41 protein-coding genes and 1 pseudogene (2 of these 42 running past the window's edge) are annotated in these 57,671 nt (G+C 48.3%); 24 read left to right on the top strand and 18 right to left on the bottom strand.

From position 1 onward, the window contains the following. The 6 genes from C9I92_RS13995 to dgcA form a co-directional block, all read left to right on the top strand. Nucleotides 1-1,545: the 3' portion of a bifunctional molybdopterin-guanine dinucleotide biosynthesis adaptor protein MobB/molybdopterin molybdotransferase MoeA gene (locus C9I92_RS13995; protein WP_047885388.1), read on the top strand. Its footprint begins 240 nt before the window's first position; only the last 1,545 of its 1,785 coding nucleotides appear in the window; the start codon falls outside the window, past its left edge; the stop codon is at nucleotides 1,543-1,545. Nucleotides 1,546-2,418: 873 nt separating this feature from the next. Continuing rightward, the gene (locus C9I92_RS13990; RefSeq protein WP_047885387.1) at nucleotides 2,419-3,138 is read left to right on the top strand and encodes a DUF3581 domain-containing protein; all 720 of its coding nucleotides are present in this window, start codon (nucleotides 2,419-2,421) and stop codon (nucleotides 3,136-3,138) included. A gap of 290 nt (nucleotides 3,139-3,428) precedes the next feature. Then, a complete protein-coding gene (locus C9I92_RS13985) occupies nucleotides 3,429-3,989 on the top strand; it encodes a hypothetical protein (RefSeq protein ID WP_053061828.1) in 561 nt (186 codons plus the stop codon). A 386-nt stretch (nucleotides 3,990-4,375) separates the two neighbouring features. Further along, complete coding sequence (locus C9I92_RS13980; RefSeq protein ID WP_047885386.1) at nucleotides 4,376-5,302, top strand: LysR family transcriptional regulator; 927 nt, start codon at nucleotides 4,376-4,378, stop codon at nucleotides 5,300-5,302. A gap of 192 nt (nucleotides 5,303-5,494) precedes the next feature. Next, entirely contained in the window at nucleotides 5,495-6,607 is a 1,113-nt protein-coding gene (dgcN, locus tag C9I92_RS13975; protein ID WP_084712560.1) for an N-acetyltransferase DgcN, read from the top strand. Then, nucleotides 6,604-7,584, top strand: a complete 981-nt coding sequence (gene dgcA, locus C9I92_RS13970; RefSeq protein WP_047885385.1) for an N-acetyl-D-Glu racemase DgcA — start codon at nucleotides 6,604-6,606, stop codon at nucleotides 7,582-7,584. The genes dgcN and dgcA overlap by 4 nt, the downstream gene beginning before the upstream one ends. Before the next feature lie 198 nt (nucleotides 7,585-7,782). Here the strand turns inward: dgcA and C9I92_RS13965 are convergent, their stop codons facing one another. After that, on the bottom strand, nucleotides 7,783-9,165 hold the full coding sequence (locus C9I92_RS13965) for an FAD-binding oxidoreductase (RefSeq protein ID WP_047885458.1): 1,383 nt from the start codon (nucleotides 9,163-9,165) through the stop codon (nucleotides 7,783-7,785). 421 nt (nucleotides 9,166-9,586) lie between these two features. Between C9I92_RS13965 and C9I92_RS13960 the strand changes: the two genes are divergently transcribed. Further along, nucleotides 9,587-11,179, top strand: coding sequence for a cytochrome-c peroxidase (locus C9I92_RS13960; RefSeq protein ID WP_248827377.1), 1,593 nt, complete (start codon nucleotides 9,587-9,589; stop codon nucleotides 11,177-11,179). Nucleotides 11,180-11,235: 56 nt separating this feature from the next. Here the strand turns inward: C9I92_RS13960 and C9I92_RS13955 are convergent, their stop codons facing one another. From C9I92_RS13955 to C9I92_RS13940, 4 genes and pseudogenes are all read right to left on the bottom strand, one after another. Then, the gene (locus C9I92_RS13955) at nucleotides 11,236-11,649 is read right to left on the bottom strand and encodes an NUDIX domain-containing protein (protein WP_047885384.1); all 414 of its coding nucleotides are present in this window, start codon (nucleotides 11,647-11,649) and stop codon (nucleotides 11,236-11,238) included. Between the two features lie 121 nt (nucleotides 11,650-11,770). After that, nucleotides 11,771-12,307 carry a GNAT family N-acetyltransferase gene (locus C9I92_RS13950; protein WP_047885456.1) on the bottom strand — a complete coding sequence of 179 codons (537 nt, stop codon included), beginning with the start codon at nucleotides 12,305-12,307 and terminating at the stop codon, nucleotides 11,771-11,773. A 185-nt stretch (nucleotides 12,308-12,492) separates the two neighbouring features. After that, nucleotides 12,493-14,049 (bottom strand): BCCT family transporter, encoded by a 1,557-nt coding sequence (locus C9I92_RS13945; protein ID WP_047885383.1) that lies wholly within the window; start codon nucleotides 14,047-14,049, stop codon nucleotides 12,493-12,495. A 544-nt stretch (nucleotides 14,050-14,593) separates the two neighbouring features. After that, nucleotides 14,594-15,557 (bottom strand): annotated as a pseudogene (locus C9I92_RS13940) (Gfo/Idh/MocA family protein). A gap of 293 nt (nucleotides 15,558-15,850) precedes the next feature. Between C9I92_RS13940 and C9I92_RS13935 the strand changes: the two are divergent. Beyond that, on the top strand, nucleotides 15,851-16,489 hold the full coding sequence (locus C9I92_RS13935) for a phosphatase PAP2 family protein (RefSeq protein ID WP_242551864.1): 639 nt from the start codon (nucleotides 15,851-15,853) through the stop codon (nucleotides 16,487-16,489). A 264-nt stretch (nucleotides 16,490-16,753) separates the two neighbouring features. Here the strand turns inward: C9I92_RS13935 and C9I92_RS13930 are convergent, their stop codons facing one another. Then, entirely contained in the window at nucleotides 16,754-17,110 is a 357-nt protein-coding gene (locus C9I92_RS13930; protein ID WP_047885381.1) for a helix-turn-helix domain-containing protein, read from the bottom strand. Between the two features lie 1,089 nt (nucleotides 17,111-18,199). On the opposite strand from C9I92_RS13930, the gene C9I92_RS13925 reads away from it, so the two are divergent. Next, entirely contained in the window at nucleotides 18,200-18,679 is a 480-nt protein-coding gene (locus tag C9I92_RS13925) for a DUF411 domain-containing protein (RefSeq protein ID WP_047885380.1), read from the top strand. Nucleotides 18,680-18,828: 149 nt separating this feature from the next. On the opposite strand, the gene C9I92_RS13920 is transcribed toward C9I92_RS13925, so the two are convergent. Then, nucleotides 18,829-19,800 (bottom strand): hypothetical protein, encoded by a 972-nt coding sequence (locus C9I92_RS13920; RefSeq protein ID WP_047885379.1) that lies wholly within the window; start codon nucleotides 19,798-19,800, stop codon nucleotides 18,829-18,831. 175 nt (nucleotides 19,801-19,975) lie between these two features. On the opposite strand from C9I92_RS13920, the gene C9I92_RS13915 reads away from it, so the two are divergent. Continuing rightward, nucleotides 19,976-20,674, top strand: a complete 699-nt coding sequence (locus C9I92_RS13915; protein WP_047885378.1) for a DUF2786 domain-containing protein — start codon at nucleotides 19,976-19,978, stop codon at nucleotides 20,672-20,674. 228 nt (nucleotides 20,675-20,902) lie between these two features. Next, nucleotides 20,903-22,207 carry an inosine/guanosine kinase gene (locus C9I92_RS13910; RefSeq protein ID WP_047885377.1) on the top strand — a complete coding sequence of 435 codons (1,305 nt, stop codon included), beginning with the start codon at nucleotides 20,903-20,905 and terminating at the stop codon, nucleotides 22,205-22,207. Between the two features lie 189 nt (nucleotides 22,208-22,396). On the opposite strand, the gene hrpA is transcribed toward C9I92_RS13910, so the two are convergent. Next, nucleotides 22,397-26,311, bottom strand: coding sequence for an ATP-dependent RNA helicase HrpA (gene hrpA, locus C9I92_RS13905; protein ID WP_107193868.1), 3,915 nt, complete (start codon nucleotides 26,309-26,311; stop codon nucleotides 22,397-22,399). Nucleotides 26,312-26,529: 218 nt separating this feature from the next. On the opposite strand from hrpA, the gene C9I92_RS13900 reads away from it, so the two are divergent. Then, on the top strand, nucleotides 26,530-27,063 hold the full coding sequence (locus C9I92_RS13900) for an LA_2272 family surface repeat-containing protein (RefSeq protein ID WP_047885376.1): 534 nt from the start codon (nucleotides 26,530-26,532) through the stop codon (nucleotides 27,061-27,063). A 404-nt stretch (nucleotides 27,064-27,467) separates the two neighbouring features. Further along, the gene (locus C9I92_RS13895; protein ID WP_047885375.1) at nucleotides 27,468-27,926 is read left to right on the top strand and encodes a tellurite resistance TerB family protein; all 459 of its coding nucleotides are present in this window, start codon (nucleotides 27,468-27,470) and stop codon (nucleotides 27,924-27,926) included. Between the two features lie 111 nt (nucleotides 27,927-28,037). Here C9I92_RS13895 and C9I92_RS13890 read toward each other — a convergent pair whose 3' ends face one another. Together C9I92_RS13890 and C9I92_RS13885 are read right to left on the bottom strand one after the other, a co-directional pair. Next, on the bottom strand, nucleotides 28,038-30,416 hold the full coding sequence (locus C9I92_RS13890; protein WP_047885454.1) for a helicase-related protein: 2,379 nt from the start codon (nucleotides 30,414-30,416) through the stop codon (nucleotides 28,038-28,040). A gap of 25 nt (nucleotides 30,417-30,441) precedes the next feature. Then, complete coding sequence (locus tag C9I92_RS13885; protein WP_047885374.1) at nucleotides 30,442-30,870, bottom strand: MarR family winged helix-turn-helix transcriptional regulator; 429 nt, start codon at nucleotides 30,868-30,870, stop codon at nucleotides 30,442-30,444. Between the two features lie 364 nt (nucleotides 30,871-31,234). Between C9I92_RS13885 and C9I92_RS13880 the strand changes: the two genes are divergently transcribed. The 5 genes from C9I92_RS13880 to C9I92_RS13855 all read left to right on the top strand — a co-directional run bounded on the left by C9I92_RS13880 (nucleotide 31,235) and on the right by C9I92_RS13855 (nucleotide 40,527). Further along, entirely contained in the window at nucleotides 31,235-32,233 is a 999-nt protein-coding gene (locus C9I92_RS13880) for an NADP-dependent oxidoreductase (RefSeq protein ID WP_242551863.1), read from the top strand. Between the two features lie 213 nt (nucleotides 32,234-32,446). Then, complete coding sequence (locus C9I92_RS13875) at nucleotides 32,447-33,343, top strand: 1,4-dihydroxy-2-naphthoyl-CoA synthase (RefSeq protein ID WP_047885373.1); 897 nt, start codon at nucleotides 32,447-32,449, stop codon at nucleotides 33,341-33,343. Between the two features lie 465 nt (nucleotides 33,344-33,808). Then, nucleotides 33,809-35,497 carry an NAD-dependent malic enzyme gene (locus C9I92_RS13870; RefSeq protein ID WP_047885372.1) on the top strand — a complete coding sequence of 563 codons (1,689 nt, stop codon included), beginning with the start codon at nucleotides 33,809-33,811 and terminating at the stop codon, nucleotides 35,495-35,497. Nucleotides 35,498-36,595: 1,098 nt separating this feature from the next. Next, nucleotides 36,596-38,080, top strand: a complete 1,485-nt coding sequence (locus C9I92_RS13860) for an alanine/glycine:cation symporter family protein (RefSeq protein ID WP_047885371.1) — start codon at nucleotides 36,596-36,598, stop codon at nucleotides 38,078-38,080. Nucleotides 38,081-38,544: 464 nt separating this feature from the next. Next, complete coding sequence (locus C9I92_RS13855; RefSeq protein WP_047885370.1) at nucleotides 38,545-40,527, top strand: bifunctional metallophosphatase/5'-nucleotidase; 1,983 nt, start codon at nucleotides 38,545-38,547, stop codon at nucleotides 40,525-40,527. Between the two features lie 218 nt (nucleotides 40,528-40,745). On the opposite strand, the gene C9I92_RS13850 is transcribed toward C9I92_RS13855, so the two are convergent. Next, a complete protein-coding gene (locus C9I92_RS13850) occupies nucleotides 40,746-41,360 on the bottom strand; it encodes a hypothetical protein (RefSeq protein WP_146149693.1) in 615 nt (204 codons plus the stop codon). Nucleotides 41,361-41,764: 404 nt separating this feature from the next. Further along, nucleotides 41,765-44,347 (bottom strand): ExeM/NucH family extracellular endonuclease, encoded by a 2,583-nt coding sequence (locus C9I92_RS13845; RefSeq protein WP_047885368.1) that lies wholly within the window; start codon nucleotides 44,345-44,347, stop codon nucleotides 41,765-41,767. A 313-nt stretch (nucleotides 44,348-44,660) separates the two neighbouring features. Between C9I92_RS13845 and C9I92_RS13840 the strand changes: the two genes are divergently transcribed. After that, a complete protein-coding gene (locus tag C9I92_RS13840) occupies nucleotides 44,661-46,508 on the top strand; it encodes a bifunctional metallophosphatase/5'-nucleotidase (RefSeq protein WP_053061826.1) in 1,848 nt (615 codons plus the stop codon). A gap of 111 nt (nucleotides 46,509-46,619) precedes the next feature. On the opposite strand, the gene C9I92_RS25685 is transcribed toward C9I92_RS13840, so the two are convergent. Next, complete coding sequence (locus C9I92_RS25685) at nucleotides 46,620-47,165, bottom strand: glutathione peroxidase (protein WP_422894362.1); 546 nt, start codon at nucleotides 47,163-47,165, stop codon at nucleotides 46,620-46,622. 587 nt (nucleotides 47,166-47,752) lie between these two features. Here C9I92_RS25685 and C9I92_RS13830 point away from each other — a divergent pair. Continuing rightward, complete coding sequence (locus C9I92_RS13830; protein ID WP_047885367.1) at nucleotides 47,753-48,124, top strand: hypothetical protein; 372 nt, start codon at nucleotides 47,753-47,755, stop codon at nucleotides 48,122-48,124. A gap of 230 nt (nucleotides 48,125-48,354) precedes the next feature. Here the strand turns inward: C9I92_RS13830 and C9I92_RS13825 are convergent, their stop codons facing one another. Next, nucleotides 48,355-49,581 (bottom strand): lipase secretion chaperone, encoded by a 1,227-nt coding sequence (locus C9I92_RS13825; protein WP_053061825.1) that lies wholly within the window; start codon nucleotides 49,579-49,581, stop codon nucleotides 48,355-48,357. An 11-nt stretch (nucleotides 49,582-49,592) separates the two neighbouring features. Then, complete coding sequence (locus C9I92_RS13820) at nucleotides 49,593-50,516, bottom strand: esterase/lipase family protein (protein WP_047885449.1); 924 nt, start codon at nucleotides 50,514-50,516, stop codon at nucleotides 49,593-49,595. Between the two features lie 309 nt (nucleotides 50,517-50,825). Between C9I92_RS13820 and C9I92_RS13815 the strand changes: the two genes are divergently transcribed. Then, nucleotides 50,826-51,005: a hypothetical protein gene (locus tag C9I92_RS13815; protein WP_047885366.1), complete on the top strand. Its 180-nt coding sequence runs from the start codon at nucleotides 50,826-50,828 to the stop codon at nucleotides 51,003-51,005. A gap of 133 nt (nucleotides 51,006-51,138) precedes the next feature. Here C9I92_RS13815 and C9I92_RS13810 read toward each other — a convergent pair whose 3' ends face one another. Next, entirely contained in the window at nucleotides 51,139-51,663 is a 525-nt protein-coding gene (locus tag C9I92_RS13810; RefSeq protein WP_047885365.1) for a hypothetical protein, read from the bottom strand. A gap of 845 nt (nucleotides 51,664-52,508) precedes the next feature. Next, nucleotides 52,509-53,063 (bottom strand): hypothetical protein, encoded by a 555-nt coding sequence (locus C9I92_RS13805; protein WP_047885364.1) that lies wholly within the window; start codon nucleotides 53,061-53,063, stop codon nucleotides 52,509-52,511. Between the two features lie 533 nt (nucleotides 53,064-53,596). Between C9I92_RS13805 and C9I92_RS13800 the strand changes: the two genes are divergently transcribed. From C9I92_RS13800 to C9I92_RS13790, 3 genes are all read left to right on the top strand, one after another. Beyond that, nucleotides 53,597-54,877 (top strand): 2-hydroxycarboxylate transporter family protein, encoded by a 1,281-nt coding sequence (locus tag C9I92_RS13800; protein WP_047885363.1) that lies wholly within the window; start codon nucleotides 53,597-53,599, stop codon nucleotides 54,875-54,877. A gap of 232 nt (nucleotides 54,878-55,109) precedes the next feature. Then, a complete protein-coding gene (locus C9I92_RS13795) occupies nucleotides 55,110-56,717 on the top strand; it encodes an ATP-binding protein (protein ID WP_047885362.1) in 1,608 nt (535 codons plus the stop codon). Continuing rightward, nucleotides 56,714-57,400 (top strand): response regulator, encoded by a 687-nt coding sequence (locus C9I92_RS13790; protein ID WP_047885361.1) that lies wholly within the window; start codon nucleotides 56,714-56,716, stop codon nucleotides 57,398-57,400. Before C9I92_RS13795 ends, C9I92_RS13790 begins: the two co-directional genes overlap by 4 nt. A 162-nt stretch (nucleotides 57,401-57,562) precedes the next feature. On the opposite strand, the gene C9I92_RS13785 is transcribed toward C9I92_RS13790, so the two are convergent. After that, on the bottom strand, nucleotides 57,563-57,671 hold the final stretch of the coding sequence (locus tag C9I92_RS13785) for a hypothetical protein (protein WP_053061824.1). 221 nt of this gene lie beyond the right edge of the window; 109 of the gene's 330 nt are visible here — the last part of the coding sequence; its start codon lies beyond the right edge, outside the window; it ends in the stop codon at nucleotides 57,563-57,565.

The raw sequence follows: 57,671 nt of genomic DNA, 5'->3' as shown, positions 1-57,671 counted from the left end.
ACTGAAACGCCCGATGAGGAAGCCACTTTGCCCCAGCTGATTGCCCAGCTGGATCAAACCCAGCTTGATCTGATTCTGGTGGAAGGCTTCAAGCAACTGCACTTCCCAAAAATTGAACTTCACCGTCAGGAAGTCGGCAAGCCATGGCTGCACCCGGAAGACAGTAACATCATAGCGGTGGCGGCCAATGTTCCGGTGGAAACCCATTTGCCGACACTGGATATCAACGATCTCGACCAAATCACCGACTTTGTCGCTGAATTTGCCCAAAACAGCCAACGCCAGTCAGAATCAGCACAATCGCTGAGTTGCAGCAATGTTGATGCCTCAGGAATGCTGTCTGTCGCTCAGGGGATCGAACAGATTCTGAGCCAACTTTCAGCCCCGCAAGAGCAGGTGTCCGTTGCGCTTGAGCAAGCATTGGGACAAATTGTCGCACAAGATATCCTGTCTCCTGTCAACGTTCCTCAGCATACCAACTCAGCGATGGACGGCTATGCCATCCGTGGGGACGATCTTGATCGTGACCACTATCAGGTTATCGGTCAGGTCATGGCTGGTCACTGTTTTGATCAGCCATTAGAACCGGGACAAGCCGTGCGGATTATGACTGGCGCACCGGTTCCGCAGCATGCCGATACGGTCATCATGCGAGAGCAAGCCAGCCAAACAGGTGACATTGTCACGTTTAATCGCACAATGGGAGCGATTCGCCAAGGTCAGAATGTGCGTCAGGCCGGCGAAGATCTGGCGTTGGGCCAGGTTGCCGTTGCCGCAGGCACAAAAATCACCGCCCCTGAACTGGGGATGATAGCCTCCCTTGGCCTGGACACGGTCTCCATTCGCCCTCCCCTGAAAGTCGCCATTTTCTCAACCGGTGATGAAGTTCAGGCACCGGGCGAAGCCCAGAAGCCAAACTGCATCTATGACTCAAATCGCTACACCCTGACAGCCATGCTGACAAAAGCCGGCTGCGAGGTGATTGACATGGGGATCATCGAAGACAGTGAAGAAACGCTGACATCAACTTTGCTTCAGGCCGCAGAGCAGGCAGATATGATTCTGTCTTCTGGCGGTGTGTCCGTGGGTGATGCCGATTACATCAAAACCGTGCTCAGCCAACTTGGTGCCATTAATTTCTGGCGAATCAATATGCGTCCGGGGCGTCCGCTGGCCTTCGGGCAAATTCAGGGCATTCCTTTCTTTGGCCTGCCGGGGAACCCTGTGGCGGTGATGGTGACTTTCCTTCAGTTTGTTGAGCCTGCACTGCGAAAAATGCAGGGAATGACCGACTGGCAGCCAACGGTTTTTAACGCGATTGCTGAGCAGCCATTACGCTCCCGTCCGGGACGCACTGAATACAGCCGCGGTTTTTACTCTATAGATGCAAATGGGCGTCTGGTGGTTCGCAGTACCGGCAAACAGGGTTCCGGCATTTTGCGGTCTATGAGTGAAGCGAATTGTCTGATAGAGATTCTGCCGGAACAACCGGGAATTGAAGTGGGCGAAAGTGTTCGGGTTATTCCGTTAACGGACCGATTGTAAGGGGCATATCTACGAGGCTTTTGTCTTCGAGATTTTTGTCCACGAGGTTCTTACTGCGAGGCTCAAATCCAAGAGAGTCTGGCGGTAAGCGCCTTGTGTAACGCAGAAGAGAACTGGACGACAGTTTATCTGACCTCCGCCGCCTTGGGTTTTAACTCTCGCATCGCAGGCGTTTTAGTAGATATGCATTGTTAGTAGGCAAACGCTCGACCCAGGTTCAACACTCAACCAAGGTTCTAAGCTTTTACCGCTATAATTGCAGCCTGTAAAGACGCCGCGTGGCGTATTATTGGCTCAGACGAAGCATAATCAGACGCTATAAATAATGAAGCCCTCAGCAAACGCTGTTTAACAACGTTTACTGAGGGCATATTTTTATATGCAGCTTCCGTGCTGCTTTATTTTCCCGAGCTTCTACACGTCTAGAAGATGGTTATTTGCAGTTACGGTTATAAAAACCCTAACCACTTGTTAGCTCAGTAAATGTAAAGCAACCCTAGCCATTGTTCTGTCTTACTTTATGGTAATAAAGAACCTGTCTGTTAAGACAACAACAAATCTGTTAGTTTTGTGCATTATTTGTCAGAATTTGTCTGTATTTGTTGTCTGGCGGTGATACTACATAATTATGTCTGGTGTTGCACCCATTAATTATTCGTTTTTCACAGCGATTCATGAAATCCATGATTTCTATCAATTCGCAAAATATCCCTTAATGCGCAATTACCATATCTGTGATATGGTGCACTAATCTACAAGCAGGTCAATGTCAATGATTTTATGCCTTTCCACTGGCTAGACCATTGATCATGAACTTATCATGTAAAATACCTGACAGTTTGATTAACTCCTTTAATTTTCAGAACGTTACGTATGTTTTTAGAGTCCTATTATTCAGAACAGAATGGTGTTTACACATTTACCCGTGAGCAGGCGAGCCACTTTGCTAAGAAAATCGCCGGCGATTTCAATCCCATTCACGATGAAGACAATAAGCGTTTCTGTGTACCGGGCGATTTGCTTTTTTCCGTGGTACTCGCTAAAGCCGGTATCAGCCGTAAAATGCGCTTTGAATTCGCGGGTATGATTAATGATGGCATTGAACTAAAAGCAGCGCACAGTTCGTTTAACAATTTTGCGGTTGTCGACAACGCGGGTAAAGAATACCTGCGCGTAACCCGTGACGGAGACATCACGACCGACGCCGAACTTATCGAGCACGTTACCCAAAGCTATGTGCAATTTTCAGGAATGAACTTCCCGCACATCATGGTTCCGCTGATGCAGTCGAAAGACATTATGATTAATCCGGTACGTCCGCTGGTCATTTACGAAAGCATGGAACTGGATTTTGAACGTCTTGATCTGACTGCGCCAACGGTTGAACTAACCGGTTCTGATATTGAAGTGGACGGTAAACGTGGCAGCGTGACCCTGAAATTCTGCTTCAAGGAAAACGGTGAAGTGGTGGGTACTGGTCGTAAACACATGCTGATGAGCGGCCTGAAGCCTTACTGTCAGGATGACATTGATGATCTGGTAAACCGCTTCAACCAACGCAAAGTGGACTTTAGCGCAAAAATTGCGGCTTAATCTCACGAAGTGGCTTTTACAGCAATAGATTTTGTGAATACCCTTTTCATAGAAATCGCCTTGCAAAAAAGCCTCTCAAAAAATAGCTTTTGAAGAAAACCGGTAGCCTTGCCTGCCGGTTTTTCATTTTCTGCCTGACAAATCTCTGCACACCTTGAAAACAGGCAACAAGCTCTCCTCTCCTTTCTTCCGGCCTACGACTTTCTCTTTATTCCCTATACTTTATGTTGTCATTCAGTAATGACAGATCGATCCATGATACGAATAGCAATAAATCTGGAGAAATCATCATGGCTACTCAAACCAAGGCAAAATTATGTGCTTTAGCCGTAATATCAGCCTGTTGTATGACCAGCCTTGCCATGGCTGAAGAAAGTACCATGTCAAACGATATGATGACCGATAAAATTGGCCGGGCGAAATCTGCCGCTCCACCGTCTGTCAGTAACGATGCCACTATCATTGTTGACGGCAAAGAAGTAGTGAAAGGCACCAATGGCTGGACTTGTATGCCAGAAACCATGCCCGGCGACAATGCTCCAATATGTGCCGATGCTGTCTGGCTGGAAATGATGGGGGCGCTGACCAGCAAGGCCGATTATAAACCTACCCGAATCGGGATTTCGTACATGCTGCAAGGGGATGCTGGCGGTGGTGTCAGTAATTCTGATCCTTATCATGCCTCTCCCAAAGAAGCAGCAGACTATGTGGAAACCGGGCCACACATGATGATCATAGTGCCTAAAGAAATGCTCACCGGTCTGACCGATGACCCAAGCAAAGGTGGCCCTTATGTCATGTGGAAAGATACCCCTTACGCTCACATTATGATCCCGGTTGCCGACAAATAAACTTGGTCTCCGGCTCACGGCCTGCCATTTCGCATCGCCTGAGCCGGATTTCTTTCTCGTCTGTTTTCTTTCCTATCTCGGTTTGTCACTCACCACTTTGTTCTCTGCTTTATTAACCACATCAACAGCAACATCATCGCCTGTTGCCATGCCTGACTGCCTAACAGGTTTTGTGGCTCACGCTAAGTACATATCCCAATAAGTGGTCTCTATGTATCTGTTTCGCTATGTCTTTATGTCTTATGTCTTGATGTCTTTAAACATCTGAGAATCTAAACATCTCAGTATCTAGAGCTGAGGCGCTGGCTACAACCTTCAACAAGTGAAGATTTCCTCCTATTCAGTTTGACGGTATAGTTTTCAGGCTGACTTTATAAGGAGTTAAAGTGAACTTACGTCAAATTGAAGTGTTTTACGCCATCATTAAAGCGGGCAGTATTTCCGGTGCCGCAAAACAACTTCATGTCTCGCAGCCCAATGTGACCCGTGTTCTTGCGCATACTGAGCAGCAGCTCGGTTTTCCGTTGTTTCATCGTCACAAAGGCAGATTGATTGCGACAGATTCCGCGCTGCGCTTATTGCCTGAAGCGGAAAAGGTCTATCTACAATTAGGCAGCTTGCAGTCGTTAACCAGCAAATTACAAAAAGGCCATCAGCATTTACGCATTGGCGCACCGCCTGTGCTGGCGTCCACTCTCCTTCCCCCTGTGATTAAAAAACTGTGCCAGAACCCAGCGGTTTCAGTTGACCTTTCGACGGATAACCGGGGTGCCCTTTGTCAGGCACTGCTCCAAAACGAGATTGATGTCGTTGTCAGCTTTGGCCGAGATATTCCGCCAGGGACCTGTGGCACTGTGATATTAGAATCCGAAATGGTTGCTTTGTTGCCAGCAACAGCGGCAATGTCAGTGTCCAACGGTTCAGTGTCAGTCAGCAGCGCCTTAATGGAAGGCGAATCTTCTGTATCCCTTGACGAGCTGGTGTTGCATGGCGAGCGAATTATCGGTCTGGACAGCCGTGACCCACTCGGCATTCAGATCAGTCAGGCAATCAAACACATCGCACCAGACTATCATCATCAAGTCACCGTCCGATCTTACATGGCTGCCGCAAAGCTGGTTTGTGAAGGAATGGGGACAGCCATTGTCGATCCCTGGACTGCGTCGTATTTTACCGAAAAACTCATCACCAGAACGCTCTCTCCGGCCATCCCCGTCTCACTGACGTGCCTGGTAGCTGAACATACCCCAATTTCCGACACCGCCCGGCAATTTCAGCTCTTTCTGAGCCAGCAAACACAATCAACTCAGTGACATTTATCTGGAAAAAATGTGGGCATTCGGGGTGAAGCGTTTGCCTGACATTCACTATCATGGTGGCAAAGCCATAACTTCAGGTTATGACTAACTCACAGATAAGTATTCGATAAATCAGTGTGTTGTAACTACTGTATTGTGACGACGTTATCAAGCAGCCCCTATCGACTGCCTATACAAGGATTCACAATGCACGGACTGACATCTTCATCGACGATTGCTCACATCTCGCAGGCTCACATTCCTCAGCCTTACCTGCTTTTTCTCGGGGATGTGACTGATCCTCTTTCAGCCAAAACTGCCGCCGGTATTGCCCAGTGGCGGCCAGATGCCTGTTTAGGTCAACTGCGCCTCAATAGCGACACGGTGTCACTCGGCTTGCCAGATACCAGCCTCGAACTGGCCCGAAAGCAGGGAGCGAAAACATTGGTCATTGGCACCGCCAATGCCGGTGGCGTTATTCCCGAGCACTGGCTATCTACGCTGAAGCAGGCGCTGGAGCTGGGTTTTCATCTTGCTTCCGGTATGCATCAACGCCTGAGCGATAACGATACCCTCAGGGATACCGCCGCGCAGCATCACTGCCAGCTCTTTGATGTACGACACCATGATGAGCCGCTGCAGGTGGGTACGGGTGCCCCTCGATCAGGTCTGCGCCTGTTAACCGTCGGCACCGACTGCTCAGTGGGTAAAATGTACACTTCATTGGCACTTGAGCAGGAAATGAGAAAGCAAGGCCTCTCCGCCCAGTTCTGTGCCACTGGCCAGACCGGCATTTTAATCGCCGGTAAGGGCATTGCCGTCGATGCCGTTGTTGCCGACTTTATCTCCGGCGCTGCCGAAGCTATCAGCCCCGCATTTACCAATCACGACTGGGACATCATTGAAGGGCAAGGCTCACTATTTAATCCGTCGTTTGCTGGCGTAAGTCTAGGCTTATTGCACGGCGCACAGCCGGACGCACTGGTACTGTGCCACGAGGTCGGGCGACAGCATATTCGTCATTTACCTCACAAGGCGATCCCGGATATTGCTGACTGTCTGGCAGCGAATCTGGCGGCAGCCAAACTGACAAACCCTGACGCCCATTTTGTCGGCATTTGCCTGAATACCTCTGCCTTATCCCATGACGAAGCCGTTACGTTATGTCAGAACTGGCATCAGAAATACCAACTGCCAGTCACGGATCCGGTACGTTTTGGCGTAAGCGACATCGTCAAACAATTGAAGCCAGCCATGAGCGCCCAAATCAACACACACCGCACCCAAAATGAGAACCCAAATAAAACAGGTGACGCATGAAAATTACCGTTCAACATGAACGTTTTCCGTTTGCCCGCCCATTTACCATTTCACGTGGTACCCGTACTCATCAAGATGTCGTCACCGTCACTCTTTATGAGGGTAACCGCTGTGCCAGTGCTGAATGCACACCCTACCCGCGCTACGGTGAAAGTGTGGAGAGTGTGGAGAGTGTCATCAGGCAGATTGAGCAGATCTCAGCCAGAGGCCACAATCTGACGTTGAACAGGCAACAACTTCAGTCATTGCTGCCGGCAGGGGCTGCCCGCAATGCTCTGGACTGTGCGTTATGGCGGCTGGAATGGCAGAGCCACTTTCCCTCTCCCGCGTTTGAAATTGCGCCTGCGATAGCCACGGCGATGACGGTCTCTATCGACACAGCTGATGTGATGGCCAGTCAGGCGGTAGAGCTGGCCGAGAACGGGGCAACATTACTCAAAATTAAGCTTGATGCTGAAGCGGTTATCGAGCGTGTAAGTGCCATCCGTAAAGCGGTACCAGACATTCCGCTGATTCTCGATGCCAATGAAGCGTGGGGCGATCTGCCATTATCCCCGTTATTTGATGCATTGGCGCCACTGAACATCAAGATGATCGAACAGCCGGTTCCGGCCGAACAGGCCTCACTATTAAAAGGCATTCCTCATCCGATTCCGCTCTGTGCTGACGAGAGCTGCCATACCTCGCAGGACATCGCGGCGCTTACCGGATGTTTTGAAATGGTCAACATCAAACTGGATAAAACCGGAGGCCTGACCGAAGCACTGAAACTGGAACAAACCGCCAGAGCGGCAGGTTTCGATATTATGGTGGGTTGCATGGTGGGGACATCTTTAGCCATGGAGATGGCACTGCCACTGGCCAGTCGCGCATCTATTGTGGATTTAGACGGCCCCGTATTACTGGGCTACGATCGCCCGAGGGGGTTACGCTACCAGAATGGGATGATATTAACTGGCCCAATGAACACTGACTGAGTTCTGGCTGACTGCATTTTTGGCTGACTTGAGCATCTTTAAAACCAAAAGATACTTTCAGCCCCAAACATAAAAAACCGCCTCGGGCACAATCCGGAGGCGGTTCAGTTTATGCGCGATAGTGTTTCGACAAATCGGTCAATTTATTGAACAACATATAGACCAACATCCTGACCAACAGCGAGTTTTCGGCTGACCTTAACCATCAGGATTAATGTTCTGATTAACCCGGAAAAAGTTATTCGGATCATACTTACGCTTCACTTCCACCAACCGCTGATGATTTTGACCGTAAGTTGCGCGAATCCTTTCATCGCCTTCTTCCATCATAAAATTAATGTATGCCCCACCTAACGAATAAGGGTGCAGGGCTTTCCAATACGCCCGTCCCCAGTTCTTCAGATCTTCTGCCTGAGTCGGATCCGGTGATATCCCGGCAATCACCATTGACCATGTCGCATTCCGGAAACTCCACGCCATGTTATCGCTGCCCACCTCATGCACCGCGCCATCGATAGGATATAAGTGCATCAGTGACAGTTCGCTGGGGACTTTGGCAGCATGTTCAAGATGTACTTCAATGGCTTCATCTGTCAGTTCATCAAAGAAGTCACCTTTCCAGTACATTTGCAATCCCGGTGGTAACAACGGGTCGAACAGGCTTTGCAAGAACGTGAACGGCATCATACCGGTATGGCGGAAAATAGGTTCTGGCAGCGCTTCCTCGACTTCTTGCAATGCCGCGGTCGCGTCCGCTTCATTACCGTTGTAACAAAGGATTAAGGCACAAATTTTACGCCCCCAGATAGGTTCCGGGAAAGGTGCCGTTGAAGGGACGGTTTTCATACCTAATACAGTACAAAGTTCGCGGGGAGTTCGAGGCAGAAAATCGCGATACCATTTCATCAATGTTTTGGCATCAGAGGCATCCCAGAAAATCGGGCCGCCGTATACCTGATCGACCGGATGCGCCTGATACATAAACCGGGTCACAACACCGAAATTACCGCCGCCTCCCCGTATCGCCCAGAAGAGATCGTCGTTCTGCTCAGCATTGGCGGTCACAAATCGCCCGTCAGCTAACACCACATCGACTTCCAACAAACTATCAATAGTCAGTCCGTATTGCCGAGACAAATAGCCGTGTCCGCCCCCCAGCGTTAAACCTGCCACCCCGGTGGATGAGACAATGCCCGCCGGAACCGCCAGACCAAATGCATGTGCCGCATGGTCGACGTCGCCCTGCGTACAGCCGGGTGATACCGTAACCGTTCTGTGTTCCGGATTAACATGTACCCCTTTCATACACGACAAATCAATGACCAAGCCGTCATCGCAGCTGCCAAGCCCGGGGCCATTATGGCCACCACCTCGAACAGCCGTCAGCAGTTGATTGTCACGTCCGAAGTTCACCGCGTTTATGACGTCGGCAACATCCACACACCGGGCAATCAATAATGGCTTTTTATCTATCATGCCATTGTATAGCTTACGTGTTTCTTCATAAGCCGGATCGTCACGTGTGACTAGTTCACCCCGTAGTGCCTGTCTAAATTCTTCTACAACTTTCGCATCTAACATAACATTACCCCGATAGCAGGCGGTAAAAAATAAGCCTGCACTTATCATTAGGCAATCCATTGAAAAGATGGAGAAAATTTTAAAACATCAGAAAAAGGAAACTTGAAGCGATTTCATTGTTCTAGAAATAACCAAATAAGTATACAGCATTCTGACTACATCCCCCGGCCTGTAAAGTAACCCTCTGTTAGTTATAAATAATACTGTGTTCTTATCGTGGTGATGCAGCACTTTTATATCATCGTTTTTTGTATATTTTTGAGTCAATTGTTTATCAATTATGACTCTTATTATTTTTGAGAATCCGTGTTTCCACCCTGACTATATAGTTGTACTGCTACAGATGTTGGCTTGTACCTGTTGAGAATCGGCAAAGATCGAACCGCAGGTGCACTGAATAATCCATTCAGAGGTAGAAATAATGAAAAGTCACATTGGAACTCTATTTGACAAGAGCAGTGCAATTTTACCTTCCCGGCCACTGCTTAAACTCTCAGCCCTTTCTCTCGCACTCTTGCCCTTAATGCTGATACCTCATGCAGAGGCCAAGCCGAGCAAAAGTACCCCTGCTGCCACTAACAAAAGTTCGTCTGAAATGACGTATCTTGAAGAATTAGGTAAGCGGCTATTTTTTGAAAATATTTCCGAACCTAAGCGCCAGTCCTGTTCGTCGTGTCACTATCCACCCGCTGGCGGTACAAACCAGCACTCCGGTGTTAACCTTAAACAGGTTGCCGTCACTGGTGCAGACCCTAACGGTGATAACAATGACACGCCTCCCGGTGTCAAAAATGCAGGTGGTCTAAAACCACCCACAAACAAATATGTCCAGCACATGGATGAAAACGGTGATGTCGTTGGTTTAAAAAACTTTCAGATCAACGGCTGTAATTCAGTCTTAAATACTCCCAGGGGGCCAATCACTCTATTCTTTACTTGTGGTGGCGCATTCTGGAATGGTCGTGCTTCCGGTCACGAAATTGAAGATTCAAAAGCCAATGCTTTCAGCTTCTCTGAAAATGCCAAAGTGTCCGAATTTAAGAGAATGTATGAAAAGTATCTCGGCCCTGTTGCTGATCAGGCCTTTGCCAGTCCTTTCATTAACCATGTAGAGCAAGGTATTGGGGAAGGTAAACCAGAGACACGACTGGAAGATATCAAGCTGGTCTGTGAACAAGTGGCTAAATCGGCCTGGGGGAATGAATTGTATGAATATGCCTGGGATGAACCACTAGATTGTAGCGACAAAAACAAACTGGATACTGTTTTTGCCCGCTTCGCGATCGCATTGAGCGCATGGCAGCTTTCTTCTGAAAACAATCCCTATGACTCCAAACGTGACAAAGCGTTATTAGCCACTGAAAGCCGAACTTTCCCGTTAAATGGATTAACTGAACTGGAAAATGAAGGCCACGAATTGTTTTATGGTAAAGCCGGTTGTGCCGCAATTTGCCACCGCAGCAACCAGGATGTCGATACTGACGGCACACTACTTCACCAACGATATACCGACGACGCTTTCCATAATATTGGGGTGCCCCGGAATTATGAACTACCCGGCTCACCCGAGCCTGATGAGGGTCTTTATGGCGTCACAGAAGATGAAAGGGATATTGGTCTTCATAAAACACCGACTCTCCGCAACGTCGACTTGCGGCCAGGCAATGGTTTCACTAAAGCCTATACGCATAATGGCTGGTTCAAAAACCTGGAAACATTGGTGCACTTCTACAACAGTGCGGATGTAAACGGAGCGACAGCGAAAGGATTTGGTATTACACGTTGTCCGGAAGGCGTTCAGACACAAGCAGAAGCGTTAGCCAACAACTGCTGGCCTGCCTCTGAGTTTCCGGATACCAGTGTTATTGGCGTAGCGATTGGTAATCTCGGACTGACTTCCGATGAAGAAGCGGCAATCGTGGCCTATCTGAAAACCCTTAGCGACACCTCAATTGTACAGTCGCCAAAACCATACAAGTCTGCGCCTTACGACGAAAGCCGTATGGAGCATTAATGCAGCAAACTCATTAGAAACGAACGCCGGTACGTAAGTAACCGGCGTTCACTTTTTTATGACGTGAGCAGTAACTGCCGAATCTGGGAAATGGCTTCAATAAAAACAGGGTGAGCTTTCCACTGAGGCTCACCCTCTAGCTCGTACCAGAAAAATTCAAACCAATGTCCGCCATCATCCTGGGTGTAATGAGACCATGTGTCAGGCAAGGCTTTCTCTTCGCCATCACAAAGTACAAAATGCCACTGCTGGTTTTGAAAACCGCTTTCCCATTGGCCCAGTATTGAGGTCGAAGAAATCGTTTTTACTGGTATTCCTGACTCTTCCTCGAGTTCTCTGACTGTCGCCGCTTCAATTGACTCATCCCAGAGCTCAAGTGTCCCTTTGACCTGCTGCACCCCGGCAATAGGATGGCGGAACAGTAAAAGCTCAATACCTGAACGCGCATTCACTGAAAGAGCCGAGTTCATTTGAGCAAAATCCTGCTGGCCTGAATTCTCTGGATAAAAACAGCCGGTCCCTCGACGTCCTGATCTGATCACCACTGGGCATACTTTGACTTCTCGCCTGGCGATACGATTTCTGTCAGTCTTACTTAAGCCGGCCCTCATAATAACAGACCTCCCGCTCATACCCATTTGCCCTAATAAATCGATTTTCAATATACGGGATACCCAGTTTTCTGATTACCGATTTCGATCTGTCATTCGTAACCAAGTGCATGACTTGCAGTTTTTCCAACCCAAAGTGCAATTGACTATAAGCCACAAGGCCTTTTGCGGCTTCCGTGGTATAACCATGCCCCCAATACGGCACGCCCAACCAGTAGCCCAATAAACCGCAGTTATCCTTAAGTGTCGGAAAACTCACGGCACCAATGATCAAATCTTCCCCTTTTAGCGTGATGGCGTACACTACCCCCGCATTGGCACGGTATAAAGCATCGTGGGAACTGACCCATTGCTCCGCCATTGAGGGAAAATACGGATGAGGAATATTCGCCGTCATCTCCGCGATTAACCGATGGCCTGCCAGCTCTGCAATCCGATTACAATCAGTCAGCAGAAACGGCCTTAACACTAATCGCTCAGTCTCAATCACGGGTTGTGGTTCACTTTCCGGTCGCATACCCATCTCCCTCAGGCTCTCTTCGTTCATCACAGACTTTCACTAATAGCACAAACCCGATGTGACACAAGATGCTATTTGCCCTGAATACATCTTCAGGTAACAGATTTCTGAAAATAAAAAAGCCGACACATTCAGTGTCGGCTCGATCAAAACGTGTTGCCGGTGATACCGCTAATACTGATTTAGCGTACCGATGAGACAATCTGGACTGATTGCTTTGGCGACTGGCGATCTGTCTCCTGCATCGCGAGCAAGGTTAAGGGACCGGTGATCAGACTGACGGCCACCAACAAAGAAACAGGTACGGCTGTAATGACGATAAATGATTGTAAGGCATTGAGCCCGCCATCGCCTGCCAGAAGCAACACCGCCGCTATTACGCCCATTGTAACCGCCCAAAACAGTCGCTGCGCTTTTGATGGCTGGCTGTCGCCGGATACCACCATGGCAATCGAGTAAGCCATGGAATCTCCGGTTGTGACAACAAAAGTGGTCGTTAACACAAGAAATGCAGGAATAATCCAGTCACTAAACGGCAATTGTGCCAGTGTTGCCAACAATACCGCTGGCAGACCCGATTCCGTCAACGGACCGGAAATGCTGCCCGGGGAACTGAGTTCAATACTGATACCGGTCCCGCCCAAAACGGTAAACCAGAAGTTGGTCACGACAGGGGCAATGATCGCAACGGTCATCACCAGTTCACGCACAGTTCGCCCTTCAGAAATCCGGGCGATAAAAATCGCCATCATCGGCGCAAAGCCAATAAACCACCCCCAGAAGAACCACGTCCACCATTGGTTCCAGCCAGGAGAGCTGATGTTTGTGCTTAATGTGGTGAAGTTTTGCAGATAGGTAGCAAAACCACTGCCAAAATGCGCCAGAATAAAGTCGGTCGGACCCAGGCTCAGCATCAGTGCCAGCAATGCAAAAGCGCCTACCACATTAAAGCGGCTTAACCATTGCAAACCCTTATCCATTCCGGTGAAGGCCGAGATCGAATAAATCGCAACCACGACGGCCAGAATACTCAATTGGGTCGAAGTATCGTTTGCCAGTCCCACGACTTCCTGGAGGCTGTAACCGAGTTGTGAGGCCAGAAAACCAATAGGCCCTATTGTTCCGGCAGCCACCGCGACAATTGAGCAGGCATCGATCACAGAACCCAGCCAGTGATTTTCCAGTTTATCGCCAACCAGAGGATACAACAGCGCACGAGGTCTGAGCTTCAGCCCTCCCTGATGATGAGCATGCATCAGCACAATGGTGGCAAGCGTTCCCAGAGCCGCCCAGGCAAGGAATCCCCAATGTAAAAAGCTCTGACTGAGAGCTGCATCAACAGCAGACGATGAGAGTGCATCCACACCGTCAAACGTCGGAGGCGCAGTCATGAAGTGGTAGATAGGTTCAGCCGCCGACCAAAAGACACCACCACCGGCCAGCAAGGTACACATAATCATGGCCAGCCAGCGAAATGTGCCGATATCCGGTTTCGCCGCTGTTCCCATCCGGAGTTTACCAAATCGACTGACAGCGATAAGCACTGCCAGACCAAAGTTGATAACCATTAACCATTGCCACAATGGGCCGAAGATTTCAGTTGCAGATGCAAAAGATGCCTCAATCAATCGACTGACGAGGGCGAGATCGTACAGCGAAAAAACAAGAAACAGCCCCAAGAAACCAATCGTTAGAACTAAAACATTTTTATCGCTACCTTTAGGGGTATTGAAGTGCATATTACTCTCACGGTTTGTGTGAGGGGCGGCACCTTAACAGCTCAAAACAGTACTTTCCAGTGAAATATTTCTTAATATTCTTTTATTTAGCGCTTAGATCACACCAACAAATCAAGCTATAGAACAAAAATAACCAAGTAATTTAGTAAGTTACTATAACACCACCCAACCCCATAAAATATTTTGAACTCAAACAACATAATTTTAAGAGAATAAAATTCCAGCAAAATATATTTAGTGTTCATAGCCTTTTCGATGATTTACACAGCCTGAAAACCACTCGTTTTAAGCTGATCTGTTTCCGCAAATGTCAGGCTTCTACGCTGTTTCATTTTGCTTCTGTTCAAAAAGAAGTGGCACGCAGTAGCAAAGCGTTCAGATACAAAAAAACTGATGCAAAAATTACTGGAGCAATAAGCACAGAAACAGAAAGTGCAGAAACAGGAAAGTGCAGAAACAAAAAACCCGGCCAATGGCCGGGAAAATTGATAGCTGCGAATCAGCCAAGTGTGAGGAGGTGGGTTATACGTTGGCACTTTTGTCATTAAAGGCTAGGCTGCACTTTACGTAAAACCTGTTCGGCCAGCCAGTGAGAGTGAAAATTTCGCTGCGTGATAGCCAATGGCTGTTTACCCTGCTCTGCCACGGTAAGCCAGTGGTGCGCCATTGCTTCAAAACCTTTCGATGCCAGCATCGGCGTCCAGTCAGGCTGCCGAACCGTCCGCTCTGCTCCTTCCCTCCAACAACGCCCTTCGGTAAATGATTCAAACCGAAAACTCATGTTCTGATAATCGGCACTAATATGTTCGCAAGTCATGCCATGCTGGCGATTCATACTGGCCTGAAACAGGGTGTTTTTTCGCTGCCACTGAACATCAACCCGAGCAAGACGCATCGATGATGCCCCTGCCTGATTCACATCAAACTGGGTGGTTACCATCAGGTCATCAGCTTTCAAATCGGCATGCAAGTTAACACTGTCGAGCGGGTGAATGAAATCGTCATAAATGAAAGTACGCGGCTCGCCTGTCAGGTTATAGCGGTGTTTTTCCCAACGAAGCGCACGGAGCGACGAAGCTTCGGCATGACAAACAGCTGTTCCCGGTAGTGCATACCCTGGCAATTCCTGACAATACAAAGGGATGTAGCGGCGGTTGAATCCCATAAACAGTGGCTGTTGCTGTGATTCCGCAAGATCATGTAACGCTTCACAATCGGCAAAATTATCCGCCAATGGCTTGTCGACAAACACTGGCATTCCTTGTTTCAAAAAATACGAAGCCAGCTCGAAATGCGAGGAAGTAGCACTGTGAATCATGACTGCATCGATGCCGCAACGAATCAGATCACGGTAATCGGTATAATATTCTGAGATCCGAAATCTTGCCGCGAGTTGCGTTAACGTCCCTACGTTTCGGGTGCACAGCACCCACCTCACTGATTTGGCTCAACACCGGTAAATGTGCTTTTACCGCGATATCACCCAGGCCAATAAGCGCAATTTTCATGATTTATCCTTAAACAATTTTTTATCAGGCTGCCAACTCGACGCCAACAGCGCACCAGCACTCTACCAGCATAGCGGTAACACGGCACCAACACCTGAGTAAGAGATAACCTATCTCATTGGGATTGCATGTTAAATGACGTAATCTTTACTTTATCTTAAGAGTCCTTTGCTACACTTTATGTCTTATTTTTTCGCGACTTTATAATCATGTCTCCACGTAATTTTTTCAGCCGGAAAATACCTGGCTACATTGCCCTTATTCTTTTCGCAACGTTATTGTCTGGCGTGCTGATGTTTTATTCTCAGGCAACGCTGACCGGTTCAGTCAATAATGCAATCGGGTTGTTTTTTACCCTTATTACTGACTCTGCCGGTAATCCGGGGTTTGCCGTGACAGTAATCATTCTGATGTCAGCGCCGGTAATATTGAAAATGCCCAAGCAACACATCATAAAAATTGGCATCCAATTTACCCTTTTCCTGGTGCTGTGCATGATTGCCAAAACAGCCATCAAGCATATTACCGAGATACCACGCCCGTACACCTATCAACTTCAGGCACTCGGTATTGTTGAGTCTCCGGACATTTTTTATCAGATGGATGAATCTCAACAGCAGACAGCCATTAAAGAAGCCGGTAACCGTGTCAGCCACTGGCGGACGGATCACTGGAAATCAGAAACCAACTACTCCTTTCCGTCCGGCCACACCATTTTTGCGGCTGCATGTGTGACATTCTGGGGTGGATTTTTCCTGCGTCGCAGACACTATCTGCCTGCTTCAGGTGTCATCACCTGGGGGGTAGGTGTTGGGATCAGCCGGGTCTGGCTGGGCATGCACTGGCCGACAGATTTAATGGCGGCCCTGTTCTGCGCAGCCATTTTGTATCTGTGTGTGCCGGAATGGCCAGTCGATGATGAGAAAAATTAACCGAATATATTGGTTTAACCCTGTAATGGCTCACATCTGAATCGTAGGCAAGCATCTGAGTACCAGTCGCCCCGTTTAGTACGGTTTACCGACAAAAGGGCCGCGACAGAGGCTACTCAGGATGAAACCCGTGAATCAAAAAAGCCCTCATCAATGAGGGCTATTTTGTGCGCTTCTGTTAATGCGGATACGATGCTTATCAATATCTGATGTTAACAACATCTAACATCCAGAGATAAACAAGATCGCAAACAGGCAAGGCTATCAGTGGAGATCAACGCTGTGAACGTACTCAACCACAACCTGATTTCCGTTGTAACGCACACTTTTAATATCACCATCAACGATGAATGTGTTGGTCAGCGTCACGGAGTTCGGCATGCTGTTGCCAATCTGATTTCTCAGTGACGGCAAAGTCAACATCGGGTCAACCCCGATATAACTACAAAACTGATTAACAAAACGAGGTTCCAGCGGCTCGCGGCCACGTAGAATGTCAGAAAAGATCAATTGGCTGACACCCAGCTTTTTGGCCATCTCGATCTGTGTGACACGCATCTTCGCCTTATAACTCATCCATGTGTCATGAAGTACCTGACGGTCTTGTTCTGTATATTGCATCCCCAAAAATGTCCTAGCGTTTGTACTTTTTAATTGCACTTATTTAAGCGTATAGAACACGATAGTTTGTCAGAAAAAAGTCAGTGTTAATGTCAATCGAATCTATATCACACAAGGCTTACAAGCGTAGTAAAGACTATCATTCTAAACTGCCTTATCATTCAGACAATTACTTAGAAGATTTCAGTTTCAAGAAACCAGGTACGTTTCGTCATATTTTTGTTGAGTGACCTCAACAGCGATCGCTATAATCACAAAACCATAAACACAAAATACTTGTGGTTATGGAGTGAGGTTTAAGCAATGGGATATAGTGGGTAAATGATGAGCAGTCAGCGAGCATGCTTTCGAGAAGGCAATGTCCATCTTGGCCGTCTCCCAGTAGCCTATTTCCGAAAGGCTTTCCTTCAAAGTCACTCCCTGAACAGTGTCTTTATCCAAAGAGGCTTCCTTCAGAGAGCGATAGCTCTTGGTATTACCATACTGATGTTACTAACTTCGCTACCGGGCCTATCCCGCAGTGTGGCGAATAACACACACCTGTATTCCGCTGTTAGCATGGATTGCTGTCAGGGCGAACGTAGTGCCACAGCCATGCCCGTTACCTTGCATGAGTCCTCCAATCAATCAGATCAGACGTCTACGCCTTCAGACCCCTGTTGCGGCAGTACATCTGGTAACATTGCTCTAAGCCCTGAAGTGGCGGGTTTTTCCACGTTCAATGCTACCGACCACTGCCTTTCGAAGGGCTGCATCTCCGAAAAATGCCTTTCGGGACAATGCCATGTCGGCAGCACGGCAATGCTTGCCATTCTGGTATCCACCTTGCCCTTGCTGGAAAATCAAACATCTTCTTTGCTTACGGCCATTGCCGGTTCACCGACCTCTTTTAGCCGCCAGATTTTTCGGCCTCCTGCTACGGTTTCATTCTCATCATCTGTGACAAAATCGGCGGTTAACTCCGCTCGCTGCTAATTTAATAGTTCTTTAAGCAGCCAACCCTTTTACCATTCAGCCGGCTGAACAGCCGATACATGGCGTATTTTGATAGACCGGCTGAGCACGAATACCGATAACAGGATAATGACTATGAAATACCGTTTTATGCTTTTTCTTGCGCTGACTCAGTTCGTATGGGCTACCCCCTCTGTTTCCGCCACTGAGCTTAACGCTACCGAAACGCCCATTACCGGCACTAACTATCAGTCCCCGTATTGCGGGTGCTGTAAAGACTGGGTGAAGCACATGGCAGACAACGGCTTCAAGCTGGATGTCGTTTTTGAAGAAAACCTGACCCCGATAAAAATTGATAAAGGGATTCGTCCAGAGTATGCATCGTGTCATACCGCAGTCATTGAGGGGTACACGTTTGAAGGCCATGTGCCAGCAGAAGATATTCAACGCTTCCTGAAAGAAAAGCCGGCTAACTTCATTGGTCTTGCTGTCGGAGGAATGCCGATGGGCTCACCGGGCATGGAGTATGGGGATCAAAAAGATGCTTACGATGTACTTGCCTTCGATAAAGATGGCAATACCCAGATTTGGGCCAGACATAACCGGGTACAGTAAGCGAAAAACAGTGGTTTAAGACCGCGATTAAAGACCCCGTTCATTGCTACATGATGATCAGCAACGGACGATGACAAAACAGGCGCTCTGGCGCCTGTTTTTATAGGTCGATGTATGGCAATTCCGGGATAACGTTAGCGCGAGAAAAGCTATTTATTATGCTGCAGTCGCTCGAATAGCGCCCGATTCGGATCCTGCTCATCGGCCCATAACGGGTCAATCTCACGTTGCTCCAGATAAATCTGCATTGCGGTAAAATAGGTAAACGCCGTAAGTTCTGAATCCTGATTAAAGTGCTCAAAAAACGTGTCTTCATGTTCAGCCAGCTGCGCCAGAGATGTTATCCCTTTCTCCAGAATCCATTGCGTCGCATGTGCCGGAATCAACGTGCGATGCAGGATCAGCTCTTTGATTTCCCCTACCGCGACCTGTATACCTTCGGCATTCGCCACTGGTTGAGCCAGCACTTCTTCTTCAGCCAGCAGCGCCTTCAGGCTGGCGATACTGGCTTCCCTTTCCGCGGTGGAATAACCATAGGTGGTTTTGGCAAAGCGAATCGCATACGCAAGGCGATCCCGGCCGACCACCTCCACAACCGCTTCAAGATACGGTTGTGGTATATCGTACGCCTTGGCCAACTGAACAATAGCCTGATTCAGGCTGGTATAAGTAATACCATCAAACTGGACATGGAACCGTCCATGCAGAGGCTCAAGAGGCTGACCATCAATCGCCAGCGGCCAGCCCTGATAATTCACTCGCCCTTTGGCAATTTCGAACATCTTCCAGGCACTTTCCCGAAAACCTTCCAGGGCTTTACCCTCAAACTCACTCGCTTCAAGCTCTTCTTTTGTCCAGTTCACCCCGATTTGCAGGTGTTTTTGGTATTTTTTATGTAATTGTTCTTTTACCTTGTCCCGCAACAAATCAAGGCCACTCACCTTAATCGTCCGACAAAACCCGTAACACTCTTCACAACAGGGAACCAGAACCGGGCTCGCCTGATTGTCATAGTTCGGCGAAGGCATGAAGGCGAACGACTCATAGTACGGCTCGCCGCAAAACCAGCAGGTATGGCGATATTCGAAGGGGATATCAATCGCTTGATAAGATAACGTCATGATTTACACTGATTCCGAAAACGTGTCTTTCATTATACCCAACTCACGATAAGTTGCAGTGCTTTGATTTTCCCTCTTCTTTTACCATTCCAGCCGCTGTTTTGAGTGAGGATAATTGTGCTGATGCCAGCTTCACGTTAAAATATCGGCCTTTTTTCAATCAGGGTGATATCGAATGTCAGAACAGAAGCGAAAGGCGCTGAAAAAAATTGCGAAATGCCTAGAGCTGGGTAACTCTGCCAATGTCAACGAAGCCGCTCAAGCTATCAAAATGGCTCATCGTCTGATGCTGAAATACGGGCTGGACAAGGACGATATCGAATTCATCCAGATGGGTAAAACCAAGACGGCCACCCTGCTCCCGGCAGATATCAGCCAGACCATTCTGAAAATCATTCGCGGTATTAACCGCCGCTTTGGTGTGGAATGCGTCCTGACCAACCACAAGGGCTTAAAGCAGGCCGAGTTTATCGGTCTGGCCGAGCGTGCCATTTTTGCCGCTTTTGCCTTTGATGTGGTTTACCGCGAAATGAATCAGCAAACCGGTCAGTTCCGTAACAGTTTTCAGGGTTCGGGAACCAGCAGCGCCGAGGTGAACCGCCGTGTTTCCTCTTTCCTGGCTGGCTGGATTGAAGGAGCGTTGGAGAAATTACCGGAGCTCAACACCGATGATGATCACGATTCACGCATGACTAACTTCATCGATAAAGAGTTCGAAAATCTGGATCGGGAAACCTTCAAACAGCAGTTACAGGAAGCGATGAAAGGTTTAACCGACGATTATGAAAAAGGCATGAAGAAAGGCCGCTCCATTTCAGTGAATCGTCCTGTTTCCGGTACCAAAGCCTTCGAACCTAAGTTGCTTTCTCAGTAAAGCTGGGGTAAATTACGCCTTCGCTTTCAATTAAACAGCCGTTTTTACGGCTGTTTTTTTGTTTGCAAACTAGGCAGTTATAGAAATGTGGATGCATAAGCCGGCTTTAGCCCGAGCAAAAAGTGAGCAAAAGAACGTTCGCTGTCATCAACACATCACAATATGGGATGTGAATCGCATTTTTATGATAGAATGAAACAAAATTTTCTCTAACTGATAGCCCCATACATGAAATTCCCTGGTCAGCGTAAGTCAAAGCATTACTTCCCTGTCAATGCCCGCGATCCATTAGTAGCTCAAATCCAGCAAGAAAATCCGCTATCACGAACCCACCTGGTGGGGGTTGGCCAAACCATTGTTGATATCGAAGCTCGAGTTGATGATGCCTTTCTGGCTCGCCATAACCTGAGTAAAGGTCACTCTCTGGTTCTTGCCGAAGACAAAGCCGAATTACTGTACGAAGAGCTGAAAGAACGTAATCTGATCAGCCACGAGTACCCGGGTGATACCATTGGTAACACGCTGCACAACTACTCTGTTCTGGCTGACGACAAGTCAATTCTGCTGGGTGTTATGAGCCAGGATCTAAAAATTGGTTCTTACGCTTACCGCTACCTGTGCAATACCTCCAGTCGTATGGATCTGGATTACCTGCAACCGGTTAATGGGCCTATCGGTCGTTGCTACACCCTGATCACTGAAGACGGTGAACGTACCTTTGCGATCAATGAAGGTGAAATGAACCAGCTTCGTCCGGAATTTGTGCCGGAAAGTGCATTCGAAAATGCATCAGCCCTGGTGCTTTCATCTTATCTGGTTCGCGGCAAGCCGACAGACCCAATGAAAGACTCTGCGCTGAAAGCCATTGAATACGCCAAGAAGTACGATGTGCCTGTTGTGCTGACGCTGGGCACAAAATACGTCATCGAAGGCAAACAAGACTGGTGGATTGAGTTTCTGAAAGAGCACGTCACTTGTGTGGCGATGAACGAAGAAGAAGCTGAAGCCCTGACTGGCGAGAAAGATCCCCTCTTGGCTGCGGACAAAGCGCTGGAGTGGGTTGATCTGGTTCTGTGTACAGCTGGTCCGGTTGGCCTTTACATGGCCGGTTATACCGAGGATGCCCTGAAGCGTGAATCAACGCTGCCTATCCTGCCTGGCCGCATTGCTGATTTCAACAAGTACGAATTCAGCCGTCCAATGAAACGTGAAACGTGTGAAAATCCAATTCGCGTATACTCGCACATCGCACCTTACCTGGGTGGCCCGGTTGAGATCAAAAACACCAACGGTGCCGGTGATGCCGCGCTATCTGCGCTGCTGCACGACATGTCTGCCAACCGCTATCACAAAGTCAATGTACCGAATTCCGGTAAGCATGTGGCTGAGTTCCTGACATATTCCTCTTTTTCTCAAATCTGTCAGTACTCTAACCGTGTCAGCTATGAAGTGCTGACGCAACATGCGCCGCGCCTGTCTCGCGGTTTACCTGAGCGTGAAGACTGTCTGGAAGAAGCATACTGGGAGCGTTAATCCCGCGTTTTACAATCTGACTTACAGACTGACTAACGGAGCTAATAAGCTCCGTTTTTTTATGAGAGATTCCATCGCCAAAGCGGAAACACAAACGAAAACATGCCATTTTGGTTGGTGCTTTTGATATTGAGGCACAAAAAACCGGAGCATGGCTCCGGTTTTTCATCTGTTAGCACGCGTTGGCGATTAACATTCGTTAATGGCGTTACGCACTCGCTTATCTGATACCGGATATGGCGTCCCCAGCTGCTGCGCAAAGAAGCTGACACGCAGCTCTTCAATCATCCAGCGGATCTCTTTCACTTTCTCCGGAACAGGCTGACCTTTCGGAATCTTGTTCAGCAGCTCTTTGTAGTCCGACACAACCGATTCAATCTTCATGATATGCATGCGGTCTTTGTTCGGGTCAATCGGCAGCTTTTCCATCCGACGCTCAATCGCCTTCATGTAACGCAGAATATCCGGCAGACGCTTCCAGCCACATTCCGTAGCAAAGCCTTTGAAGATCAGCCCTTCAATCTGCGCTTTAATATCAGACAACGCAAACGCCATGGTCAAATCAACCCGCCCTTTCAGACGCTTGTTGATGTTGAATGCCGTTGTCAGGATAGATTCCACCTGCTTGGCAATCTCTACGACGGTATCACCCAGCTCAGCGCGGACATGCTCTTTCAGTGCTTCAAACGCTTCCGGCTCCCATACCAGGCCGCCTTTCTCTTCAATCAGCTTGTCGATCCCACAGGCGATACAATCGTCGATCAGATCCAACACCCGACCATACGGGTTAAAGTACAAGCCAAGTTTTGATTTGTTCGGCAGGTTGTCGTGCAGATATTTGATCGGCGACGGCACATTGAGCAGAATCAAACGACGCTGACCCTGTTGCATGGCTGTGCGCTGCTCTTCTTCTGTCTCAAACAGTTTGATTCCGACGGAATCTTTGTTATCCACCAGCGCCGGGTAGGCTTTTACTTCAAAGCCGCCACGTTTCTGTTGATAACACTCAGGCAGTTTGCCAAAACTCCAGGTGTGCAGACCTTCCTGCTCGATGTCGTCATCCGCCACTTTAGACAGCGTTTCCTGCACTTTCTCTTTCAGGCCATCTTTCAGGCTGTAAAGATCCTTGCTTTCACGCAGCTTGCGGTTGCGATGATCCACCACACGGAAAGTGATCTTAAGGTGATCCGGCACCTGTTCAAGATTCCAGTCTTCACGCAAAACCGTCACGCCAGTCATGCGTTTAAGCTCTTTCTCCAGCGCATCCAGCAGCGGCATTGCCATTGCATCAACACGGGCCAGGAAAGCATCGGCATAGTTTGGTGCCGGCACAAAATTGCGGCGCACCGGTTTGGGTAAAGACTTAATCAGAGCCACCACCAGCTCCTGACGCAGACCCGGGATCTGCCAGTCGAAACCTTCCATTTCCACTTGGTTCAGAATCGGCAGCGGGACGTGAACCGTGACACCGTCACTATCTTCACCCGGTTCAAACTGGTAACTCAACTTAAGCTTGAGGTTCCCCTGATGCCAGAAGTTCGGGTAGTCCAGATCCGTTACATGGCTGGCATCGCTCTTGAACAGCATTTCACGTTCAAAGTTCAGCAGTTCAGGATTGTCTTTCGATGCCTTTTTCCACCAGGTGTCAAAGTGACGACCGGAAACCACAGTGTGGTCAATGCGCTGGTCATAAAACTCGAACATCGCATCATCGTCGATCAGAATGTCACGGCGACGGGATTTATGCTCCAGCTCTTCCACTTCCAGCAACAATTTGCGGTTCTGCTGATAGAACTTGTGCTTCGTTTCCCAGTCACCTTCGACCAGTGCCGAGCGGATAAACAGCTCACGGGACAACACAGGATCAATCCGACCGTAGTTCACCTTACGCTTGGCGATGATGGGAATACCGTACAGGGTCACCTTCTCAAAAGCGGATACCGAAGCCGGTTTTTTCTCCCAGTGAGGTTCACTGTAGCTGCGTTTGAGCAAGTGCTCGGCCAGCGGCTCTACCCATTCAGGCTGAATCTTGGCGGCAATGCGGCCCCATAACTTTGAGGTTTCAACCAGCTCCGCGACCATGACCCATTTCGGCTGTTTCTTGAAAATGCCGGAGCCCGGGAAAATGTTAAAGCGTGCGTTACGCGCTCCCTGATACTCGTTCTTTTCCTGATCTTTCAGACCAATATGAGACAGCATCCCGGACAGTAATGCAGTATGAATACCGTCATAACTGGCTTCCTGTGAGTTCATCTTCAGGTCCAGCTCGCGGACAACCTGATGTACCTGGAAGTAGATGTCCTGCCACTCACGAACCCGCAAGTAGTTCAGGTAATCTTTCTTACACTGGCGGCGGAACTGGTTGCCGGACAGCGCTTTCTGCTGCTCCTGTACGTAGTCCCACAGGTTAATGAAGGTCACAAAATCGGAGTCTTTGTCGTAGAAACGACGATGCTTCTCATCCGATGCCTGCTGTTTTTCCATCGGGCGTTCACGTGGATCCTGAATCGACAGTGCCGACGCAATGATCATCACCTCACGCAGCGCTCCCTGCTTCGGTGCTTCAAGTACCATTCGGGCCAGACGCGGGTCAATCGGCAAACGGGCCAGCTGACGGCCGATTGCGGTCAGACGTTTGCGCGGATCTTTGGCCTGCGCATTGATCGCCCCCAGCTCTTCCAACAGGCGAACACCGTCCTGAATATTGCGGTTATCCGGCGCTTCAACAAACGGAAATGCCTGAATATCCCCCAGCCCGATTGCAGTCATCTGAAGAATAACGGAAGCCAGGTTGGTACGCAGAATTTCCGGATCGGTAAATTCCGGACGCGACAGGAAGTCTTCTTCGGAATACAGGCGGATACAGATACCTTCAGCCACACGGCCACAACGGCCTTTACGCTGGTTGGCACTCGCCTGTGAAATGCGTTCAATCGGCAGGCGCTGTACTTTAGTACGGTAACTGTAGCGACTGATTCGGGCTGTCCCCGGATCAATTACATATCGGATACCCGGTACGGTCAGCGAGGTTTCAGCCACGTTGGTCGACAGAACAATACGTCGGCCGGTGTGCGACTGGAACACCCGGTTTTGCTCACCCGCAGACAAACGGGCATACAGCGGCAGAATTTCAGTATCCCGCAGCTTACGTTTTTCCAGTGCTTCCGCGGTATCACGAATCTCACGTTCACCGTTCATGAAGATCAGGATGTCACCCAGCCCTTCCTCACACAGTTCATCGACGGCATCAAAAATGGCTTGCAGCTGATCGCGGTCGTTATCTTCACTCTCTTCACTGATCGGACGATAACGCACTTCCACCGGATACGTCCGGCCTGACACTTCGATAATCGGTGCGTTGTTGAAGTGCTTAGAGAAGCGTTCCGGATCAATGGTCGCAGAGGTAATAATGACTTTCAGGTCCGGGCGCTTCGGCAACAGCTCGCGCAAGTAACCCATGATGAAATCAATATTCAGGCTACGCTCGTGCGCCTCATCGATAATGATGGTGTCATACTGGTTTAGGAAACGATCATTCTGAATTTCAGCCAGCAGAATACCGTCCGTCATCAGCTTAATCTGGCTGCGGTCGGAAACCTGATCGTTAAATCGAACTTTGTAACCCACGTAAGAGCCCAGTTCACATTCCAGCTCTTCTGCAATACGGCTCGCAACCGAACGGGCAGCCAGTCGGCGTGGCTGGGTGTGACCAATCATCCCCTTGGTGCCCAGCCCCAGCTCCATACAGATTTTCGGCAGCTGGGTCGTTTTACCCGAACCGGTTTCACCGGCGACAATTACCACCTGGTTGTGCTTAATGGCTTCGGCGATGTCGTCTTTTTTCTGGCTGACAGGCAGCTGTTCCGGATAGCGAATCGTCGGGCGTTGCGCCGCACGCAGCTGAGCCACTTGCATGGACTTGGCAATATCCATCGCGATTTCGTCAAACACCGCGTGGCGGGCTTGTTCGTTCTTAATCTTTGCTGCGCCCTGCACCCGTTTCAGCAACCGGAAACGGTCGCGTATCATGCAGTCGTTGATAGCAGCTTTTAGCGTATTTTCGTTATTCAAAACGTCTTTCTGAGAAGTGGTTGACTGAGTCAAAAGAAGTCCTGCTAAATCAGCTTGGTAGTTCTGAGCGAATTCTACCATAAATCACCGAGGTTACGGAAAACACAGGTAAACGGGGATCCGTTATAACCTATACCGGCTAAACATTGACATTGTCGGCAACATTTGAAAGCAGGATTTTGTTCAGATTGCACTCATTTGATCCCAATAGTAAAATTTTGTCCTGATTTAACCCAAAAGGTAATTTTGTTATGAAAAAAGCGCTACTAGGTTTTACCCTGGCAGCCGCAATGGCTGCACCAGCCTTTGCCGCACAGCCAATTCAGCTGTCTGTTCCGGGCAACAACCTGCCAGATGGTAACGTTCAGGGTTTCCGTGCTTCTCTGCTTTACGGTCAGACGCCTTCTGTGACCGGTCTTCAGTTGCCTATTCTGGGTTTGGCTGAATCACAGAATTTCACAGGTTTGAGCGTAGGTATCGCGTTTGGTGCAACACGTGTTACCGGCGCATCGAAAGGTGTGAAATTTGGTCTGGCAAACTGGAACGACAACACGGCGAAAGGTGCTGACTTCGGTTTTGCTAACTATACTGGCGGCCAGTTTACCGGTCTGCAATTTGGTGCGTTTAACTACGCAGGCAGCCTGAACGGCCTGCAGCTTGGCTTTATCAACGCCACTGACCGCATCAACCAAGGTATTCAGATTGGTCTGATCAACTACGACAAATCGGGTACCTTCATCAGTAAAGATCTGCCGGTATTCCCAATCATTAACGCCCGTTTCTGATAACCCGAAGACACGCTAGCGATGAAAAAAACAGGGAGTTTGAGACTCTCTGTTTTTCATGCTGTTTATTGTGTTGATTTTTTCTGTATTAATCCCTGCCTGCACTTTTCCTTGCCTGCAGCCAACATGTTTACGGATGCCGTTACCTGTGATGACAGGCTCTGCTGTCCATTCGATACCCCATCGACAGCCCTCTTTTAAATATTGAAAACAAACCCTGAAAGCTATTTGTAAAAACTACTCGTAACAGCTAATCGTGAAAACTTATCGCCTAAGAAAAACGTGAAAAACATCACGCTTTTCAGGAACTCATCTCGCCAGAGGCAGTCATAATTTATGTGGCTAAATTGATTATCAGACGCCACACTCAATACAGATCCATTTTCAGCAGTTCAGAGGCAAGCATGTTACACAAGTTGCGTACCCTGTTTCAGCAGGTCATGAATGACGGCGACGCCAGCGGCGTTTCTGACACCCCCTCTCTGCATTTGGCTATCGCCAGTTTGCTGTGCGAAGTCGCCAGTGCTGATCACGTCGAAGATCACCGAGAAGCCCGGGCAAAAGAGCATTTGCTGGTGAATTTACTGGATATCAGTGAGGATAATGCGCGGGCACTGTTAGAAAAAGCACAAAAGCAGAGCGATCTGTCTGTGTCGCTGTTTGAGTTCACTACGAACCTGCGGTCACTTTCTCAGGAACAACGCTACGACCTCATTGAAGCCATGTGGCAGGTCGCCTATGCCGACGGTACAGCTGACCCGATTGAAGAGGCCGTCATTCGTCAGGTCGCAGAACTGATTTACCTTGATCACTCAGCGTTTATTCGTGCCAAGTTATCGGCGCAGGAAGCGACTGACAGCTAGCAGCTAACAGCTAACAGCTAACAGCTAACAGCTAACAGCTAAAACAGTAAAGCGCGATGACTGGATATACGACCAGTCACCGCGCTTTATCTTTTCAGTCAGTTCATTGGGTTATTTAATGTCGATAAGTCTGCTCGCTTTGCGATAGCGAACTTTCCATCCTTGCCAGCGAGGTAGCTCCCAGCGTTTCGGATCGGCTTTGCGGTTTCCGGACTGGTAAACCGCCACCACCTGCTTTTTAGCCAGATGGTATTCAACATGCATTTTCAGATCGGTCAGGTTAACAAACTGCGGAAATTCGCTGTCAAAATCCTCCCGCTCCCATGCCGGAATCCCCTCAAAATGAAAGTCATCGCCGGAAAATAAATCCAGATCATCAGCCGATTCTACCCCAAGCGCTTCCAACTGTTCATTTAACCACGTACGGATCTCAACCGGGGCGTTGTCCCGCTGACAGGTTTCACTTTGATAACGCCCCAAAGCCAGATACAGGTTCCACTGATGGATATCGGCTTGCAGCTTTTCCGCCAGCCCGTCGAGAAGCGTACCGTTCAGCACCATATCTAGCAGTGCGCCGCGTGCAGAGACACCTTGTGGTGCCTGCCAGCAGGAGTCGATAACGCGGCCGGCATAAATGCGTTGATGCTCAACCAGACAACCATCGTCGGTCACTTGCGTCCGGCCAAAGGCCGATTCACCAAAACCGAGCTCATTCAGCCAGGATAAAGGAACCGGTGCCATACAGGTTGCCAACACCAGATTTTGCTTCACACCTTTACCGGGCAACGCAAACTGATCAAAAACAATCGCCGCTTCTGCTGTTTCGGCGAATCGGCTATCCCTGCCGATATTCACTTCCGCGTACCCGTTCCCCAGAGCCTGTCGCCTTTTCTCCCTGCGAATAAACACCAGTTCCGGAGCAGTGCTCATCACCGCTTTCAGCCACCCTTCACGCTTTACCGAGGTGGCCACGTCAAGGTCTGGCAGAGCCAGTGCATCGCGAATCTGCTGCGACAGCAGACGTGCTTCTGTCAGCACGTCAGAATCAATATTCAACCAGTCCGGGACATCCTGACGAAGCAGCTTAATCAGCGCCATCGCGTCGCAATGCTGCGGTTCCCATTGCGACAGTTTCTCTCGCTTTTCTTCGCTATTGGGCATTTGCCACACTTTCTGATACACACTCAGAGCGGCGGCCACATCCACCATCGCTTCCCGGCTGGCTTTATCCGGCATCGCGCTGATCAAATGGGCAAAAAGCGTGTCGATGGGTAACGGGTAGAGAATTTTTCCGTAGTCGGTTGCCAGCCCCTGCGTATTGATGGCCTGCATTTGCAATAGCTTTTCCCGGGCCAGTAGCATCGGTTTTTCCGGCACCGGATCAACAAACGGCAACTTATCAAGCACATACCCGCTACAGGCTGCCGCCAGCATCGGCTCCACCAATTCTTCTCGGTGCAATTCCGGTGGTGTTATGGCTTCCAGCGGTGCCGCTTTGCCGTACAAACGCAGGCACGTTCCGTCTGCCACTCGCCCTGCCCGGCCTTTACGCTGCTCCGCACTGGCTTTGGAAATGGCATGCAAACCCAGCACGGTACGACCATTTCGCTGATGCGTCCGGCGTTCCAGCCCGCTGTCGATGATCAGGGTGACCCCGGGAATGGTCAACGAGGTTTCAGCCACATTGGTCGCCAGAATAACCCGCTGTTTGTGGCTAATGGTCAGCGCCCTGTGCCGCTCATCATCTGAAACCGACGCATGAAGAGGAATGACATCTATTTCTCCGCAGTCCAGCTCTGCTGCCAGTGCCTGTCGTAACGCAGACTGACATTGGGCAATTTCTTTTCGCCCCGGCAGAAAAACCAGAATATCCTGGTGCTGGCGGTAATGTGCCAGTACCGTTTGCTGAATTTTCGTTTCCAGATGGCGGATATCAGGCATATTACGCGCATCATCAGCCAAATGATTCACTGTCACCTGGAACTGACGGCCTTCCGCTCGTAGGCAAATCCCACCGAGATAGGCAGTCAGACGCTCACTGTCCAGCGTTGCAGAAGTCACCACAAGCCGGTGACGGTTCTGCACTTTCAGCATCGCCAGCAAAAGATCGGTATCCCAGCGTCGTTCATGGAACTCATCAATAATGATCGTTGCAAACTGCGCCAGTTGATTTTCACTGAGCCAGCGCAAGGCGACACCGGGAGTCACAAAAACAATGTCTGATGCCTCATTGAAACGGTTCTCAAACCGAATCGCGTACCCCACCGACTGACCAATCGGCTCTTGTCGCTCACCGGCAACAAATTCAGCCAGAGACCGACAGGCAACCCGCCGCGGCTCAACAACCAGCACCTTACCACGCCGTGCCGCCCATACCGGCAGACGGGTTGATTTCCCCGAGCCGGTTTCAGCGACGACAACCAAGTGTTGTTGTTCAACCCGGGCTAGAAATTCAGATTGGATATCATCAATAGGAAGTGAAACAAACATGAAGTAAACGCCGGTTAAATCAGGGTTAATCGCTTTTGCGCAGGTTTTCATCCAGCTCAAGGCACAGCAGACGGAGTGCTTCAATGCTCTCTGCCGTCATACTGGAACGTGACTCGAGTTGAGCCGTGAGTTCGTTCGCCTCATCTTGCAGTTGACTGCCTTTTGCCGTTAAGGAAATCACTTTTTTTCGCTCATCCAGCTCAGAAACCCGCCGGGTCAGCAACCCCTTTGATTCCAGACGCTTAACAATTGGAGTCAGAGTGCCCGAATCCAGATGCGTATCATTGGACAGCTCTTTCAAACTTACGTCATTCTGGCACCAGAGCGAATGCATCACAATGTACTGTGGGTACGTCAGATCATACTCATCCAGAATGGGACGAAACGCTCTCACCAGAGAGTTCGTCGCGGTATACAGCGCAAAACACACACTATCAGATAATTTCTGGGCCATGTATTCATCCGTTTTTGAACGCCCAGCCGATATTAACTGGGTCTGTAAAAGCTGTTTTTACAAAAGCATTGTTGATTAATGCAATGTTTCTTAAGCAAGGTCACGATGTTAGCAAATTTCACCTCGGCAAAATAGTTTGCGAGCAAATTATTTTTGAGCAAAATATCTTGCACTCTCTTTCCTACCCGGGTAAGTTATCCACAAATGATTTGTGCGCAAATTATTTGCGGGTGACTTATTTGAAAACCAAGAAATGAAGTCTGATACATATCGAATCTGAAAAATTGTGCCTTCAATATCCCTGTGTCCTGATGTCGCAACACGCGCAGCCAATACAGGGCAAGGAAACAAAGAGAGAAAGAACATGATGAACAGCCAACAAATCCATCTTGCTTCACGCCCGACAGGCATGCCTTCGCAAGCGAACTTTAAAACGGTAGACGTCACATTGCCTGCTCTGCAGGAAGGTGAAGTACTGGTTAAAAATACCTGGATGTCCGTTGACCCTTATATGCGGGGCCGCATGATCGTTTCAGATTCCTATATCCCCCCATTCCAGATTGACGAAGTGCTGGAAGGCGGTGCCATTGGTGAAGTCATTGAATCGATGAATGCGCAATTCCCAGTCGGTGCAAAAGTCAGCAACATCAGTGGCTGGCGTACAACATTCATCAGTGATGGCAGTGATCTGACTCTGCTGCCAGCGGTTGGCCTGCCTGATCAACATTTTCTGGGTGTGATTGGCATGCCGGGTCTTACCGGCTGGGTCGGTCTGTTTAAAGTTGCCCAGCTTAAACCAACAGACACCGTGTTCGTTTCCGCTGCATCCGGCGCTGTAGGCAGTGTGGTATGCCAGATTGCGAAACTGCATGGCTGTAAAGTCATCGGTTCTGTCGGGTCTGATGAAAAAGCGGACATGGTCAAAGCCATGGGCGTTGATGCCGTCATCAACTACAAAAAGGTTGATGATCTGACTCAAGCTCTGCGTGACGCAGCGCCTGAAGGCATTGATGTGTACTTCGAAAATGTTGGCGGCGCACATCTCGAAGCGGCATTGAATGTGATGAACCCTTACGGCCGCATTCCTGTGTGTGGCATGATTGCTGACTACAATGCTGAAACACCTCAACCAGGACCAAGCAATCTGCTACTGATCAATACCAAAAAACTGACTTTGCAAGGTTACATTGTGATGGATTACTGGGATCAGTACGGTGAGTTCGTCGAGCAGATGGGCCAGTGGCTGAAAGAAGGCAAAGTCACTTCGGAAGAAACGGTCTACCACGGTCTGGATCAGGCGGTTGATGCTTTCATTGGTCTGTTTGAAGGCAAGAATAAAGGCAAGATGCTGGTTAAGATCTAATTAACCGCCTGCTTTTTACATGATATTTGAAATCTCGCTTCTTCTTTTTATCTGGTAGTAACCATGTTCCCCTGGCAGTTGGCACTGTCGGGGGCTTTTTTTTGTCCATTCAGATGAAAATCCCCTACTTTTGCTGTTGTGATTGATCATAACCCATTGACTTTTATTCCTGACTCCCTAGCCTTAAAACATCTAACCAAAGAGGCTCGTCACATGACCCGCAAAGAAATTTTTAACCCTGAACTGTGGGATGAAGTCCCAGGTTTTGAGTTTGAAGACATCACTTATCACCGTGCCAAAAACCAGGGCACAGTCCGCATCGCCATCAACCGTCCAGACTGCCTGAATGCATTTCGTCCGAAAACAGTCGATGAGCTGTTCACCGCACTGGATCACGCCCGTCAATGGTCTGATGTTGGCTGCGTATTGCTGACCGGTAACGGTCCGTCACACAAAGGTCAGTGGTCATTCTCGTCGGGTGGCGATCAGCGTATTCGTGGCAAAGACGGCTACAAATATGAAGGTGAAGAAGCCGGTAAGGCAGATGTCGCCCGCATGGGACGGCTGCACATTCTTGAGGTGCAGCGCATGATTCGCTTCATGCCTAAAGTAGTGATTGCTGTCGTGCCCGGCTGGGCCGTGGGTGGGGGCCATAGTCTGCATGTGGTGTGTGATTTGACACTGGCTTCGAAAGAACATGCCATTTTCAAACAGACTGATCCAGACGTTGCCTCTTTTGACTCCGGCTACGGCTCTGCTTACCTGGCAAAAATGATTGGCCAGAAACGTGCCCGAGAGATTTTCTTCTGTGGCTTTAACTACAGCGCCCAGGAAGCTTACGAAATGGGCATGGTAAATAAAGTGGTTGATCACTTTGAGCTAGAAGAAGAAGCACTGCGCTGGGCCAAAGAGATCAACAGCAAGTCACCGACAGCAATGCGCATGCTGAAATACGGCTTCAACCTGCCTGATGATGGTTTAGTTGGCCAGCAGTTATTCGCCGGCGAAGCCACACGATTGGCATATGGGACCGATGAAGCGCAGGAAGGCCGCGACGCCTTTTTGGAAAAACGCGATCAGGACTTCAGCCGCTTCCCTTGGCATTATTAATTCGCCATATTGTTTTATTTCAATAAATTCAATGCCCTGGATTCGTCAGGGCATGTTTTTCTGTTCTTGCGATGAAAGACACGTGAACAAAACATACAAAACACACAATAAAAACAACATATCTACCAAATTTTAACAAAAAGAACATAAATCACACACAATTGAGTTTAATCTCACACCAGACCTTTTCCTTCACCACTTCCCGCCCAAAGATCACAGAATAATTATTTTTGTAAAACAACAACAAAACAGATATAAAACAAAATCAGAACAAAACAAACAAAGATGAAACATTATTCATTTTACCGTGTTAAATCCTGTAAAAAGATGCATAAAAACATGATCAAATTCGCGAAAAATGTGCGCATTCCCTTTGAATAATCAGCACGGTAGATCTACGATTAGGCCCTAAATGAAAAAAGTCATTTTCATTTTTCTCTCACCTTAGGAAACAGAGTGTTTTGCATGAACAACGATAAACGTCCTCTCTACATCCCCTACGCAGGCCCTGCGTTACTAGAAACTCCCCTCCTTAATAAAGGAAGCGCATTCTCTGTTGAAGAACGTATGTTCTTTAACCTGGAAGGTCTGCTTCCGGAAGCGATCGAAACGATCGAAGAACAGGCAGAGCGTGCTTATCAGCAGTATCTGAAGTTCGAAAATGACATGGATAAGCACATCTATCTGCGCAATATCCAGGATACGAACGAAACTCTGTTCTACCGTTTGGTTGAGACCCACATTACTGAGATGATGCCAATCATCTACACCCCGACAGTTGGCGCGGCTTGTGAAAACTTTTCTAATATCTACCGTCGTGGCCGCGGTCTGTTCATCTCTTACCCTAACCGTGACCGCATCGAAGACATGCTGAACAACGCTTCTCGTCATAACGTGAAAGTGATTGTTGTGACAGACGGTGAGCGTATTCTGGGTCTGGGCGATCAGGGTATCGGTGGCATGGGTATTCCAATCGGTAAACTGTCTCTGTACACCGCATGCGGTGGTATCAGCCCGGCTTACACCCTGCCGGTAGTGCTGGATGTGGGTACCAATAACCCACAACGTTTATCTGATCCAATGTACATGGGCTGGCGTCATACGCGTATCTCCGATAAAGAGTACGATACGTTTGTTGACGATTTCGTACAGGCGGTAAAACGCCGTTGGCCTGACGCTCTGATTCAGTTCGAAGATTTCGCTCAGAAAAACGCAATGCCACTTCTTGAGCGTTACAAAGACAAAGTATGCTGCTTTAACGATGACATTCAGGGCACCGCAGCTGTGACCGTTGGCTCTCTGCTGGCTGCTTGTAAAGCGGCAGGCAGCAAACTGTCTGAACAACGCGTGGCTTTCCTTGGTGCTGGTTCAGCAGGTTGCGGTATTGCCGAAGCAATTATTGCGCAAATGGTTTCTGAAGGTATCAGCGATACCCAAGCACGTAGCCAGGTATTTATGGTCGACCGCTGGGGTCTGCTACTGGACGATATGCCAAATCTGGTTAACTTCCAGAAGAAACTGGTTCAGCCACGTGCCAGCATTAACGAGTGGGAAACAGAAGACACGAACATTTCTCTGCTGGATGTGATGCGCAATGCCCACCCGACGATTCTGATCGGTGTATCAGGCGTACCTGGTCTGTTCAGTGAAGAAGTTATCCGCGAAATGCATCAGCATTGTGAGCGCCCAATTATCTTCCCACTGTCTAACCCGACCAGCCGCGTAGAAGCAACGCCTGCCGACCTGATCCGCTGGACTGAAGGTAAAGCACTGGTAGCCACAGGTTCGCCTTTTGAACCGGTTGTGTTCAACGGTAAGACCTACCCTATCGCGCAGTGTAATAACAGCTACATCTTCCCGGGTATCGGTCTGGGTGTACTGGCTGTTGGCGCCCGTCGTGTGACGGATGAAATGCTGATGGAAAGTAGCCGTGCGTTGTCTGAGTGCTCACCATTGGCAATTAACGGCAATGGTCCGCTACTGCCGCCACTGGAAGACATTCAGGATGTTTCACGCCACATTGCCTTTGCTGTTGCGAAGAAAGCTGTCGAGCAGCGTAAAGCACCGAAAAATACCGACGAGCGAATTAAAGAGAAGATTAACGACAACTTCTGGAAATCAGAATACCGTCGCTACAAGCGTACCTCTTTCTGATCGCCAGCCATTATTCGGCCAGGTATTACTTAATCGTTGTTCCCAAAGCCCGCATTTTTGCGGGCTTTTTTACTATAAGTGACTTAATTTACTGAGAAAATTTAATCCATATATCATACTGCAATCAATATCAAACACAATTTCCCGCCAATTCGGTAAATTTAGCCCTTACTCTAAGAATCTAGCTTCATTGTTACCCTGTTAGCCTGTCTGCCTTTATGCTACTGGTTGAAACTAAGCCGGTTACGACGTACGGCAAATAAAACAATAAATGGAGAGTGCAATGCAAGAGTTGCCCGTTTGCAGTCAATGCGGTCAAGATGAGGAGTTCCTGGTTTCAGAATCAGGGGAATACATCTGTGTCTGTGGCCATGAATTCCATACCGACCCCATTAGCCCATCATCCCTTGATAACAACACGACATCCTCATACCAAGTGACAATGAACTACGTTTCTCCGCTTCTGCATTAACGCCTGAGAAACCGTCATTTTGAATACCCATCTAGCCGCCATACTCTGGCGGTTTATCTTTTCCTTATGAGCACCATTCTCACACTACAATAAGTCCTGCATACCAAATCATTTTTAAACCTGGAATTATTCACTAATTGTTCCCTTTCTTATTGAATACCTTCTCATATGTTAAGAAATCATCTCAAACACCGCCCCAAAACAAGTTAAAAAACCTAACAAGTCAGGTTAAATTGGTGTAAAAGTCGAAATTATTTGATAATGAACAACGTTTTAAACGATCACATTCAGTAACCATTTATACAATTTTAACTCTATGAATATAAAGAAAATAAATTACTGAACGACGTTTTATATTGTACTTGTGTCATAAAACCGTTCATAAAATGTGACTTAGATCACGCTGAAATCTCGATATTTCATGCTAACTTAGCGTCCCGTCTGAAGATGAAACATCTGATTCTATGTTTCATAAATGTAACTTCACCAAGTTGCACAGTGCTTCAATTTCGCAAGCAATAAAAAATATAAATTCAGAATCGTATTCATGAACTGTCACATAAATGGACGTTCCAGTTGCTTAGGGAATTGTTCGATTTGCTAAGCGTTATATACAGGAAATTACTATGAGTGTTACGAACGGATCTTTCTTAACTTCGCTGAATGACGCATTGAATGGCGTTATTGGTGCTGTTAATGGATTACTATGGGGCCAACTCCTTGTTTACTTACTGGTTGCAGTAGGTGTTTACTTCACTTTACGTCTGGGCTTCATTCAAATTCGTCAATTTGGTCACGCGGTCAGTGTTCTGAAAAGCGTTAAAGACGTTGATAACGGTATCAGCTCTTATCAGGTTTTCTGCACTTCAATGGCAGCTCGTGTGGGTACAGGTAACATGGCCGGTGTGGCTGTTGCCCTTGCGGCCGGTGGCCCTGGTGCGATCTTCTGGATGTGGCTGATCGCCCTGTTTGGTATGTCGACTGCCTTTATCGAATCCACACTGGCTCAGATCTACAAAACCAAAGATATCGACGGTCAGTACCGTGGTGGTCCGGCTTACTACATGGAAAAAGGCCTGGGTCAACGCTGGATGGGTACTCTGTTCTCAATCTGTCTGATCATTGCATTTGGTCTGGTGTTCAATGCCGTACAGGCTAACACCATCACGGATGCGCTGAGCCATTCATTTGGTTTCGACCAGACAATCATGGGGATGATCATCGTTGCTTTCTCTGCCTTCTTTATTATGGGTGGTCTGCGTAAAGTAGCGGCGGCATCAGCACGTATTGTGCCTGTGATGGCCATCGGTTACCTGGCAATTGCACTGCTGATTGTCATCATGAACCTGTCTGAACTGCCAGCAGCTCTGATGCTTATCGTGAAAAGCGCATTTGGCTGGCAGGAAGCGGCGGCCGGTGGTGTTGCTTACACCGTTGCACAAGCGATGCAAAGCGGTATTGCCCGTGGTCTGTTCTCGAATGAAGCCGGTATGGGTTCTGCTGCCAACGTTGCAGCGTCAGCGACACCAAACCCAAACCACCCTGCTTCTCAGGGCTTTGTTCAGATGCTGGGTGTGTTTGTTGATACCCTAGTTATCTGTACGGCTTCTGCTGCCATGATTATGCTTAGTGGCGTGATGAACCAGCCTGACGCAGCAACCGGTATCAGCCTGCTGCAACAGGCACTGAGCAGCGAGCTGGGTGACTGGACAACCTACTTCATGGCGGCAGCAATTATTCTGTTCTGTTTCACGTCTATCATCGCGAACTACAGCTATGCTGAAACCAACGTGATGTTCCTGAACGGTAACACGAAGAAAGGCCTGTTTATTTTCCGCCTGTGTGTACTGGCTATGGTAATGTTCGGCTCAGTGGCTTCGCTGCCTGTCGTATGGAACCTGGCAGATGCCTCGATGGGTATGATGGCTCTGGTCAATATCATTGCACTGGTACTCTTGTCTAAACTGGCGATCAAAGTTATCAAAGACTACGAAACCCAGCTGAAGCAAGGCAAAACGCCTGAGTTTGACCGCTCTAAATTCCCAGAGCTGGAAGAACTGGATGGCGCATGGCACCCGGAAGGCTCTGAGCCTGTCACCAGCACCAAATAATAGATTCATCGTTAATGAGCCGGCGACCACACCGGCTCTTTTTTATGCTAATTCCAGCCACAGCGATGAAACTTTGAGCTCCTGTTCAAGCTTGCGATATCTGTTATCCGGGATTGTCTCCTCTGACAGTCATTACCTTTACTCACGCTCTTCTCTTTTTCCACCCTACCGTTCTCAGGCTCTCAAGCTCTCAAGCAATCTGACCGGACTCAGTTCTTTCACGATTAAATCGCAGCGTACTCACTGCACACTCACTATCGGATAAATGTCCTTACAAGTCAGGACAATTCCCCGATTGCGGCAGCAAATCATCTCCGATATAGTCCCATCGCCAAAATTTCAGGCATTTTGCGAATTTAGCTACATTTTCGACGCTAAATTTTGCAATCAACCAGAAGAATAAGTGGGTATCTGATGCCGGCATCCCCGTCACTCAGGTAACACCCGCCGCTATAGGTAATACAATGACATTTTCAAAGCCTCTCATTTCTTTGTCTGTACTTCTCGCTCTGGCCGGTTGTCAGACCCAGTCACCATCGGATGCACCTTTTTCGTTGACTGTGGCACACATCAACGACACCCACTCTAACTTTGATCCGGTCAAATCGAGTTTCATGGCCAACGAGTTACGCGTCTACAACGAATTTGGCGGATACCCTCGCCTGCAAACGATGGCAGAACAATACCGTCAGGCAGCAGCGTCTGATAACCAGAGTTTTCTGTTTCTGCATGGAGGTGACGCCTGGCAGGGAAGCGGCTATTTCAAGCTGAATGAAGGGATGATGAACGCCGATTTGCTCAGCCGAATGGGCCTGGATGCGATGGCGCTGGGTAACCATGAATTTGACCTGAGCAACGACAAACTTAACCGTTTCATCGGCGAGGTCAACTTCCCGGTACTGGCCGCCAATGTGGATGCCAGTCAGGATCCTGACCTGCGTGACCAGACGAATCTGAAACCTTTTGTCGTCTTTGCTTATGACGGTTACAAAAAAACACCTGTGACAGATCTGGATAAACTGCCGGCAAATTCCAATCTGGTTGCGGTATTCGGTTTAGCCCTTGATGATATGCCTAATCTGGCACCTAACACCGGCAAAGTCGAATTTCATGATCTGGTGACCTCTGCGCAGGCAACGGTTGATTTCCTGCATGAGAAAGGCATCCGCAACATCATCGCCCTGACCCACATCGGCAACGCGGTAGATCTGGACGTGGCTGCAAAGGTTAACGGAATCGATCTGATTGTTGGTGGCCACTCTCACACGCTGCTGGGTGATTTCACTAACATCGGCCACGACCACAGTGGCACCTATGCGCAGATGGTTAACAATCCGAACGGCCAGAGTAAAACCTGTGTCGTCCAGGCCGGACAATACGCACAGGCTATCGGCCAGCTGAGCGTCAGTTTCGATCTCAACGGCAATGTGATTAGCTGCAAGGGTCATAACACCCTGCTCAGTAATGACACCTACTTCCACTCGCCTTTGCGTGAAACCACCAGCCAGTTCAGTGCAACAGAGGCTGACACGGTCAAAACCTTTATTGAAGGTGAAGATAACCTTGTTATCGCTGCAGAAGCAGCGGCAATGCGTCAGTTGATCGACAGCAAGTACAAGCCTGCGGTTGAGCAAGCATATGGCAAAGTGATTTCCCGCGTACCGGAAGAAATCAAACACGAGCGTCGTCCGGGTGATAAAGGCACGGATAAGCACGGCTCTGATGTCGCGCCTCTGATTGCCGAAGGTCAATACTACTGGGCTAATCTTCCAGCCGTTCAGGCCGTCACCGGTATGAAAGTGGATTTTGCCCTGATTGGTGCTGGCGGTATCCGTACAAACTTTGATGCCGGTGAATATCGCGAAGGCAACGTCTCACTTGAAATGCTGCCATTTTCAAACTTCATGTCTGTCGTACCAATCAAAGGTAAAGACGTGGTAACCCTGATTGAAGGTGCCGTTACGGCCACGCTGCCAGAAGGCTCACACGCAGGCAAATTCCCATATGGCGGTCATCTTCGTTACCAGTTCACCGAAACTGTGCCGCATAAAGCGGGGCGCGTTGATTATATCGAAGTCATGACAGGTACAGAGGATCAACCGATCTGGCAAGCCATTAATCCGGACCAAACCTACAATGTGGCGATCAATAATTACAATGCCAGCGGCAATGATGGCTGGACGCCACTGTTTACGGCACAACAACACCAGTCAGGCCGGGTGGATCTGGCATATGTCGACGGTAAGCTGACGGGCTTTAAAGTGCAGCGCATTGAGGCGGTAAACGGTAAGTACAACGTGCATTACGCCACTCAGGGGCCAGATTGCAAGGCCGCTAATACCCGTTGTAATACCGACGCCCAGGCAGTGATCGACTACATTGCAGATAAGAAACCAGTTTTGACGCCACTGAGCTACGAAGTGGTCACCCTGAATCGCGCGCTTTAAGATTAGTCGTTTATTCCACGGCGCTTTTTACCAAGCTTCTGATTACAGACTCCTTGTCAATAATCAGTCATGCGGAAGTGACTGAATAACCGCTTGAATTAGCTTATAAGACTTGTCGCATAGGCAACTCTGTTGAGCTGATTCCTAATAGCGCCCAAAGAAAAAAGGCTTTCATCATCTGAAAGCCTTTCTTTTTAACTGACGCCTGCCAGATTCACTCAGGGCGTTTTGTATGTCCGCTGCTTATCATGCAGATATGGGGCATAAACCCGCGCCATTTCATCATCAACGGCGATGATCTGCTCTTCCAGATGAGATAGTCGCCCGTCAATAAAGGATGTTACGACTACCCGTCCACTGCCCTGTTTCTCGGTCATAAAGAAATCTGAATAGGCATATTCGGAATAGTAGGTATCACTCTCAATGTCGTAACCTAATCCGGTACAGGACACCTGAATCGTCTTTGCCGCTGCCAGCGCAATAGTGTGCACTTCACAGTTCGGGTTACCCAGCGAGGCATCAACAATTTCTCTGCCCACAGAGTAATAGTTACCTTTATGCAGTTTGTTGTGAACTTGCTTGAGTTGCCGAATGTGCCTCAGCACCCGGTTCACCCGATCAATTTGCTGCTGATCCAGAAAAGCCACTTTGTTGCTTTTTATCGCATTCAGCCGAGATTCGAACTTCAGAATCTTATCAAACTGATGGCTGAACGAACGGCCAATACTCTCATAGTCATACATTTCGCCAACCAGTGCATTGGCACTGGCTGTCGCGATAAAAAATGTCGAACCCAATAGCATCCCTACCAAGGGTCGGACAAATGTATTCATTCTTGGCATCCCTGTCGTTATTAATGAGATAGTGACTTCGCACCACATTATGCAACACAATTGATAACAGAGTGCGTGAAGCGTCAAATTAATAGCAGATCGACGTCACATTTACGGCGATAAAATTATGTAAGCCCGTGATATAAGGCAAGTTTAGATGAGAATATAAACATCAAGAGGTTTTTCATCCGAGATGTGAGTGAGTCAGCAGAAGATGGGGATTACACCATGCCAATGAAGACAAATCATCCCGGTCTCTGTTCTACGGCCTTTGTGGAAGGAATCGTCAGTACAACTCCCATGTTCAATAAAAAAACAGCCAGCATAATGCTGGCTGTTTGCGTTCTACTTTGCTCAAATTACCTGTAGCACGTTTTACCCATCGCCCGGTTTGCTAAGGGCTATCAGTGCTGGACTTTACCATGCCCTTTTCCCGGCCATTGAGCACGTTTGCCGTAATCCAGCGTCACAATGATAGGATCGTGGTCTGAAGAAGAATAGATATTGTCAGATTTTTCTAACTCACCCGTGTACTTCTTGCCGTACTCAAACAGGTTACTCTCAGGGGCATTAATGTGCCATGCTTCGACCGCTGCCACTTTCTTCGCCAACGATGGGGTAACCAGAGCGTGATCCAGGCTACCCAGTTCACCTTCAAAGCTGTAACTGTAATCCGTTTTATGCTTCAGGTTAATCAGGCCATAGCCGCGTTCAATCAACTGCCCTTGCGCTTCATACTCTTTGCCGCCCAGTGTTGTGTGCGACGCGGTATAAATTTTGCCACCACGATCTTCAGGATCGAAGCTGGTCAGCGTCAGGATCGGATCCTCCATTCCGTATGAGTTCAGATCCCCCATTACCAGCACGTCTCCGTTCAGGTGACGAATTTCTTCGCCCAGCACTTTTGCTGCAGAAACCCGGAAGTTATTACAGCTACCCTGTACATCTTCTTTTTCAGCAAACTGCGTGTCATCTTCCCAACAGCTGGAACCCTTAGATTTAAAGTGGTTCACAATCACAGTCAGGTCATCTTTCGCACCCGGAATATTAAAGCGCTGCATCATCGCGTGACGCTGATAAGCACTCTTAGTAGCACCATCATTCAGCGGAGCATGCTGTTCAGGCATCTGAATCTGACGGGCATGATTTTTCGCCTTCACCTTATGATGACGGTAAATAATGCCAACTTTGATGGCATCTTCACCGAAATAGGCAACGTTTTCAAATCCCGGCGCATCTTTAAACGTCAGATCTGACTTACGGACTTTCACCGAGCGATAATGATCTTTCTTGTTTGGCTGCGCATCATTTAGCGCCTGAATCAATGATTGCAGCGCACTGTTTTCGTCAAAGCCGTTATTCTCCAGCTCCATCAGCGTGACGATATCGGCATCCATTGCAATAATGGCATTAACCAATTTCGCCTGTTGCATCGCAAACTCTTCAGTTGTCGGTGCTCCGCGATAGCATTTCGCACCAGGTGCAACCACGGCTTCCGTACAGGTTGCGTTCGGATTTCCTGATTCAGCAAAAGAGTTGAAATAGTTCAAGACATTGAAGCCAGCGACTTTCAGGCCGTTGACGTCTGCCGTCTGTGGTTCATCGTTTCGCTCGTTGGCTGTGGTGCGCAGCAAATCGCCGCTGGTAATGTGATTCGTTGCAACCAGACGGTACTCACCATAGCTGTAACCTACCATTGCCGTCAGCCCCGTCAGCTGATCACCGATTCGCAGATAGCCCGTTTCCGGATTGAAATTATTAAACCATGGCAGTACACCGTCCGCTGCTTTGAAGTCAGATTCCAGATACACCCGGCTGACCGCATTGTCCGCCGCCATTTGCAGAGCTTCTTGCGTTTCCGCCGCATACCAGTGGGTCGGGTTGTACAGCGGTGTATTATGAGCCAGCATCATGTTGTTACGGTATGACCCGTAATCAAAACTGAAGTTACGGGTCACTACCAGCGGACTGTCCTGATCCAGCAGAACCTGCATTCCTTCATGGCGCTCCAGCGCGTCATGCAGTGTTTCGCCTTCTCGAACACGAAAACGCACCGGAGACGGAATCGGGTAACCCTCTCCCAGCACAGCATATGCATTGTCCTGTACGTCCAGTTGGGTGTTCCCGTAATACTCTTTCACCTTCGCTTCGACGCACACTTCCGCGCCGGGCTGAATCTCAGCCGGAGCCGGGTTGCCGCCCAGATAAACGAAAATGCCGTCAGAGGTGGCTTCATCCCCATCGCCCTGGGCATCCTGCAGGTAGAAACCTTTGTACAAGCTTTCGCCACGAGCGGTAACAATGCCCTGCACAAAGTAAGTTTCCTCACTGTCAAAACGGCCGTCGGGCACTAACGGGCTGCGATTGCCACTTCCCTGTACTGCGTACACCGGCACCGCTTTATCTGGCTGACACTGGAACACAACCGGCGGCTCTGCTTCGCAAGCGTCCAGCCCGCTGCATCCCAGCCCGTCAAAGGTGTCTTTTGCCAGTACAACCCATTGGTCATTAACATCAAATGGGCTGTCGACCTCTGTACGCCCCGTGGTTACTGAAGGATCACGGCGCAATGTGACGTCTTTACCGAAGCTGATCGACTTGCCCAACTGGCCCAGACTGTCAATCAGTGTACCGTTTTCAAACAACGCCACTACGTCGTCGCCGTTGAATGCCAGTTGGCTGGTACCAAAATGCCCGGCCGCTTTTAGCTCTGCCGACGCACTGCTGTGGTAAACCACATAACTCTCGCCTTCAGCCAGTGTTACCGGTTGCAGGCTGATTGGCGCTCTGAAAGTGTCTGACCCGTTCACGGCAAGCTGTAGACTGTAGTCAGAAAGGTTAATCTCTGCCGCTGACAGGTTGGTCAGTTCAATGGCTTTATTATTACCGGAACCCTCGACATATTCCGTAATCATAAGCTGTGCCGACACCGGCGCACTCATTAATGCAAGTGCAATCGCACCGCTTAATGGTTTTAAAGGTCTCATCTTTTACTCCGTTAAAAAATACAAAAGCATCCTAGGCTTAACATATGAAGCCAGAATGACATTTTGCTAATCTGCTGTGCGCCACAATTATTGGTTACTTTTAAAAAAATTAAAAATCTGCCGTTTTTACAATGGTGTATGTTTTTCAGTATAAAAAGCCAAAAAATAAGCATTGATATTATTGTCATCGATTACATGACACCTTCGTGAACAAATTACTGATTAGATTTCTAATAGCAGCTTCATAGTTTTGAAAAAAATGCCCACTACTGTTTCTGACTGATTTAAATAATTGGACAGGACTGCACAAATAATGAAAAAAGTGAAATCTCTTCTGGCTCTTTCGCTGGCACTGGCTCTGACTGGTTGTAATTCATCAGATAATGACGATACCCAAGCCAAAGAAAGCAAAGCCCTCAACCTCACATTACTGCACATTAACGATCATCATTCCAAACTGGATGCAACTGACAACTTCACACTGCTATTGCAGGATAAGGAAACTCAGGTGTCACTGGGTGGTTTCCCTCGACTGGTTTCTAAAGTCAATGAGTTAGCCAGTCAGCATGAAAACGTCCTCAAACTTCACGCTGGTGATGCGATGACTGGCACCATGTATTACAGCCTGTTTCGTGAAGAGCTGCCGGATACCCTGATGATGAATCAGGTGTGTTTCGACGCTTTCGCTCTGGGTAACCATGAATTCGATGATGGGAATACACAGCTTTCCCATTTCATGGATAAACTGGCTGAAGGTAATTGCGGAACGCCAGTTCTGGCTGCAAATATTGAAGTACCGGAATCCAACCCGATCTTTAATAAATACCAGCCATACGTAATCAAAGAATTTAACGGCGAAAAAGTCGCCATTATCGGGCTGGATATCTCAGGAAAAACACAGGCCTCCTCTTCTCCTTCGGAAGATACGGTTTTTCTTGATGAAGTCGAAACGGCACAAAAATATATTGATCAACTTAAAGCTGACGGCATCAATAAAATCATTTTGCTCTCTCATTACACCTACAAGAATGATATTGCCATGGCAAAATCTCTGCGCGATGTGGATGTGATTGTGGGCGGTGACAGCCATACCTTACTGGGAAATAAAACTGTTCTTGAACCACTCGGTTTATTACCTTCCGGTGATTACCCAACTATCGTCAATAATGCCAGCGGCGATCAGGTATGTATTGTTCAGGCATGGGAAAATGCTAAAGCACTGGGAGAACTGTCCGTATCCTTCAATGCAGCCGGTCAGGTTACCGAATGTAGCGGTCACCCTCACCTGATGCTGGGTGATACTTTCCAGCGCGACAAACAGCCGGTTTCAGAAGCTGATAAAGCCCTTATCGAGACTCAGGTCGCCAATACTGCGGAGCTGAGCCTTGTTGACGCTGATGTAGCAACCGCCACTCTGCTCGACACTTACAAATCAAAAATTGACGAGAAAAAAGCGGAGATTATCGGTACCAGTCTCGACAACCTGTGTGCAGAACGCGTTCCGGGCCAGAACCACCCTCACGGGGATATTTGCCTCGCCAATTCACCGGAGCGGGATTTCCTCAATCAGCACGGCAGTGTCATGGCTAGCATTGTCTCAGAAGCTTTTAAAGCCATGTCACTTCGTTCTGATATTGCGATTCAGAACACCGGCGGCGTTCGTAACAGTATCCCTGCCGGTGACGTCAGCGTCGGCCACGCCTTCGATGTGCTGCCGTTTACCAACTTGTTGGTGAATCTGGATATGACCGGACAAGAGATCCTCAATACCATTGAAGATGCGATTGATAACGTGGTTGTCAACAATTCCACCGGCGCTTTTCCGGCCGCTGCAAATCTACGCTTTGACCTGGATATGACAGCCGCTAAAGGCAGTCGTATCAGCAATGTGGAGGTTCGCCGACGTAATGAGAGCGTCTGGTCTCCAATTCAGTTGGATGCCACATATGTCGTGGTAACCAATGATTTCATCGCCGCTGGCGGTGACCGTTATGACGCAATGGTGCCGGTGTACAATGACCCTGCACGTCGTGAAGATACCGGGTTGCTGTACACGGATTCGCTGATTAATTACATCAAGGCTATGACCGCTGCCAATCAGCCTCTGTCTCAGCCAGCAGCCTCAGAGATGATGGTACAGTCCTACACACCGCTGCCTTAAGCTGTCATTTCAGGTTTTAGCCCTTACAATCAGTCTGTTACCCCACAGCCGACAATTTTGTCGGCTGTGTTTGTTATGCCACGTTACATACCCGTTTCACAGGGTCAGCACTCACAACAACTTTTCTATTGTCGCGACAATCAATGGATCATCCGGCGTGGTACGACTGGAAAATACAGCCACGGCTTTACCATTTCTATCGACAATGTATTTAAAGAAGTTCCAGCTTGGAGCAACACCTGCGTCATTAGCCAGTTGCCTGAAAACCGGGTTCGCCTGCTCACCGGTAACATGGCTGCGTTCAAGCATGGTGAAGGTCACACCGTAATCGAGATAGCACACTTTGGCAGAATCCGCTTCACTGCCTCTGTCCTGCCGGAAATCATTCGACGGGAAACCAATGACAGACAGCCCTTGCTGACGATAACGCTGATGCAGCGCTTCCAGTTGTTCAAACTGAGGCGTGTAACCGCACTGACTGGCCGTATTCACGACCAACAACACCTTGCCACGGAACTGAGCGCACAGGTCAATCTCATCTGACGAATTGAGCTTTTTAAATTGATGGGACAATAACTTGCTGCATGTCTGTTGCTCAATCTTTGGCTGGTTTTCAGTAGCAGGTGAATACGTCTCTGCCAATACTGCACCTGAAATCACTGCAATCGAACCAAGCGCACCATACCTGAAGGCTATACCCCATAGATCATGGCCCCATAGAGCATGACGAAATAGAACATGACGCCATAAAGCAGTACACCTGAGAATCGTACGCGTAAGAACGGTACAAACAAGAACCTTACAACCCAGCCCAGTACGCCCCAATACGGTACAACCCAATACACCACGTCCTAATCGTGCCATCCCCTCCAGCAATCGCCCGCTGACAAGCTTGACTAACTGTCCGTGAGTACGTGCAGTTCTCTGACTTAACAGTAACCATTGGCATTGCTCAAACAACCCTATTTTCATCGACATCCTCCTGCTCACGATCATTGATCAACCAGCCCTGTCTGCGAACGCCCATTTTCTGATGCCAGAGATACTGATACCCGAGTGACAGATACCAGAGTTACGGATAGGCTCATAGGCAGAATGTTTGTGAATCTCTGACAAGGCATACGCTGCCCCGTACAAATGTGATCATAATTCATACAGTCAGGTGTGACTGACTTTCACCTTGCTCCCCCCTCCAGTACACTGACGCCCCACAACCACTTGCTGAACGCCTGAGGACACCATTGATGCAACAAGTAAACATCATTCCTAACCCGGAAATTGCCATTATTTTCAAAGACTGGGCAAATGACTGGGCGAAAGAAAGCGACCCAAGCAAAAAAGACATGGCGACAAAGTTTTTCACTGTCTACAAGCTTGCCGCTGAAATGTTTATCAAAGGCGGTGAGGTCGATATCCAGTTTCTGTCTGCTCTGTTTGAAGACTGTAAACAAAAACTGGAGCACGCTCAGGAAATGAATGAAAAAGTCCGCTCCGCGCTGGGTGATGACACAGAACGTGCCGAAGCTATCATCAAGAAGATTACCCATACCGCACAAGACGCGGCTCACGTTGTCCGCTATCTGGGCTCTTTGCTGCAGCCAACCCAGAAATCCTGAGGGTTTTGTCGCCGGCCTGTTTGCACGTCACACAGCAACAGACCCAAACATGACACCTACACTGTTTATGTCAGCAGACAAAGAACGCCAGGCAGTAGCCTGGCGTTTGTCTTTATTGACGCAGGTTGTAGCTCATTCCAATTGTTCTCGACCTTTTGCTTATCTGAAACCAAGCATTCATAACCCACAACTCAAAATAGAAACTCAGGCAGGCAACAAAGACACACAACTCAAGGCGCTACAGAGCTATTCACCAGACTATCACGGTCATGCAGGCGCTCCAGCGCTTGTACCCTTCGCCACTGTTTTCTGGCAAAAAAAGACTCGCGCAGCCGCCCTATCTGCAGCTGCTTATCCGATTCAGAGAGCCCCTGTGTAGCAAGCATCTCCTGTCGTTCCGCCAGATACGCTGTCAGATGATCATTAAAGGTTTCTCTGGACCGATCCAAATCAGCCAGCCTTTCAGCTGCGGCTTCCCCCACCAGCGCCGAACGCAAGATATAACGTTCCTGCTCCGGCAGGGCTTGCCCCGATGTCAGCTGAGACGCCAGACTGACATTTCTCTCAGCCTGCTGAATATAGTCCGGCTGACCAGCCAACAGCACCTGTGCCCTATCGCCAGCCTCTTCATCATCCATTGCCGAGGAAGCTATTTGCCGTTTATCAATAGCCAACTGACGCAAGCGGTTTTCATCAGCAAACAACATCTCAGACTCATCACCCGTAAAATAGCGCGCCTGCAAGTCAAGAATTTGCTGATGGAGCTGGCGCAAAGCGTCTACACCGACAGCCTCAGTACTCATGGGCACGACATCAACTGATTCAATTTCGGCAATAATTGGCTCTGTGACAGACGACGGAGAGGAAGCGGGTAACGACATATCTGCCAGCGCCCTTTTGTACGCGACATATTGATCAAACAGCCTCATCACGTCTGCTGTCGGCAGCGCTCCAGGGGGCAAGGTGGTGTCTATATACTGCTGCAGAGCCTCGCGAACCCTCGTAAGATCCGACTCACCCAATCCGGACAGCAGATAGTCAAACAACGCCTTGTAAGAGGCAGTGTCAACCAAAGTGTTAAGCTGTGAAGGCACTTGTGCCACCGGCAGATTCAAGGCTTCTGCTACAGATGTCTCAGCTGAGGTTTCTCCTACCTTAGCAAAACCAAGAACGGCGCCTTCCTGGTTATCGGAGGCGTAAGAGGGTTCAGCCTGGTACGGCAATAAAGCCTGGCTGTTAAGCGCGCTTTGGTAGCCAGCAAAAGACAAAGCCGCAACTCCCGCACATAACAACACCCCAAGCCTGCTCTTAATTTGCGCTTTTGCGTTCCCAGCTTGATTCTGCACATGCCGATTCTTCAAAGCCAAATCCTGCAAATACGATGGCCTGACAGCCAGTTTTCGGGTGGCCTCACCGACACGGCCACCCCAACCTAAAGATTGACGATGTTTCACCATCACATCCCCCCTTACAAACCTTGTAACTTCAGGCGGTTTGCATGCTGGCGATACAACGTCACCGGATCAGTTTCAAACAGATGATGAATACCCAACAGGCCGTTGATTTCATCCAGATGATTCATTTTGTAATCATCGCGAATGACTTTGCCTAAGTGCGCACTACACACCCCAACCAGCCCGTCACTCGGTCCATCAAACACCCAGCCGAGCATCGTCATGGCTCCATCTGTCGGGTCAAGCACATTAGTAAATGTTGCAGATCCCGTCCAGGAGTAGTAATACACCCCATTGTCAGCCAGAAATTGGCCATCACCACAATCGCTGGTAGGTACACCTTCCGGATAGTCACGATTAAACGCCAGTGATCCAGCAGTTGTCAGCGCCTCCAGTGAAGCCAGAGGATCTTGCTCAAGATTATGGCCGCCTGACAACAACCCAATTAAGGTAGTCAATCCTTCAGCCATTTTTACAGCAACGCCTTCTGATATAGAGCCCGGCGGCACAGCCCCTCTAAGCACATCCGCCACACGAGATCCTTTATGAACGCCACCCACACTGGTGACCGACGCAACAAGATCCGGGCGTACAGACGCCACATACCGGGCCGTTGGGCCACCGTGACTATGGCCGATCAGGTTGACCTTCTCTGATCCGGTCGCGGCCAGCAGATTTTCGACCTGCGCTAATAGTTGCTCCCCCCTGGCTTCTGTACTGTTTGTTGCTGATACCTGTGCAACAAATACAGCCGCACCATCTTTGGTCAACGAATGGGGAATGCCGTAGAAATAATCTACGCCGGCCAGGCTATCAAAGCCAAATAAGCCATGAACCAATACAATAGGGTATTTCGTTGCGGTATAACCAGATAGTTCCAATGAGGATGCGCTGGCTGACGCAAAAACGGGGGCAGAGGCAGCACTACCTGCCAACATGGCAGAGATGATGATTGTTTTAAGTTTCACGTTATTTTCCTTTTAATTACAGACGCTTTTAAAAGGTAGATGAACAAATAACGTGCAATCACGGGAACATTTAAGCTGAATGAATAACTGTGAACTCTGGCTCCATATCAACATTTTGATGTAACTCTCAATAAGACAGGTCACGCAAAAGTAGATACCGAGCCATATCCCATCAATATGCTATTAGTTGCAATAAAATTTTGACATAAATCCGACAATTCTTTTTTTAAACTAGGTAATACTAAATAAAAAAGTACAAATGTCGCTAAGGAGAAAGTGATGGACCAAGCAATCGGGCTAAGAAAGATTTTTGCCAGAAAACACTACATCAGTCGTGTTCGTTCCTGTCAGAAAAAAATTCGCCAGGCTATTTCAAGAGGTAAAACGCAAGAGGTTCCTTCTCTGCTTGCGCAACTGGAAATCATGCAGCGAAATCTTGAAGCGACCTATCAGTCGTAGTCATCAGTCGTGGTTAATAGTACAACGTTGTCTGTATATACCTGGGAAGCAAGCTATCGTCCGTCAAGATGAGATGCGGGGGCTGTATCGCCTATGGCATTAACAGCGCCATAAGACGCCATTCTATCATGACCTACCGGTGATTGACTTCACGATGACGACGCTGGTCAACACAGCAATATCGGCATTTTCCATTGGTCATAAAACCCGTGGGTAAATAGCACTGACAACGACGACAGCTTGTGAACTGCTGATCACAGAGCAGGCTTAGCATCGTGTTGATCGCCTCGATGACCTGCGCACGCTCATATCTGGCATAGGTTTGCCATTCAGGTTCAGGATCAGCATTGGGATAATAAACCGGATAACACACCTGCAGCGTAATGGGTTTAAAGTTCTGGTCGCGACATACCCTTTCAACATCCGGTTCATCACAGTCATTAAAAAAGTTGATAGGCTGTAATGACCGCATTCGAATATACGCACACGGATTCTGAAGCTGCGACAGCTCCAGATAATCGAACCGCTCAATACCGTGGCTAATCACTATACTTTCGACATACACCAGCACACCCTGTACCAGGTGATCATCTAAACATACAGCCCCTTTCGTCAGAGCATGATGAATCGTTGTGAGTTGCGCGTTCGTGAAAACCACGTAAGGTGTACCTGTCTATCGTTGTTTTTGTCGTTTGATTGAGCGAGCACCATACTGGTGCCGGAAGGGATAATACGTTTTAGCCGCGGAGTATTGTCCACACTCCAAACAGGATTTCACCTTTAATTTTATATTTAATTGTATTTGTTTGGCGTTTTATTCTTCAACTCTGCCTCGACACAGGTTGCAATCCAACAGTCAAACAATTGTATTTATTGCATTTTTACTGGAATAGAAAGCAACAATCAGGCACACAACTGAACAAAAAAACTTAAAAATAATATTGCAATAGACTCGAATCAGTTTTCCGGACTCTATATGGTTAAGTCATGTTGTTGGTCTGACCTGACATGCATTGTCCGCATTGGTCTAACGTCAGTTTCAAACAAAACAAGATCGAGAAGAGTAAAGTATCACTCTAACTTTCACAAAAATTATGTGGGGTAGACACTAGCAGCAACGACTTTTGAGGTGATAGCAGCATATACATAAACTCTATCAAGAAAAATCCACACAAGCCCCAGGGCTTTCATAAGACATTGAATAATTGAGTCTATTATTTAGCCATTTCAACATTAATACTGCCAAGAAAGCAGCGATTAACCTCAGAAATATCCCAAAAATCATACAACGCGGTTTATTAACACCCCAAATAGATTATATATTGCACAAAAAAATAATTAGCTTTATTTTTTATTTAGTCTGACACCACGCTTCTGTAGCCTCTTCATTGTGAAATAATTGTACTTTACACATAACGTGGTATTTACCAGTCCTACGAATCTGACAACAAAAATTTCTTTGATAGAAAGTTTTCATGCTTGACTTGAAGAAATGTCTACCAATCAAATTTTCATCTTTTGGTAGTAATCCAACTCAACGCCAACCGTTATATTCATAAAAACATCAATAGTATATTCCAAACGCTCAGCATAAACGAAAGACTTTTCTGACGTAGTGTTTCTCTCTATTTTCTCGTAACCATATACGTACAACCGTATTGGGTTTCTTTCATATAAATGAAACTCTGAAGGGAATAAGTTCGCCCCTCCGCTATTATATAAAAATGCATAGGGTGCAGCTGGCTTAGTTGATAACTCTGTTTTAAGTGCGTTTTTTCGTCTAATCGTAACACTCTGATTTTCATTTAAAAATGATGGGCTAAAATGACTGATGTAAAGCCACCCGAAAAAATTGGGTTCTGAATCAATATTTGACTTGGGTGCATGGGGGTTCCAAACGACTTCAACGCCATCCTTATACCACTCAAAATGCTCACCATTTATCCCCATATATTCCAAAGTAATTATTTTATTAGGTACATTTTCTGATTCGTCAGAAAATGATTTACTACTGAAAAGAAATAGGAAGACAAGGCAAGATAGCCAATATTTTACCATTTATATCAATCCTTGATAGCAACTCAACCAATATGACACAGCACACTTATTCCGATCGCGCTAAGGTTATCTCTATAAAGTTTGAAAAACAAGCCAAATAAACTGAAATTTAACCTTGGGGGGAGTTGCATTCTGCTCAAATATGTAGCATGAATTACAATGGACTGGTAATAAGGCCGTTTAGAGATTGAAATTCTCGCACTCAGCAACCTCTTCTTCCTACAAATCACTTTCAAGTTCTACTTATCAAGCATCTCAAAAATGATTGTAGGTTCATTAAATTCTATAAGCTAAGTTTACTAACCAATATCTCGCTTTTAGCTCTTATCAACATAAACTTAATACGGCATAGTACAAAAATAAGTCAAAAATAACCGCAATTTTTCGCTTAATAACCAGATAATTATCCAACCCAGGGTTACAAAAGTTACGAAAGTGCGACATAGTTACATAATTGAAGTTCTCAATTTCTGCCTGTGTACAAGTTGTTAAACTACCCCCGAAATCACAACAATGAATTACACAGGTGAACTATGTTTTCCAATAACACCATGTCTTTAAAAGACAAACGCATGATGAACATCATCTTTGCGCTGTCTGCAGCGGTGATCCTTCTGGCAACAGTTCAGAACAATATGCCAACAGGAATAATCGGTGCAATCGGTATTATGGCCGTCGTGGGTTATATTCTGAACGTTGCCGGTGACAAAACACCGATCGTTAACCAATTCTTCGGTGGCGGTGCCATTGTCATTATTTTTGGCTCATCCTACATTTTCCACAGTGGCCTGATTCCGCAAGAAACCGCAGAATCCATCACTTCTTTTGTTAAAGGCGGTGGCTTCCTTTCTTTCTTCATTGCCAGCCTGGTAACCGGTTCTATTCTGGGCATGGACACAAACGTCCTGAAAAAAGCAGCCCTGAAATACATCCCGGTGATTTTAGGTGGTGTTGCCGTTGCCTTCCTGTTTGCCGGTATTGCCGGTTCACTGCTGGGCCACGGCTTCATGGACTCAGTCATGCTTATTGCTCTGCCAATTATGGGTGGCGGCATGGGTGCAGGTGCGGTTCCACTGGTTGAAATTATGTCTGGTAACACAGGCATGTCAGCAGAGATGCTGATGTCTAAAATGGTACCGGCACTGGCCATTGGTAATGCTCTGGCCATCGTGATGGCAGGTATGCTGGATAAAGTCGGTAACATGTTCCCGTCTCTGACCGGTAACGGCCAGCTGATGCGCGGCGCTGCGGAACCAAAAGCGGAAGAAGAAAACGAGCAGCCAATTTCTATCAATGTGCTGGGTATCGGTGCACTGATGGCGATCACTATGTACTACGTTGGCTCAATGCTGAGTACGGTGATCAGCATGCACACTTACGCACTGATGATCATTTTCGTGGCACTGGTTAAAGTGGCAGGTCTGATGCCTCGTGAACTGGAACGTGCAGCACACGGTTGGTATAAGTTCGTGGTCGACAACCTGACACCGGCGCTACTGGTTGGTATCGGCGTTGCTTACACTGACCTGAACCAGATTCTTGATTCACTGACACTGGTTTACTTCCTGATGGTGTTCGCAACTGTACTGGGTGCCGTAGTCGGTACCGCCATCATCGGTCGTCTGATGGGCTTTAACCCAATCGAAGCTTCTATCACTGCTGGCCTGTGTATGGCTAACATGGGTGGTACGGGTGACGTAGCGGTACTGGCAGCCAGTAAGCGTATGGAGCTGATGCCGTTTGCTCAGATTTCATCCCGTATCGGCGGTGCTTTCATGCTGATTCTGGCAACCATGATTCTCGAATTGCTGTAAACGGCATCAAGAACTCTGAGAGCAGAAATCTTTGCTGCAACAAGCAAACTCAGCAGCAATATGCTTTCGCGCCAGACATGCCGGGCTCTTGCCCGGCATTTTATTGCCAATATAGGCTTGTTCCAAATACCGCCGATTAAATGCGGATTCAGGTTAAGCCGTACCCTTCCTGATAAAGAACACGTTATACTGGCTGGCTTAACGCGAAACGCTGCTTCCGGATAACAACATCATGAAACTGAAGAGCTACCTTGCCCTTTCTACTGTCGCTACCACCTCCACCATTGTCGTCGTGGTGACAACGGTCATTTTCTACTTGCTGCAGAATGCGCATATCGCGGGTATTCAGGATCGCGGTCTGGAACTGGCGCGGGTACTCGCGCACGATCCCGTGGTGATTGAGGCTGTACAGGCCAAAAACCACCAGCAGCCTTTCGCCCTCCAAACTTATATTGAATCGATTCGCAGTAAAACTGACGCCTCATTTATCGTTGTTACAGATAATCACGCCCTGCGTCTGACTCACCCTGATCCCAGTAAAATAGGACTGCCTTTTCGCGGTGAGGATATTACCCCGGCCTTAACTGAAGGCATCGACCATACCAGTATCGCCAGTGGCACCCTGGGTAAAGCTATACGTAACTTCACGCCGATTGTGGCGGACGGGAAAGTGATTGGCGTGGTCAGCATTGGCTACCTGTATGACCGCAGTATCAGCATTCTGCTGGAGCAGTTTGGCCAGTTGGGCAGCCTGATTACGCTGGTGTACCTGATTGGCATCAGCCTAACCGCCACCTTCGTGTTTAAAATGAAGCGGACATTTCTTGACTACGAACCAGAGGTTATCGTCAATAAGTTCCGTGAGCACGAAATGATCCTGAACAGTATCCGCGACGCGATCATTGCCGTGGATACTGACATGCGCATCACCACCGTCAACCACAGTGCCAGTAAAATGCTGTCTATGGGCATTTTTGGCCGCGAAGATTTTATCGGTAAACCCCTGTCCCAGTATTCCGCATCACTCAGCCATCTGGTGCTATGCAGCCAGCAGACATCGGCCGAAGCAACATGTGTAAAAGACACATTCAATATGGGCAAACACGCCTATCACGCCGATATCTACCCTATCACGACAACAAAAGGTACTCAGGGCCATGTGATCGTGTTCTTCGCCAATCTGGAACAACGTGAACTGGCCAGTGAGGTGACTTATCTGAAGAACTATACCGAGTTGTTACGTAGCAAAACGCATGAGTATTCCAATAAGCTCAATGTTCTGTCCGGCATGCTACAAATTGGCCACCATGACGAAGCGGTGGAGTTCATCCAGCAGGAAACCGACAGCTACCAGTCAATCATCCGCAGTATCGTCACTACGGTGCAAGACAGTGCAGTCGCCGGACTGTTACTGGCAAAATTTAATAAAGCGAAAGATCTCGGGGTAACTTTCAGTCTGGATGAAGACAGTAGCCTGAACAGCTACGAAAAAGCGCTGTCAGATAAGTTTGTCACTATCTTAGGGAACCTGATCGATAATGCCCTGCTGGCCGCCTGGCAGAACCGCGATCAGCAGCCGGCGACCGTTCAGTTGTATCTGAGTGACCGGAGCCAGCACATCATTATGGAGGTACAGGATAGCGGTGCCGGTGTGCCGGAAAACATCCATGACCACATTCTGGAGTTTGGGATCAGCAGCAAGGATGATGAACAACAAAATGGCGTCGGCCTCTATCTGGTCAGTCAACTTGTAGAGTATTTTCACGGTAGTATCGATTGGGAGCGGACCGAACATCACACTACCCTGTTTAGCGTTTATCTGGATAAGAACATACAATGACAAAAATTACCGTCATGCTGATTGAGGATGACCTCCGCGCCAGTTACACCCTGGAGTCAACCATCAATCAGCATCCACAATTTACTGTAATTGCCGCCAGTGAAAGCTATGCCGACGCCGTGCGGCAGTTTGAGATGTACCGTCCTGAGTTGATTTTTGTCGACATCACCCTGCCGGACGGCAACGGATTAGAAGTAGTACGACTGCTGCGCGAGCGTCAGGCCAGTTGCCATTTCATTATGACCACCGCCGAGCGAGAAATCGCCACCATCGAAAAGGCCGTGCAGCTCGGCGTGATGGATTATCTGGTCAAACCGATTCGAATTTCCCGGGTCAATCAAGCGCTGGAGGATTTTCTTCGCTACAGAGAAAAACTGACAGCGGCCACCACGCTTGATCAGACGGACATTGACCAGTTACTCCGGAAATGTCCGGCGGCTCCCATCCGTCAGACTCCCAAAGGCATTGATGCCACGACCCTGGCCAACCTGAAAGCGATTTTGCGTAACGAACAAATGGATGATTTTTCAGCCGAAGACATTGGCCAGCGTATGAATGTCAGCCGAATCACGGCCCGACGTTATCTGGAATATCTGGAAACCGAAGGGATGATCCGCTTGGTGCTGAACTATAAAACCGGTGGCCGCCCGCAACGCCGTTATCAGTTAGTGCAAGGGCTTTAGAGACAGCGTAAAAACAGATTAAACTTGGAATGGAGCTAATCGAGAGCAGCCCCTGAACCAACCTCATCCCGTCATCCGAGCAGGAGATGTGTTTGTCTCCTGCTCTCATCCGAACAAGTATTTACACTTAGTCTTGAGACTCTTTATGGACAGAATCACTGCCTATTTAGGGACATTGAAATTTTTGTCATCTTCACAGGTAAAGGTAAAATACCGACTTCTCTCATGAAAATTGGAAAAGCCTTTACCCTGACAATACGCCCCATTCAGC

Source organism: Photobacterium ganghwense (genome assembly GCF_003025595.1).
In the GTDB taxonomy this organism is placed as follows: Bacteria; Pseudomonadota; Gammaproteobacteria; order Enterobacterales; family Vibrionaceae; genus Photobacterium; species Photobacterium ganghwense.
The sequence above is the reverse complement of the archived record's forward strand: the minus strand, read 5'-3'. Positions and strand labels throughout refer to the sequence as shown.

Coding starts and splice junctions, on each gene's coding strand:
- C9I92_RS13990 (WP_047885387.1), top strand. CDS start 2,419: ATGTTTTTAGAGTCCTATTATTCAGAACAGAATGGTGTTTACACATTT.
- C9I92_RS13985 (WP_053061828.1), top strand. CDS start 3,429: ATGGCTACTCAAACCAAGGCAAAATTATGTGCTTTAGCCGTAATATCA.
- dgcN (WP_084712560.1), top strand. CDS start 5,495: ATGCACGGACTGACATCTTCATCGACGATTGCTCACATCTCGCAGGCT.
- dgcA (WP_047885385.1), top strand. CDS start 6,604: ATGAAAATTACCGTTCAACATGAACGTTTTCCGTTTGCCCGCCCATTT.
- C9I92_RS13965 (WP_047885458.1), bottom strand. CDS start 9,165: ATGTTAGATGCGAAAGTTGTAGAAGAATTTAGACAGGCACTACGGGGT.
- C9I92_RS13960 (WP_248827377.1), top strand. CDS start 9,587: ATGAAAAGTCACATTGGAACTCTATTTGACAAGAGCAGTGCAATTTTA.
- C9I92_RS13955 (WP_047885384.1), bottom strand. CDS start 11,649: ATGAACTCGGCTCTTTCAGTGAATGCGCGTTCAGGTATTGAGCTTTTA.
- C9I92_RS13950 (WP_047885456.1), bottom strand. CDS start 12,307: ATGCGACCGGAAAGTGAACCACAACCCGTGATTGAGACTGAGCGATTA.
- C9I92_RS13945 (WP_047885383.1), bottom strand. CDS start 14,049: ATGCACTTCAATACCCCTAAAGGTAGCGATAAAAATGTTTTAGTTCTA.
- C9I92_RS13935 (WP_242551864.1), top strand. CDS start 15,851: ATGTTTTATTCTCAGGCAACGCTGACCGGTTCAGTCAATAATGCAATC.
- C9I92_RS13930 (WP_047885381.1), bottom strand. CDS start 17,110: ATGCAATATACAGAACAAGACCGTCAGGTACTTCATGACACATGGATG.
- C9I92_RS13925 (WP_047885380.1), top strand. CDS start 18,200: ATGAAATACCGTTTTATGCTTTTTCTTGCGCTGACTCAGTTCGTATGG.
- C9I92_RS13920 (WP_047885379.1), bottom strand. CDS start 19,800: ATGACGTTATCTTATCAAGCGATTGATATCCCCTTCGAATATCGCCAT.
- C9I92_RS13915 (WP_047885378.1), top strand. CDS start 19,976: ATGTCAGAACAGAAGCGAAAGGCGCTGAAAAAAATTGCGAAATGCCTA.
- C9I92_RS13910 (WP_047885377.1), top strand. CDS start 20,903: ATGAAATTCCCTGGTCAGCGTAAGTCAAAGCATTACTTCCCTGTCAAT.
- C9I92_RS13900 (WP_047885376.1), top strand. CDS start 26,530: ATGAAAAAAGCGCTACTAGGTTTTACCCTGGCAGCCGCAATGGCTGCA.
- C9I92_RS13895 (WP_047885375.1), top strand. CDS start 27,468: ATGTTACACAAGTTGCGTACCCTGTTTCAGCAGGTCATGAATGACGGC.
- C9I92_RS13890 (WP_047885454.1), bottom strand. CDS start 30,416: ATGTTTGTTTCACTTCCTATTGATGATATCCAATCTGAATTTCTAGCC.
- C9I92_RS13885 (WP_047885374.1), bottom strand. CDS start 30,870: ATGGCCCAGAAATTATCTGATAGTGTGTGTTTTGCGCTGTATACCGCG.
- C9I92_RS13880 (WP_242551863.1), top strand. CDS start 31,235: ATGATGAACAGCCAACAAATCCATCTTGCTTCACGCCCGACAGGCATG.
- C9I92_RS13875 (WP_047885373.1), top strand. CDS start 32,447: ATGACCCGCAAAGAAATTTTTAACCCTGAACTGTGGGATGAAGTCCCA.
- C9I92_RS13870 (WP_047885372.1), top strand. CDS start 33,809: ATGAACAACGATAAACGTCCTCTCTACATCCCCTACGCAGGCCCTGCG.
- C9I92_RS13860 (WP_047885371.1), top strand. CDS start 36,596: ATGAGTGTTACGAACGGATCTTTCTTAACTTCGCTGAATGACGCATTG.
- C9I92_RS13855 (WP_047885370.1), top strand. CDS start 38,545: ATGACATTTTCAAAGCCTCTCATTTCTTTGTCTGTACTTCTCGCTCTG.
- C9I92_RS13850 (WP_146149693.1), bottom strand. CDS start 41,360: ATGAATACATTTGTCCGACCCTTGGTAGGGATGCTATTGGGTTCGACA.
- C9I92_RS13845 (WP_047885368.1), bottom strand. CDS start 44,347: ATGAGACCTTTAAAACCATTAAGCGGTGCGATTGCACTTGCATTAATG.
- C9I92_RS13840 (WP_053061826.1), top strand. CDS start 44,661: ATGAAAAAAGTGAAATCTCTTCTGGCTCTTTCGCTGGCACTGGCTCTG.
- C9I92_RS13830 (WP_047885367.1), top strand. CDS start 47,753: ATGCAACAAGTAAACATCATTCCTAACCCGGAAATTGCCATTATTTTC.
- C9I92_RS13825 (WP_053061825.1), bottom strand. CDS start 49,581: ATGGTGAAACATCGTCAATCTTTAGGTTGGGGTGGCCGTGTCGGTGAG.
- C9I92_RS13820 (WP_047885449.1), bottom strand. CDS start 50,516: ATGTTGGCAGGTAGTGCTGCCTCTGCCCCCGTTTTTGCGTCAGCCAGC.
- C9I92_RS13815 (WP_047885366.1), top strand. CDS start 50,826: ATGGACCAAGCAATCGGGCTAAGAAAGATTTTTGCCAGAAAACACTAC.
- C9I92_RS13805 (WP_047885364.1), bottom strand. CDS start 53,063: ATGGTAAAATATTGGCTATCTTGCCTTGTCTTCCTATTTCTTTTCAGT.
- C9I92_RS13800 (WP_047885363.1), top strand. CDS start 53,597: ATGTTTTCCAATAACACCATGTCTTTAAAAGACAAACGCATGATGAAC.
- C9I92_RS13795 (WP_047885362.1), top strand. CDS start 55,110: ATGAAACTGAAGAGCTACCTTGCCCTTTCTACTGTCGCTACCACCTCC.
- C9I92_RS13790 (WP_047885361.1), top strand. CDS start 56,714: ATGACAAAAATTACCGTCATGCTGATTGAGGATGACCTCCGCGCCAGT.